The 57671-nt window shown below is 45.1% G+C and carries 37 protein-coding genes (1 of these 37 only partly in view); 13 read left to right on the forward strand and 24 right to left on the reverse strand.

From position 1 onward, the window contains the following. From A8O23_RS03585 to A8O23_RS03620, 8 genes are all read right to left on the reverse strand, one after another. Positions 1 to 849, reverse strand: the beginning of a protein-coding gene (locus A8O23_RS03585) for a RagB/SusD family nutrient uptake outer membrane protein (protein WP_066617009.1). It extends 1008 nt beyond the left edge of the window; 849 of the gene's 1857 nt are visible here — the first part of the coding sequence; it begins with the start codon at positions 847 to 849; the stop codon falls past the left edge of the window. 11 nt (positions 850 to 860) lie between these two features. Then, entirely contained in the window at positions 861 to 4049 is a 3189-nt protein-coding gene (locus tag A8O23_RS03590; protein ID WP_082882888.1) for a SusC/RagA family TonB-linked outer membrane protein, read from the reverse strand. Between the two features lie 1086 nt (positions 4050 to 5135). Continuing rightward, positions 5136 to 6110, reverse strand: coding sequence for a DUF4886 domain-containing protein (locus tag A8O23_RS03595; RefSeq protein WP_066616638.1), 975 nt, complete (start codon positions 6108 to 6110; stop codon positions 5136 to 5138). A 40-nt stretch (positions 6111 to 6150) separates the two neighbouring features. Continuing rightward, a complete protein-coding gene (locus A8O23_RS03600) occupies positions 6151 to 8082 on the reverse strand; it encodes a heparinase II/III domain-containing protein (protein ID WP_239693326.1) in 1932 nt (643 codons plus the stop codon). 204 nt (positions 8083 to 8286) lie between these two features. Then, complete coding sequence (locus A8O23_RS03605) at positions 8287 to 9573, reverse strand: sugar MFS transporter (protein WP_066616644.1); 1287 nt, start codon at positions 9571 to 9573, stop codon at positions 8287 to 8289. Between the two features lie 172 nt (positions 9574 to 9745). Then, the gene (locus A8O23_RS03610; protein ID WP_066616647.1) at positions 9746 to 10396 is read right to left on the reverse strand and encodes a carbohydrate-binding family 9-like protein; all 651 of its coding nucleotides are present in this window, start codon (positions 10394 to 10396) and stop codon (positions 9746 to 9748) included. 8 nt (positions 10397 to 10404) lie between these two features. After that, positions 10405 to 11553, reverse strand: a complete 1149-nt coding sequence (locus tag A8O23_RS03615; protein ID WP_066616650.1) for a phosphotransferase enzyme family protein — start codon at positions 11551 to 11553, stop codon at positions 10405 to 10407. A 5-nt stretch (positions 11554 to 11558) separates the two neighbouring features. Further along, positions 11559 to 12485 (reverse strand): nucleotidyltransferase family protein, encoded by a 927-nt coding sequence (locus tag A8O23_RS03620; protein WP_066616653.1) that lies wholly within the window; start codon positions 12483 to 12485, stop codon positions 11559 to 11561. 741 nt (positions 12486 to 13226) lie between these two features. Here A8O23_RS03620 and A8O23_RS03625 point away from each other — a divergent pair. Together A8O23_RS03625 and A8O23_RS03630 are read left to right on the forward strand one after the other, a co-directional pair. Beyond that, positions 13227 to 15629: a glycoside hydrolase family 3 N-terminal domain-containing protein gene (locus A8O23_RS03625; protein ID WP_066616655.1), complete on the forward strand. Its 2403-nt coding sequence runs from the start codon at positions 13227 to 13229 to the stop codon at positions 15627 to 15629. A 145-nt stretch (positions 15630 to 15774) separates the two neighbouring features. Beyond that, on the forward strand, positions 15775 to 17016 hold the full coding sequence (locus tag A8O23_RS03630; RefSeq protein ID WP_066616665.1) for a glycoside hydrolase family 88 protein: 1242 nt from the start codon (positions 15775 to 15777) through the stop codon (positions 17014 to 17016). Positions 17017 to 17822: 806 nt separating this feature from the next. On the opposite strand, the gene A8O23_RS03635 is transcribed toward A8O23_RS03630, so the two are convergent. The 11 genes from A8O23_RS03635 to A8O23_RS03685 all read right to left on the reverse strand — a co-directional run bounded on the left by A8O23_RS03635 (position 17823) and on the right by A8O23_RS03685 (position 32770). Beyond that, positions 17823 to 18734, reverse strand: a complete 912-nt coding sequence (locus A8O23_RS03635) for a T9SS type A sorting domain-containing protein (RefSeq protein ID WP_153042059.1) — start codon at positions 18732 to 18734, stop codon at positions 17823 to 17825. A gap of 187 nt (positions 18735 to 18921) precedes the next feature. Then, entirely contained in the window at positions 18922 to 19839 is a 918-nt protein-coding gene (locus A8O23_RS03640) for a T9SS type A sorting domain-containing protein (protein ID WP_066616669.1), read from the reverse strand. An 830-nt stretch (positions 19840 to 20669) separates the two neighbouring features. Further along, positions 20670 to 22460 carry a GDSL-type esterase/lipase family protein gene (locus A8O23_RS03645; RefSeq protein ID WP_066616671.1) on the reverse strand — a complete coding sequence of 597 codons (1791 nt, stop codon included), beginning with the start codon at positions 22458 to 22460 and terminating at the stop codon, positions 20670 to 20672. Positions 22461 to 22586: 126 nt separating this feature from the next. Next, a complete protein-coding gene (locus tag A8O23_RS03650; RefSeq protein ID WP_066616673.1) occupies positions 22587 to 24371 on the reverse strand; it encodes a GDSL-type esterase/lipase family protein in 1785 nt (594 codons plus the stop codon). A 616-nt stretch (positions 24372 to 24987) separates the two neighbouring features. Further along, entirely contained in the window at positions 24988 to 25839 is an 852-nt protein-coding gene (locus A8O23_RS03655) for a DUF5777 family beta-barrel protein (protein WP_239693327.1), read from the reverse strand. A gap of 38 nt (positions 25840 to 25877) precedes the next feature. Next, entirely contained in the window at positions 25878 to 26447 is a 570-nt protein-coding gene (locus A8O23_RS03660) for a YceI family protein (protein WP_066616677.1), read from the reverse strand. A gap of 68 nt (positions 26448 to 26515) precedes the next feature. Beyond that, positions 26516 to 26911, reverse strand: a complete 396-nt coding sequence (locus A8O23_RS03665; RefSeq protein WP_066616689.1) for a hypothetical protein — start codon at positions 26909 to 26911, stop codon at positions 26516 to 26518. Positions 26912 to 26974: 63 nt separating this feature from the next. Next, the gene (locus A8O23_RS03670) at positions 26975 to 27394 is read right to left on the reverse strand and encodes a CHRD domain-containing protein (protein ID WP_066616691.1); all 420 of its coding nucleotides are present in this window, start codon (positions 27392 to 27394) and stop codon (positions 26975 to 26977) included. 133 nt (positions 27395 to 27527) lie between these two features. After that, positions 27528 to 28916 (reverse strand): hypothetical protein, encoded by a 1389-nt coding sequence (locus A8O23_RS03675; RefSeq protein ID WP_153042060.1) that lies wholly within the window; start codon positions 28914 to 28916, stop codon positions 27528 to 27530. After that, positions 28894 to 29460 carry an RNA polymerase sigma factor gene (locus tag A8O23_RS03680; protein ID WP_239693328.1) on the reverse strand — a complete coding sequence of 189 codons (567 nt, stop codon included), beginning with the start codon at positions 29458 to 29460 and terminating at the stop codon, positions 28894 to 28896. The genes A8O23_RS03675 and A8O23_RS03680 overlap by 23 nt, the downstream gene beginning before the upstream one ends. 322 nt (positions 29461 to 29782) lie before the next feature. Further along, entirely contained in the window at positions 29783 to 32770 is a 2988-nt protein-coding gene (locus A8O23_RS03685; protein WP_066616701.1) for a PAS domain-containing sensor histidine kinase, read from the reverse strand. Positions 32771 to 33077: 307 nt separating this feature from the next. Between A8O23_RS03685 and A8O23_RS03690 the strand changes: the two genes are divergently transcribed. Beyond that, entirely contained in the window at positions 33078 to 36962 is a 3885-nt protein-coding gene (locus A8O23_RS03690; RefSeq protein ID WP_066616704.1) for a phosphodiester glycosidase family protein, read from the forward strand. Positions 36963 to 36991: 29 nt separating this feature from the next. Further along, positions 36992 to 37510 (forward strand): hypothetical protein, encoded by a 519-nt coding sequence (locus tag A8O23_RS03695; RefSeq protein WP_066616706.1) that lies wholly within the window; start codon positions 36992 to 36994, stop codon positions 37508 to 37510. Between the two features lie 390 nt (positions 37511 to 37900). Here the strand turns inward: A8O23_RS03695 and A8O23_RS03700 are convergent, their stop codons facing one another. The 4 genes from A8O23_RS03700 to A8O23_RS03715 all read right to left on the reverse strand — a co-directional run bounded on the left by A8O23_RS03700 (position 37901) and on the right by A8O23_RS03715 (position 44982). After that, positions 37901 to 39187, reverse strand: a complete 1287-nt coding sequence (locus A8O23_RS03700; RefSeq protein WP_066617018.1) for an amidohydrolase family protein — start codon at positions 39185 to 39187, stop codon at positions 37901 to 37903. A 60-nt stretch (positions 39188 to 39247) separates the two neighbouring features. Beyond that, positions 39248 to 42301 carry an amidohydrolase family protein gene (locus A8O23_RS03705; protein WP_066616708.1) on the reverse strand — a complete coding sequence of 1018 codons (3054 nt, stop codon included), beginning with the start codon at positions 42299 to 42301 and terminating at the stop codon, positions 39248 to 39250. Positions 42302 to 42593: 292 nt separating this feature from the next. Next, entirely contained in the window at positions 42594 to 44144 is a 1551-nt protein-coding gene (locus A8O23_RS03710) for an amino acid permease (protein ID WP_066616711.1), read from the reverse strand. A gap of 352 nt (positions 44145 to 44496) precedes the next feature. Beyond that, positions 44497 to 44982, reverse strand: coding sequence for a hypothetical protein (locus tag A8O23_RS03715; RefSeq protein WP_153042061.1), 486 nt, complete (start codon positions 44980 to 44982; stop codon positions 44497 to 44499). 200 nt (positions 44983 to 45182) lie between these two features. Between A8O23_RS03715 and A8O23_RS03720 the strand changes: the two genes are divergently transcribed. From A8O23_RS03720 to A8O23_RS03750, 7 genes are all read left to right on the forward strand, one after another. Then, entirely contained in the window at positions 45183 to 46445 is a 1263-nt protein-coding gene (locus A8O23_RS03720) for an exonuclease SbcCD subunit D C-terminal domain-containing protein (RefSeq protein WP_239693329.1), read from the forward strand. Positions 46446 to 47084: 639 nt separating this feature from the next. Further along, positions 47085 to 47756, forward strand: a complete 672-nt coding sequence (locus A8O23_RS03725) for a hypothetical protein (RefSeq protein ID WP_153042062.1) — start codon at positions 47085 to 47087, stop codon at positions 47754 to 47756. 73 nt (positions 47757 to 47829) lie between these two features. Next, positions 47830 to 48240, forward strand: coding sequence for a hypothetical protein (locus tag A8O23_RS03730; RefSeq protein ID WP_066616737.1), 411 nt, complete (start codon positions 47830 to 47832; stop codon positions 48238 to 48240). Positions 48241 to 48324: 84 nt separating this feature from the next. Continuing rightward, positions 48325 to 48681, forward strand: a complete 357-nt coding sequence (locus A8O23_RS03735; RefSeq protein WP_066616744.1) for a hypothetical protein — start codon at positions 48325 to 48327, stop codon at positions 48679 to 48681. A gap of 71 nt (positions 48682 to 48752) precedes the next feature. After that, positions 48753 to 49187, forward strand: coding sequence for a hypothetical protein (locus A8O23_RS03740; RefSeq protein ID WP_239693330.1), 435 nt, complete (start codon positions 48753 to 48755; stop codon positions 49185 to 49187). Between the two features lie 98 nt (positions 49188 to 49285). Continuing rightward, entirely contained in the window at positions 49286 to 49810 is a 525-nt protein-coding gene (locus A8O23_RS03745; RefSeq protein WP_066616746.1) for a hypothetical protein, read from the forward strand. A gap of 269 nt (positions 49811 to 50079) precedes the next feature. Continuing rightward, positions 50080 to 52608, forward strand: coding sequence for a cellulase N-terminal Ig-like domain-containing protein (locus tag A8O23_RS03750; RefSeq protein WP_066616749.1), 2529 nt, complete (start codon positions 50080 to 50082; stop codon positions 52606 to 52608). Between the two features lie 220 nt (positions 52609 to 52828). On the opposite strand, the gene A8O23_RS03755 is transcribed toward A8O23_RS03750, so the two are convergent. Further along, positions 52829 to 54274 carry an NAD-dependent succinate-semialdehyde dehydrogenase gene (locus A8O23_RS03755; protein ID WP_066616752.1) on the reverse strand — a complete coding sequence of 482 codons (1446 nt, stop codon included), beginning with the start codon at positions 54272 to 54274 and terminating at the stop codon, positions 52829 to 52831. Between the two features lie 374 nt (positions 54275 to 54648). On the opposite strand from A8O23_RS03755, the gene A8O23_RS03760 reads away from it, so the two are divergent. Together A8O23_RS03760 and A8O23_RS03765 are read left to right on the forward strand one after the other, a co-directional pair. Next, the gene (locus A8O23_RS03760) at positions 54649 to 56262 is read left to right on the forward strand and encodes a catalase (protein ID WP_082882892.1); all 1614 of its coding nucleotides are present in this window, start codon (positions 54649 to 54651) and stop codon (positions 56260 to 56262) included. A gap of 335 nt (positions 56263 to 56597) precedes the next feature. Then, positions 56598 to 57650, forward strand: a complete 1053-nt coding sequence (locus A8O23_RS03765; RefSeq protein ID WP_066616755.1) for an NAD(P)-dependent alcohol dehydrogenase — start codon at positions 56598 to 56600, stop codon at positions 57648 to 57650. Positions 57651 to 57671 lie beyond the last annotated feature (21 nt).

The raw sequence follows: 57671 nt of genomic DNA on the forward strand, positions 1-57671 counted from the left end.
GCCTTGGTTTGCGTAATCAATAAACTCTTGAATAGCTGTTAAAGCTCTATTCCATTTGTTAGCACTGTACGCAGGGAACAGTTGCTTCCCATCAGGGTTTTTAAGAGCCATGGCTTCAGCATAACCACCATTATAAAGCGGGCTGGCAGCATACACCATTAGTTTTGCCCGAACAGCCAGGGCAGTACCTTTTGTGGGTACAGCCAATAGAGTTTGATCAGACAAATCAGGGTTCTTCAACTCATCTGCCACGGCGGTTAATTCATTGTAGATAAAATCAACAACCTCATCCACTGAGTTTCTTGGATAATCTATATTGGGCTCTTTGGGGTCGGCTATCTTATCCATAATCGGAATTGGACCATACAGCTCAAATAGCAAATAATGATAATAAGCTCTAAAAAATCTAGCTTGAGCTTTTAAATCTTTTACCTCAGCTGCATCTAAAAACTCTACTACTGTACCATTTTGTGGAATTTCTCTGGCATATTCCAGAAACAAGTTTGCTTGTCTTATTTCTCTATAAAAGCCCCATCTTGAGAACCTGTCTTCACCAGCATTATAGGCAAATGTATTTAACTCTACTACATTCCGAAATTCGATTTCATCTGACATCCAGGTCCAAGGGTTATCTTGACCATTGGCAGTATTAAACCAAAAATTCCCTGTGTTTGGTATAGCATTATAAATACTCCTATGGAATCTTCTGACCTCACTCGGATTAGAGAAAATACTCTCCATTGTTCTTTCTTCCGCTAGTTCCTTAGACACATCATCTAAATAATCTTCACAGGAACTCACGAACAGAGTAGAGAACAAAAGACTTGCTATTATAAATATTCTTTTCATGTCGCTTTTAATTAAAAGGTAACTTCTAAACCACCGGTCCACATTCTAGGCAAAGGGTACCTTGTACCGCCCGCACTATTCCCCAGTTCTGGGTCATACATCTGCACCTCATCCCATACGGTCACGTTTTGCCCCATTAAGTAAATTCTTGCTGCCTTCATTCTGCCTAAAGCCAACACTTTTGGTCCAAAATTATAACCAAACTCCACATTCTTCAGTCTTAAGAATGCACCGTCTCTTAGCCACCAAGTGCTAAGGGTGTTAGTATTACCCATACTCTGTTGTCTGAGACGAGGGAAGAATACATCTTGGGAAGGATTTTCTTCAGTCCATCTTGATTCTACAATTTCCTGGCGTACGTTGCTTTCTGTTAAACCCCAATGGAAGGGCATAAATGCATTTGCTTGGTTGTTCAGGTTCACAGTAACATTATCTGCCCCTTGGAAAAATACACTACCATAGAAGCCTTTATACATCACATTTAAACCGAAACCATAAATAATCTCTGGAATGTATGGGTCAAATTGGTCTATAGTTCTATCAAAATCATCTACAACACCATCATTGTTTAAATCTTTATATTTGATATCACCCGGAAGTGGGTTAGGGAAATCATTTTTAGTAGCTATACCCTCTTTTAGGGTGTACTGCTTCTTACCATTTGTACCCATGGTAACATCAAAATCACTTTCCTCAAATAATCTTTCCGCAATTAGCATACTACCTACACTATTCAACCTTGTTCCTGTAACATTCATCCATTCATGAACTTGTGGAATTTCATCTATTTCAGTGATTCTGTTGCGGGCAAAAGTATAATTTCCTCTACCACTAAAAGTCCAGTCACCAATAGTATGTCTCAGCTCAATGCTACCATCAAATCCTTTATTAGTTACTTGCCCAAAATTCTGAAATGGAGACTCTCTAAAACCAGCTACCCCAGAAATGGTCCGTCTTTGCATCAAAATATTGCTTCTGTGGTTGTTGAAATAGTCCGCCACAATGCTCACCCTTCCATTCCACATGGTAAGGTCAATACCAATGTTCCGTTTCATTTCTATTTCCCAAGAAAGGAAAGGGGAAGCAAATTTTCCCTCATTTATCCCGCCTATGCTATTTAAAGCCCCAGAGCTTCCTATACCCCAGCTGTACCCTGGTGCATTGGTGTTGAACGTAGGTCTGTATGGGAACCTGTTACCGTCCCCAAGGATATCATCATTACCAGTACGTCCAATAGAACCTCTGAACTTTAAGGTCTGGAAGGTACTTTTTAACGCCTCAGGGAAGAAAGCCTCATTTGCCACATTCCAGGCAACACCTACCGCCGGGAAAAATCCGAAACGATACCCCTTTGCAAAGTTCTCACTGCCCGTAGACCCAAAGCTACCTTCTATGGAATAACGGTTGTCAAAAGCATACGTAACACGCCCGACCATACCCATAGTGCGGTAGGCCAAAGCGTTATTATGGAGTTGGTTCTCTTTTTGGTAATAAAGTGCTAAGGCATTGATATCATGCTTACCTATTTTTCTTTTATAATCTAAGGCTGATTCCAGGTAGATTCTTTTGCTTGCACTGTTAGATTCTCCTGGCTCTCCGAAAGGTGTTGCTCTTTGAATCTGAGTGAGGATTAAATTGCCGTCTGCATCTCTACCAGTTGCATTGTACGTATTGGGAGTTTTGCCTCTGGTAGCTCTGAATTGTCCATCTGCGTCATAAGAGGCAGCTCCCCTGATTTTTAGACCTTCGGTGATGAAATCTAATTTTTGTTCTAAATCTACCCGGCTTTGAATCATGGTACGCCATTCTTTTGCATAACCCGACTCAACAATGGCTACATAAGGGCTGGTTTTATTACCGTTCCATTGCGGGTGCTGCCCAAGCATACCATTTGAATAGCGAGCAGGAAATAGGTGCGGAGGGATTCTTGAGATTCTCTCAAAGATTGTGTTAGCTCCAAACCCAGGGAAAGTTGTCTGCACATATTGCCCCGCTAAGTCTACTCTTAAAAGAGTAGTTTTAGTAACATCTATATCTACATTGTTTCTTAAATTATAGCGCTTCAATCCATTGTCTTTACTAAACTCTGGGTTTACTTTATAGTAGCCAGACTCTTGGAAATAGGCACCGGATGTAAAGAAGCGGAAACGCTCACCTCCACCTCTAAAATTTAAGGTATGCCTGGTGTTCCAAGTATGCTCTCGCATGATAATATCCCACCAGTTACTGTTCGGGTACAGGTCTGGGTCTTCACCAGTTCTGTACTTTTCTAGGATGTCGTCGCTAAATACAGGAGACCCGCCTTCATTCACTAATGCTTCGTTGTACAAACGCAGATAATCATAAGAATTGGCATACCTTGGAGCACGCGTAGGAGACTGTATACTGGTCTCACCACGGTAAGTAATAGTTGTTTTTTGCGCTTTACCCCTTTTGGAGGTAATTAAAAGAACACCGTTAGCACCTTCCGCACCATATATTGCCGTAGCAGTTGCATCTTTCAAAAGAGTCAGCGTTTCTATTTCATCCGGCTCAATGTCATACAAGCTTCTTGGGACCCCGTCCACTAAAACAAGAGGAGAGTTACTGCCGGCAAAGGTAGACATACCTCTAATAAAGAATTCAGAATTATCATAACCCGGCTCGCCACTACGTTGCACAGCAATCATACCCGCAACCTGACCAGCAAGGTTATTTGAGAGGTTTCTGGTTGGCATACGGAGCTGTTCTCCTTTTACCGTTGCCACTGATGACACCATGCTTTCTTTTTCCTGCACACCGAAACCTACTACCACAACCTCACCTATTTTAGCTTGGTCAGGTTTCAGAGAAAATGTTCTATCCCGCTCAGCTCCTGCAGGAGTTTCCATTGTTTCATAGCCCAAATAGCTAATCTGCAACACCGTTTGAGCAGTAGGCACCTCCATCACAAATCTTCCATCATAGTCTGTGGAAGAACCGCTGGTAGTTCCTTTGATAATAACTGTGGCACCTATTAAGGGTTCGTTTTTCTCGTCAACCACTTTACCCCGCAGTACATGCTGAGCATGGGCGTCTAACGAAAACAGACATAAAGTGAACAACAACAGACTAAAGCCCCTAGCTGCACACTTTAAAAGCCCCACCCGCCAAAATGAGCAGGAAGAAGACTTGCCCCTATAACTAAGGGCACAATCATAGCTTGTAGAATTATTCTTCATGTTTAAACTTTTTGTTTGTTAGGTAGATCACGATTAAAATTTAGACCAGTAGATATTGATTGTTCCGAGAGCCACATTAATGGGCGTATCTGCGAGGGAATTGTGAGGCTGTAAGGCAAACTTTTAATTAAATTACTCCTATTAGAAGTTTTATAGGCACTTAAACACATTCACAAAAGCCTTCCACACCAAATACAATCTGTTAACATTTTGTATTCAAGACTAAAGATATTTTCTTATTTTATTAAAAGCAAGAAAAAATGTGCTCGATAACATGATATTTTTTTCATTATGTGTTCGAGCACTTAACAAGCTTAAATTCTTCCACCTCAAGCAGCTTTTTTTTGTGAATTATTGATTTGAGGGAGAGGGACTGTGCTTAAATCTCTATTATTAAACTACTTGCCTGATCGTGCTAAGTCAACTGTTTAACTATATCACTCTGTACAGAGTAATTTTCTTTCACAGCTGAAGTTACAAACAACAATTTCTAGCTTCAACTCTATTAAAAAGGCGCAAATTACTTGAATCTTTCTTTAGGTGATGCCGCTTCTAACTTTAGGTTAGATTCAATTCTTTTAAAAGAAATGGGAAATAGTTGTTGTAGCAGAGTCAGAAAATTAAAGTAGGACATAGGCCATATTTTAACTGGAGCCAATACTAAGCCGTGCTTACCTCTAATTAAACTACTTAGCCTCAATTAATTATATACCAGATTAAAAGAGATCAAAATTCAACATCATACCTTTTTAACCTCACATCCTGAAGATATGGAATCAAATCTGAAAATGCGAAACAATGTGTGCTCGATAACGCTAATGATATTTTTTCCCATTTGGTAGATGTGGCCTTTATTGAGTGCATTGAAAAGAGTAGCACGTCTAATTTTAGCATTTCGCTACAAAACCAGAAATAACATCAAGTAGCAATTTCAAATGTACTAACAGTTACGCTACCGAAGAGGTAACGAAAATGTGACCCACTGATCTATCCTGAAGCGCTCTGCTGTTAATTAAATCCGCCACAAAGAAACGTGCCTCAGATTATAGCCTACATCAATGTTAGGCTCTTACAACATTTGAGCTGTCAACTTCTGGCAATTTTACCAAAAGAATATTTCTTGCTTTTCTTCACCTCTTTTTTAGCTACTTTTTTCAAATAAGCCCCAAACTCAGGAGATACATTCTCTGGCACAAAATCTAATTTAGTAGGCGACTCATTAAATAAGACTCCGTACCAAACTAAAGATCCTAAGAACTCCCCAGCTACGTTAGCATGGTTTGCATCGAAAATTAGGTTTTTATTATGCCAACGGTAGCCGGCATGCAGTGAATTAGCTTGGTTGGGCATAGCCGGATGAGCCGGATTGTTGAAATCATAGTTTGGGTCTTTTTTATAACCCCACTTTTTGTCTGAGCTAACTTGCCAAAATGCATCACCTACAGGCAATAACCGCAAATCTAGTTCCTTAGCTATTGCGTGGTAATTGGCTCTAGACTTCTCCCACATCTCTTTCTGGTCTTTTGCATGCTCTTTGTCAGCTACTAAACCAAACACTTTTGCGTCTGCCCGGTATGCCCAAGTCTGATGCAAGATCACCTCGGCATTGGGCTGTAGCTTCTTTATGAATTCGTATAGATTTCTAGCGTAGGGCTGGTAAGTATCAAGCCAAGGGGTGTTCATAGAATTCTGTTGGATGGTTACTATATCCCACTCCCCTTCTGACAAAAGCACTTTTAAAGACTTTCCCCCGTAAGCATTCCCTTTTGGGTCCTTTGGATCAGCTTCATGGGCCACAACTGTATCCCAATGCCGTTGCAGGGAAGCCCCACCTATTTCCGCTCTTCCTAAAATCAACTCATGACCTTTTTCTTTGGCAAGCTGAGGTAAAAACCTGGAAGCGTTTTGTGAAAAGCTGTTGCCAATTATAAACAGTCGAACAACCTTACCTTTAGCTTTTTTTGATTCAAGTAATTCTGCTGACGAAGAAAAGCCAAAGGCATTGTTCAGCAGAAAGGCAACAAAGAAGAATAAGGGGAATATACTTTTAAGAGCTGACATTGAGTTTAATTTTTATTCGAAGCAGTTTTATGGGTAATACCTATTGCGCCTTTTTCAAAGGCCACTTTTTCAAAGACATGTTTTGCATCTCTGGCTGCACAGTAGCCTTTTCAGGAACTAGTAAAACAGTTAGTGCTGATTCAGTGTTTGCAGGCAATTCTGTTTCAAAGCCAACTACTATAGTGCCAGGGTTTTCCATATCAAAATCCTTGATTGGCTCTGTCTTCCAGGTTTTAAAGGTGATTTTCGAAGGGCCAAAAGCCTTTAACTGAACCATTTTTCCGTTCTGAGTGAGCTCGGCAGTTCCATCAGCTTTAATTGTTACCTGGGCAGGAGTAACCATAGACCAACGTACAGTGGTTTGTTTATTGTTGGTCTTAATTTCATCCCGAACAACCACATAATTATTGTCTACTATTGCCACCCCTCTTTCAGCGGCCAACACATTGTTATTGTAAATAGACGAAAGGTCTGCAACCGCGCTTAAAAATGAAGATTCATCAGAATAGCCTGTAATAGGCGCAAAGCCCTTTACCAACTGCAGGCTGTTGTTCAGAGCAAGGGTATTGTGGAAAAGGTTGTTGTGACGGAGCACCTCCCAACGTTGGCCGTTCTGCCTGTAATCCCAAAGCGCCACACCCTTGGCCTCAAGAGTGGTGTAATCTTGCATACCAAGATCCATTGCCCACCTCTCGTTATTAGCATCCATCACAAAGGAACCAATGTCCATTTGCGCATGGCTTCCAGAGGGGCTACCTCCTTTAAAACCTACATAAATAGAATTTTTATCGGTCCAAGAGGTTCGCATTAAGGCGACAGGGGTTGCGCCGTGCCCTACCCATATCAGCTCTTTTGGTGCCTCAATTTTCTTTGTCTTCACACCGGCGCCCCAAATCAATGCAGCAGGTAGCATTCTGTTTTTCACCAATTCCGGATCTTCTCTCAAATACTCTTTTTCAGTAAACAATATGGAATAATCCTGCTGTCTCTTTGCCAACCAAAACATAGCCGGATTCAATTCAGTGGATTCTGTTCCGTCAGAGTAGTTATAGCTTTTTCCGGTAGGGCCTACCATGTGCTGCACGAAATGCCCAGTATTTAGAAAGCCAGGCAAAGAGGCTAATCCGTAGTCGGTACCAAAGGCTCTTTGCAGAGCATCAATAAATAATATATTGAAGGTGGTTCCGTATCCCCAATAGGTATAACCTTCTGGATATGCACCGGATGGGGCATATCCAGCCATAACCAGAGGAACAGACTTGATAGCTCTTTCTATGATTTGCTTAGCAAGCTCCGGCCGGTCTTCATACACGGCAATTGCCCCAAATGCCATACCTGCATTGCAGACTTGGTTCCAATTGTTCGTACGCTGAACCCATGAATTGTTCCTGGGCAACATAGAAGGCTCCAGCCCTTTGGTTATAATTGCTTCTTTAAGAGTAGTTTTTGTTTGAGGTGTTAAATCATGAAACAACCAGTCATAGCCAATAGAAACAGCCAATGTCATTTCTGCCACATCAAGGTAGTGCTGGGGATTCCAGTCTTCAAAGGCGGCAACGGTTAATAGTTCTTTTTCTGCCCTTTCCAGAAACCTTTTGTCTTTGGTCATACGCCATGCGTAAGACAAATAGAAGATGCGGCGAATACTTTCTCTGGAGACTGGAAGCAAACGGATACCATTCAATTTCCTTTGTGCTGGCTTCTGGGAGAGCATTGATATGCTTTCCTTTATAATCATCTCATGCGCCTTCTTCCAATTCTTATCAGCCTTGACAGTCTTCTTGATTCCTTTCTCTTCTCCATTCAGCAGTAAAATTCTTGGATGGGAAGGAATTTCAGTTGCATCTGGTAAGTTCACGGACTGGGCAGAAGCACTCAATACGGTCAACTGAGATAAAGCTACCCAAGCGAATAGTATAAGAATATTAAATGGCACCCGCCACCTGATAACCATTGATGAATCCTTCTTCATGCTGTTAAATCTTTACTGTTGCTTGATTTTAATAAGTATGCCCATAGGTCTATAACTTGCTTTCTCACAAGTATAAGAACCCAAAGGCTGAGCGAAAGAGATTTTGCCTCTGCTTTTGGTTATTGCGCTGCGTGTGTTTTAGACCTTTTTTTGCGAAAACAGGCCTAAAACAAACGCAATTAGAGCTAAATTACTTCTATGGTGTTATGCTTTTGACTTATGCCCGAAAGTGGCATAGTACAGAACAAACAGGTAACAAGGCACACAAATCCAATAGGCCTGCTGCGGATTCCAATGATCGGCTAACGCACCGTACAACAGTGGCAATACGGCGCCACCGGCCAGTGCCATAATTAAAAACGAAGAGCCTATCTTGGTAAATCTGCCCAAACCTTTAATGGCTAAAGGCCAAATGGCCGGAAAAACCAAAGCGTTTGCCAACCCTAACAAAGAGATGAACACAACAGATGTTACCCCGGTTGAAAATATAGCTGCAATAGTAAACAATACCCCCACCACAGCACTAATCTGCAGAGCCTTTTCTTGTGAAATGAATTTAGGTATAACCACAATACCTATCAAATAGCCAGCAATCATGGCAAACAGGGTACAGGTGGTAAAGAATTTAGCCGTAGCAAATGGAATTCCTTGCGTAGCACCATAGCTAATGATGGTGTCTCCGGCAATTACTTCCACCCCTACATATAAAAACATGGCTATAGTGCCTAATATCAAAGACTTGAATTGGAAAATACTGGTCTTATTCGTTTTACCAACGGCTACACTTCCATCTTCTTTATCGGTATCAATTTCAGGCAGAGAAGATTTATACACTATAAAAGCCAAAGTCACCAGAACGGCAATAATCACCAGATACGGAACTACCACCCTCTCAGCCAAAGCGTTCAGTTCTAATGCTTTTTGAGCAGGATTCATCACCTCCAGTTTCTTCACTAGCACATCTGCATCATTCAGAGCAATGGCACCTAAAATAATAGGCGCCAACGCACCGGCCACTTTATTGCAAATACCCATAATGCTGATGCGCTTGGCAGCGCTTTCACTGGGGCCCAAAATGGTAATGTAGGGATTAGCGGCAGATTGCAAAACAGCCAAACCAGTTCCCTGTACAAATAAACCCAACAAGAACAAGGTATATGTGCGGGTGTAGGCAGCCGGTATAAATATGAGCGCTCCAATGGCCATCACTACCAACCCTAAAGACATTCCCTTTTTGAATCCGGTTACTTTTAGCACCCAAGCAGAGGGCACTGCCATCACCAGGTAAGAAATATAAAAGGCAAAGGCTACAAAGTATGACTCCATGTTGTTCAACTCACAGGCTATCTGCAAGTATGGAATCAACACAGAATTTAGCCATGTGATAAAACCAAAAATAAAGAATAGGCATCCAATAATTAGAATTGGGCGAGCCTGCGATTGCTTTGGTTCTATAGTTGTTGGGGTTGAAGAAACAGAAGTGGTAACCATAAAAATAGGAATGATGATGTTTGTTAGTTTGTTGGGCAGATAAAAATAGCGGAACCTGAATGCTTAGCAATGAAACAGTAAAATGTTTAAACTTTATCCTGTAATATTTACTCAGGCAGAACGTCCCGCCTTCTCTAGTACAACAGATTCTGCGTTCTTGCCGCTAGTTCAGCTACAACAGCTGTAACTCCCCAAAATATTGGGGCAAATGGAAATTGGGCTCCTCTGACACTACCGGGTTCCAGCTGACATAATGGGGAGTGGGCAAATCATCTCCACATTTATAAAAATTCACTCGGCAACTTTGGTCTTTGATGGCATCAATGTCATTATAGCAGAAAACAGAGGTGGGTATGATCAAGGTTAGCTCCCACTCTACCACAGGTTTTTCATTTGGCACCGGCACAATGCGCAAAGACGCCGAACGTCTAATCTGTTTAGTGATGGATTCTGGCAGAAGGGTTCTTTCATACCGGCTTTGTCCGTAACCTACAGTACAAGTGCCCAAACTGTTAAACTCCAGATTATAATAAGATGGATCTTGGTTGAAGGTAATAAACCACTCTACACAGCTATCTTTATACACAGGATCAGAATCACGGCGAAAAACCGCTCTCACAGACTCCTCCCGTACAAAATATTTAATAAAAAGGCAGTCGTGGTTATGCGCGATCACAAACTGCACATCTGGCTTATAGCTATATTCTTTCCATGGGGTGATTGCAATGACATTTTTTTCTAATTGGTCCAGCTGCTCAGAAACATCCTGCATGACACTATCATGGTGGAGGTGCTCAAAGAAAGGGGCTTTCAGTTTTTGCATATAAATCCTTATTTGGATGTAACTGTCGCTACTTCCTTACAATTCTTGGCCACCTCCCCAATAATGTCTCTTAACAAGTCATATTGTTCTTCTAATTTCCGGACTAACTGAAACTGCGCACGCGCACGCTGCAGGTTATGCCCCTTATGGTGGATTTTGTAGTAATTATCTCCGTCTATGTAATCGGTTAGAAATCGTAAGCCCATAATAAAGGGCAACAACAACACGCCGTGAGACAGTGATTCTATTTCGGTTCGGGTAAGAGAATGACCTGTTTCTTCTAAAAAACCTTCCGTAAACCCTCTGAACAAGTCAACGCTTATCTGAATTTCTTCTAAGTCTGGCTCGTCTTCCGGGGCTGTGTTAATGGTTGTTCTTATGGCATCACCAAAATCATAGGCCACAAATCCAGGCATAACAGTATCCAGGTCTACCACACATTGTGCTTTGTCATTTTTATCAAGCAACACATTGTTAAACTTTGTGTCGTTGTGGGTGATGCGCAGCGGCAACTTACCAGCCTTACCTAACTTATAAATGGCGCTCATGGCTTCCGCTCTCTCCTCCACAAAGGCTATTTCAGTTTTCACTTCAGCAACCCTGTTTACGGGGTCTTTTTGAAGTACTTCATGATATAACCGAAGCCTGTTTACCACATTATGGAAATCTGGAATGGTGTCATGAAGTAGGTGAACCGGCAAATCTGCCAAGAGCGCCTGAAAGCGACCAAAAGCCTTACCGCCTTCATAAGCCAATTCTGCGGTTTTCACTACATCATAGGTGAAAGTGTCGGGAATGAAGTGGTACACCCGCCAAAAGCTGCCGTCGTTATCTTTGTAGTACCATTCCCGCTCCTTCGTAGAAACCAAGGTTAACACTTCTTGCTCCGGGTCAGCACCTGATAGATGCTCCAGCTTTTTCCGAAGATGGCTTGTTACAACCTGAATATTTTCCATCAGGGCCGGAATGTTTTTAAATACATTATGATTAATGCATTGTAATAAATAATCTGGCTCTCCTTCTTTTAAGTTCTTTACATGATAAGTGTCATGGATATGCCCTGAACCAAAAGGCTCTACATCGCCTACTGTTCCTTGTATAGCAAACTTTGATAGGATCTCGAATAATTTATTACTTGCCTTTTCTACTACTACCATCTTTTTTAGGCTTCTTGTAAGTTTTTATTCCATAAATTTTTCGGATATACACCCGCATCAATGAGACTGCGCAGGGTATTGACCGCAATAGGTTTATCTTCTGGATACGTGACTCCAAACCACTTCTCAGGTGATGAAAGCACTCGAACCTTAGCACGCCCTGACTGCACCAAGGCATCTACCACTCTGGGTAAATAACATTCAGCTTTCGGATCTGGGCTATCAGCTTGTTCTTTGATGAAGTTTGTCAGGTACTCTTCAAAAAAGGGAAGAACTGCAGGAGGAAAACCCATCATGTTCATAGAAACCACCTCATCGCCGGTTAGAGCCACCTCCTGCCCATTATCCAAGGCGACGATGCCTTTATTTTCTTTGGCTATATGCGTTTGCTCTGTGACACTCTGCAGATACCCATCAGGGGCAACTTCACAAATCCCTCTGGAAACAGCCCCAAACTCTGATAAAGTATTGGCTAACGTATATCCTACCAGCCCTATTTCCTGATCTGGGTTGGAGGTCAAGAATTTACTTATTATCTCAAATGAACTGAACCCGTAAAAGTCATCTCCGTTGATAACCGCAAATGGTTCACTGATTTTAGTTCCGGCTACCCAAATAGCATGAGCGGTTCCCCAAGGCTTCACCCTGCCAGGAGGCACTTGCAAACCAGCGGGCAGAATATCCAATTCCTGCAGCACATAATCCACTTCTATTTGGCCACTGAACTTACCAAGCATAATAGCCTTAAATTCCTCCTCAATAGACTTCCGGATTACGAACAACACTTTCCCAAAGCCAGCCCTAATGGCATCATATACAGAATAATCAATAATTGTCTCACCATTAGGCCCAAAGGCATCTATCTGCTTTAAGCTTCCGTACCTGCTGCCCATACCTGCGGCCAACACTAATAAAGTGGGTTTATGATGCATGTATCTTCTATTATCAAATCGAGAAATAAATAAATCGATATCCTCTTACCAGCTTTCTTTGAAGGCAATTGGGGTCCTTTTTTCAGAAATCATCTGCAACGCTCCTGAAATCAACTAAGCCAACTTCCTGTAATCATTTGAAATATTACCTATTCAAACAAAATCCTTTGCTTTGTTTTCTCGAGCACAAGGCGCAGGGTGTTTTTCAAACTTCTTAAAGCCGCACCCGGCAAGTAGGTCGCTGTGACTTCTATCAATAGTGGAGGCAGCACCTATATCTTATTCCAACTTGCCGCAAAATCCTTAAATCACGCCTCCTGTAAACAGCAAACACTCCACCTTTACAGCATTATTATACATTTCCGTTCTAAAAATATACATCATTGATGTAACAAACAACAAAAACCATAAAAATGTGCTCGAACACTCTAAGAATATTTTATAATGTGTTCGTACACTACTATATATTAGAACCCTTACCTGATTAAATTAATCTTCCTACTCCAATTGCATTTATACAAGCAAAAAAGTAAATTGCCTTCATAAAAGAGTTCAGGAGCATTTGTTTGTTCTCTTAGACGACTTACTTTACTATATATAGAGAAGCCTAAGCCCGTAGTGATATAGCAAAGGTTGATTGCTGAGGCAATTGGAAGCTTTGCAATATCCCCTTTATAGCTCTCCTATATTCATTACGACAGTCTTATCAAGTCACCATACTTTGCTAAACAATTGCCCGTCATGATCAAAGTAAAACCGCTGGCATTACTGTGTACATTAATAATAGCTTCCTCTTTCCAGAGCGTCCCCTCTCCCAGCAAAATGGACATCTACCGCAAAGGCTGGATAGATCTGAACAAGAACGGCAGGAAGGACATTTACGAGGACCCTGCGCAGGCGGTGGAGGCACGTGTACAGAATTTGTTAAGCCAGATGAGCCTGGAGGAGAAGTCATGCCAAATGGCCACCCTCTACGGATGGCAGCGAATATTAAAAGACCCAGTACCTACCCCACAATGGAAAAACGAGATCTGGAAAGATGGAATTGCCAACATTGACGAACATTTGAACGGGTTTATCCAATGGGGGAACATTGACAAGTCAAAATATTCTACTGATATAAAGCAGCACGTGGAGGGCATGAACGCCACCCAGCGTTTCTTCATCGAAGAAACCCGGTTGGGTATCCCGGTTGACTTCACAAACGAGGGCATCAGGGGAATAGAGGCCTATGAAGCTACCGGATTCCCTACGCAACTAAACATGGGCATGACCTGGAACAAGGCGCTGGTGCGGCAGATGGGCCAAATCACGGGCCGTGAAGCCAGAGCATTAGGATATACCAATGTATATGCCCCCATTCTGGACGTGGCAAGAGACCAACGCTGGGGAAGACTAGAGGAAGTATATGGTGAAGACCCTTACCTAACTGCCAGGCTTGGCGTAGCCATGACCTTAGGACTGCAGGAAAACAACCAAGTGGCGGCCACGGCCAAGCACTTCGCCGTCTACAGCGCGAACAAGGGCGCACGGGAAGGCCTTGCCAGGACCGACCCGCAGGTGGCGCCCCGCGAGGTAGAGGACGTGTTGCTGTACCCTTTCAGGAAAGTGATAGAGGAGGCAGACCTGCAGGGGGTCATGAGCTCCTACAACGATTATGACGGCGTTCCGGTCACCGGCAGCGGGTACTGGCTAACGGACCGATTGAGAAAAGACTTCGGGTTCAAGGGGTATGTGGTAAGCGACAGCGACGCGCTGGAGTATCTGGCCACTAAGCACCGCGTGGCAAAAAATCTAAAGGAGGCCGTGTACCAGGCATTCATGGCAGGATTAAACGTCAGAACCACTTTCTCACGCCCTGACAGCATCATTCTTTATGTGCGCGAACTCAATAAGGAAGGCCGTTTGCCCATGGAGGTCATAGACAGCCGGGTAGCAGATGTGCTTCGGGTGAAATTTAGAACAGGCTTGTTTGACAAACCTTATGTAGCAAGCCCTAAAGCCACTGAGAAATTAGTCAACAACACTGCACACCAAGCAGTTGCATTACAGGCTTCAAGAGAAAGCATTGTGTTGCTTAAAAATAAAAACAGCCTGCTTCCGCTAGCTAAAAACACAGGCGCGGTTGCTGTTATAGGACCTAACGCCACCAACGTTGAATATGCTCACACGCACTACGGGCCCTTGGCCTCTAAAAGCGTTAGTATACTGGAGGGCATTCAAAATAAGGTAGGGGTTGACAAGGTGCTATATAGCAAAGGAAGCGAGCTGGTGGACAAAAGGTGGCCAGAAAGCGAGATTCTGCCAGAAGAACCAAATGCTGAAGAACAAAAGCTGATCGATGATGCCGTGGCCACAGCAACACGTGCGGACAGAGTTGTTTTAGTTTTAGGAGGGAACACCAGAACCGCAGGCGAAAACAAGAGCCGCATCAGCCTAGACCTGCCAGGGCACCAGCTGGCGCTGGCAAAAGCCATACAAAAGACAGGAAAACCGGTAGTTGTAGTACTGATTGGGGCACAGCCCATGACCATTAACTGGATAGACAGAAACATTGACGGAATCATTTACGCCGGCTACCCCGGGGTTAAAGGTGGCACTGCGGTAGCCGACGTGTTGTTTGGTGACTACAATCCCGGCGGAAAGCTCACTCTTACTTTTCCGAAATCAGTGGGGCAGTTGCCCATGAACTTCCCCACCAAGCCCAACGCCCAGACAGATGAGGGCGAGCAGGCCAAGGCAAAGGGGCTGCTTTACCCGTTCGGACACGGCCTGAGCTATACTACCTTTGGTTACTCTCCTTTGCAGATTACGCCCGAACAGCAAAAAGCTGATGGTACAATTACCATATCGTTAACAGTTACCAACACTGGGAAGGCCGCCGGCGACGAGGTTGTGCAGCTTTACACCAGAGACATGTTAAGCTCCGTGACCACCTACGAGAAGAACCTCAGAGGATTCGAGCGCGTCCACCTGAAACCCGGGGAATCCAAAGAAGTGACTTTCACACTGGTGCCCGACGACCTCAAGCTGTGGAACCGAGAGATGAAGCATGTGGTGGAGCCAGGCGAGTTTGCCATAATGGTGGGCACCTCCTCCGAAAACATAAAGCAAAGAGGCAAATTCGTGATATCTGCGCCCTGATTTAACCTATGCAAATAACTTGTTTTAGGGCTGTTTTTAAAAAAATAGCCCTAAAACAAGAAACTCAAATTGATAACTATCAATCTTAATATTTCACTTTTCACCAAAAACAAACTTTCAGAACTACGTAATTTATTCTTTTACCATGAAAATAGCGTCACTCAATTTTTTGCTTTGCGCTCTGCTCTCTTTCTTTTCAAACGACAGCAAGAAACTGCAAAAGGCCACTGAGCACACCTTCAACGTTGCCGAAAAGCAATATCAAAACATGCTTTCCGTGGCACAAGACCTTAAAAAGTACCCTCGTACAACTGCCCCAAACGGCTCACTGAGGTACACTGATATTCATGATTGGACCGGCGGGTTCTGGCCGGGCTCACTGTGGTATGTATATGAATACACGAAAGATCCGAAATGGCGCGAGGCCGCGGAGCGCTGGACCGAGTCACTTGAGAAAAACCAGTACAATGACACCCACCATGACATTGGTTTTATGATGTACTGCAGCTATGGAAACGGCTACAGACTCACCGGAAACCCAAAATACAAGGACATATTGATTCAGTCTGCCAAAACTCTGATTTCCCGCTTCGACCCTAAAATAGGCCTGATAAAATCCTGGAACGAAAAAATGTCTTGGGACGGCAAAACCATGTTCAAGTATCCGGTTATCATAGACAACATGATCAACCTGGAATTACTTTTCTTTGCCACCGAACAAACCGGAGACCCTGTTTACCGGAACGTGGCCATTCAGCACGCGGATAATACCTTAAAAAATCACTTCCGGCCAGATTACAGCTCTTACCATGTCGTAAATTATGATGCCGCTACCGGTCAGGTTCTGCATCGTGAAACAAACCAGGGTTTCTCTGACAACTCCACCTGGGCAAGAGGGCAAGGTTGGGCCATCTATGGTTTCACCGTAGTATACCGTGAAACGAAAGACCCCAAATACTTAGAGGCCGCCAAAAAAATGGCAGATTTCTACTTAGATCACCCTAACCTTCCTAAAGACAAAATACCTTATTGGGATTTCAACGTTAACCAACCCGGTTTTACACCTAGGTGGAAGTATGACCCCAATAAACTTTCTTATGTGCCAAGAGACGCCTCTGCCGCCGCTGTGGTTAGCTCAGCTTTAGTAGAGTTAGGTCAGCACCTGGGTTCTAAAGGACGCAAGTACCAAAAAGGTGCTCAAGACATACTTACCTCATTGGCGAGTGACGACTATTTAGCACAACCTGGTACCAATAACAACTTCCTGTTAAAACACTCGGTGGGCAGCATGCCACATGGTGTTGAAATTGATGTTCCCTTAGTATACGCCGATTACTACTTCCTGGAAGCCTTGATTCGGAATCAGAAGCTGGGGAAAAAAAGCTGAGCAGGTAAGCTAGTTTAAAATAATAAGTCCGTGCGTCTCTTTAAATTACCAATATAAGAGACGCACAGACCTTTGTTATTCCCTGATTTCACTCCAGTTCTATGAGAAATCAACCCGCAAAACTTCAGCGGTGGTTTGATCAATTCATAAAATCAATGCCTCCCTACCCTAATAGTATTGATTCACATAGCAGGAGTAGGTTTCAAATCATTTTAGTTTATAATAGAGAAATGCCGCTGTTTTAGAGCTGTTTTTCAAAAAACAGCTCTAAAACAGCGGCATTTACAATACTCCCCTAGCCTCAGCCCTTTTATCTTACCCCTTGCAGTTAAACAATAACTTGCTTGCAATGATAAAATACAGGCTCAGCTGTAGAACAAGGCAAATTATTCCAAACCAAGTACTGCATTTTCAACCAACAATTATCTGAAGTATTCTATTGGGTTCTATCTAGTGTTACAACTTCAGTTTGATTATCAAGGGTTAAAAGAGGAAGTTGTTTTTGCTGTTTCGAGGTTAGAAAAAGCGACAACACCCATAAAGCAGTGGTACTTATAGGTTTAGCCTTAAACCTATCTCAAAGCCTACAAAACTTTATGCTACTCTGCTGGGGCAAAAATACTCACAATTCCTACACTCATCATATTGAATGCTTGTGTTTGACAAGCGCAAAGGGATACCCTAGTTCTGCGAGAGAATTGCTATTAATTTAAAACAAAACACGGGCAGAGGGAAAATACCCTGCCCGTGTTTTTCATGTTTGTATAACAGACCTTTAAATTATCAACTAAAGGATTTAATATACCCTATTTGTTCACTACCAATTTTGAGTGGAAACGGCCTTTGTTTGTCTGCACCTGCATGTAGTATAGCCCCTGCGCCAGACCTGAAACATCTAGATTCTCCACCGATCCGTTCACGGCTGTCTTCTCCAGCACCTTCACCCCTGAAAGGTTCAGCAGCTGCACGCTCTCCACTCTAGACTCACCACCCGTGTTAATGGCCACGCTGCCCACTGCTGGGTTAGGGTAAACGTTTATTTTACCGGCCGAAATATCAGGAGAAATACCAGCAACTGTGTTGCTGTAGCTGATTCTCATAGCTGATAAATAGTAGAATTTGCTGCCGTTGTTATTGTTTGGGCCTGGCTCTACTGCTATGATGATGGTGCCGTCCTCTTTTGGCTTGATGTTACTCACCCTGGCCATTCTGGACACGTTTCTGGTGGCGTTCAGTGTAGCTGTCTCCGTTGTGTGCCCCTCCACGGTATAGAGCGTCTCCCGGTTGTCGTTCACATCGGCGCGCGAAGCGAAAAACGCGAAGCTATAGGCTTTGGTCACGTCAAGGTTAGATAGAGTAACCGAGGCGAAGGGGAATTCCCCTCCGTTGAAGAGGCCAACGTTACCGTAGAAAGACTCTCTTGAGGCGCTGTAGGGAATACCAAGCGTATCGTCAGCGGTAACTCCGTTCAGGTTCCAGGAGTTAAAAGGGTCCGTTACGGTAATCGTTAATCCTGTGGGCTGACCTTCACTATTTAAAAGATCAGCAACAGAACCAGTTTTCGCGTTCGTTACATTGTTCCAAGGGGCAGCTGACATTTGATTATCAGGGCCAAAATCAATATTAATGATCGTTCTGTCTGATTGAGAAAAACCAGCAAAAGCCATAAGGTTTAGTCCAACGAACAAAAGGCATGATTTTAGGTAATTGTGTTTCATAAATTTAGGTTTAGAGTTTGAATTATTCTGTTTCAACACGCATAAAAAACTGCTTTTTCAAAAATTAGCAGCTGAGACTTTAGATATTGTGGTTAAGCATTTAATGATAACAGAGCTTAATTAGTTGAAGGAAGACTTATGGAGGGTAAAAGCTGCGTTTATCGGCAGCTTCTACCCTCCATAAGACTTATTTATTTACTACCAGCTTAGAGTGGAAGCGCCCCTTGTTGGTCTGCACCTGCATGTAGTACAGACCCTGCGCCAGACCTGAAACATCTAGGCTCTCTATTGATCCGTTCACGGCAGACTTCTCCAGCACCTTCACCCCTGAAAGGCTCAGCAGCTGCACGCTCTCCACCCTTGACTCACTGCCCGTGCTGATGGAAACGGTGCCCACCGCCGGGTTAGGGTACACGTTGATTCTTCCCGCCGAAATGTCAGGAGAAATACCCGCAACAGTATTGCTGTAGCTGATCTTCATGGCTGATATGTGATAGAAACCAGTGCCATTTACATTGTTAGGGCCTGCCTCTATAACCACGGTGATGGTGCCATCCTCCTTGGGCATAACGTTGCTAACCCGCACCATCTTTGATGTGTTGGAAGAGACGTTCAGACCTACTGGGTCTGGATTCGTCAGGCCCTCCACAGTGTAGAGAGTTTCACGGTTCTCACTCACAGAAGCCCTGTTGCCGAAGAAAGCGAAGCTGTAGGCCTTGGTTACATCCAAATTTGAGATTGTTAGCACGACAGTAGGAATGGTTTTTCCCCCAAATGCATTCGTGTTTCCGTAGAAGTTATCCGTTGCCGCCATAGGGTGTATACCCAAGGTATCATCCGCCGTAGCCGTAACATTGTTCATGGCATTAAAGGGTGACGTGATGGCAATGGAGATACCTGTTTGAACTCCCTGATCATTTGTCAGATTGGCTACAGCCCCCGCTGTGGGGTCAGTAATGTTGTTCCATTCTGGCTCAGGTGATTTTTGGGAAGCAGAACCAAAATCTATGTTAATTGTAGACCTGCTAGACTGTGAATATCCGTTGAACCCAATAAAGCTTATTGCCAGGGCTAGGACAAAGGGTAAATAGTAGTTTTTTTTCATATGACAAGCAAAATTAGTTTGTTAAAAATTATAATTATTCCCTTCATAAAAACTCCCATTCAGAAAATATTGAATGGTTAACAGAGCCACCATCTTCTACTGTCCCTACTAATCCTCCTATTTTATCACCACTCTTAAAACCAACATAATTCTTAAGCTTAATTCTAATTTTTATTGCGTTAACGAGCACACAGTTATTTAAAAATATTTTATGAAAATGTTACTAGAAACACTCTGGCTCCTTGCAACTATATTTCTTAACATTTTTAATAAAGCTCTCCATCTAGGTTTAAGTTATAAGCATCTTATATTTTTCTAATTCAGTATCAAAAATAAGATAACTGTTCCTTCTATTTCAGTGCAGATAGACAAGTGCTACTAATTAAACTACAAGTAGTAGAGTCACTAATTTAGAGCAAAAGCTAAATAAGCTTTCTTGTCTTTTATCATTGAGTCTTCCTGCGCTATCTTTTCTCTGAATATTTCGGATAAATTAAGTCTGCTAAACAGATTTCGAGGTTGTTAATAAATTAAAAATTTGTTTTGCGTTAACGAACACATGACCGAAGTTATAATATTTTCCCATTAAAGAAAATATTTATATCACATTTTTTTAATCTTTTATAAAACCGCTTCTGCTGCACCTTTTTTAAAGTTATAAAAACAATTTAAGTTAATCTGCTTATCTAACTGCTTGCTAAAATAATAACTCCACCCGCCAATTTTATAGCAGGTGGAGTTAATGCAGCAATTCCTTATGAAGGATTCAGGCTTAGACTGAACCTAAAACTTTACTGACAAGGTAAATCTCTACAGGCAAACACAAACAGCTATTGCACTACAAGTTTTGAGCTCAGTAAACCCTTGTTGGTGTAGACATGCAGGATGTATAGACCTTTCGGCAAAGCGCCTACCTCCAAAACTGAGACTTTCTGCTGCTCCAGCACTTTCATTCCGGAAAGGTTCACCAGCTGCACCTTCTCCACCACGTAACCCTCGCCGGCGCTTATGTGCACCCTTCCGCTCGCGGGGTTCGGGAAAACGTTCACCTTGCCCCAGATCTCCTGCTTCACTCCAAGGGGACCATCCTCCAGGTAGCCGCTGATGTTCTCCCCTATGATCCTCTCCAGCATGATCCTGTGGGCCGCATCGTTCATATGCACGCCGTCGCCGCTGTCATACTCGGGCTTCATGGTGTTGTTAGCCGTGTTGAAGCCCGTCCAGAAGTCTACGGTGAAGTCCTCGCCGAACTTGGAGTAGGTAGCGTCAATCATGCCCAGCTGAATCTGCACCTTGTCCTGGGAGAAGTTGCGCGGCTGCGGCGTGGTCACCCAAAGAGGCACGTTCGCCTGGGCCGCCCGGGCTGCAATGATGTCATAATTTGCCATCTGGTCCTGCACAGAACGGCCCATTGCCGCATCGTTGGAAGGCATATTGATAATAATGGCGTCTGGGTTATAACTCAGTGCCTTTGTAATGTTATTGTCTGGATTATTGGCGGGTAATATACTGGCTGTATTATAACCTCCCACTGCTAAATTAATAACAGTAAAGTCGCTTCGCTTGTTAGCCAAATAGTTTCTGTACCGCCATACCCACGCACTATCTTTAACTGAGGGCCCTCCTCCATTTGCGGTAGATGAGCCAAGTACTACAATAGTATACTGCTTTCCGTTACTTTGGAATATAGTGAAAGGCTGATCACTCTCATCCTTGATGGTCGGGTCTTCACTATCAGATATTCTCACCAGGGCTCTTTCAGTGATGTCACTAGGCACCATCCACTTGTAAGTCCCAACCATGGCCGGAACAGATTTTGCAATTGATTGCCAGTTCGCGCCATTATCTGTGGAATAATCAATATTCACCGAGGCTACATCATTTCTTTCCCAGGCTATAGAAATTTCCCTTCCGGCTTTTATCTCTTCTGCACCATTCGGATATTTTACTGTAACAGCTTTAGGACCACGATCAACTGTGTTGACGTAACTGATCTTCATAGCTGATATATGATAAAAACCAGTACTGTTTCTGTTGTTTGGTCCTTTCTCTACTACCACAGTGATAGTGCCATCTTCCTTGGGCATCACGTTGCTCACCCGCACCATCTTTGATGTGTTGGAAGAGACGTTCAAAGCCACTGGGTCTGGGTTTGTAAGGCCTTCCACGGTATAGAGTGTCTCGCGGTTCTCACTCACAGAGGCTCTGTTACCGAAGAAAGCGAAGCTATAGGCCTTTGTCACGTCAAGGTTTGAAATGGTCAAAACGGCCATCGGAACAGTCTTCCCTCCAAAGGAACTCGTGTTTCCGTAGAAGTTATCCGTTGCCGCCATAGGGTGAATACCTAAGGTGTCGTCAGCTGTGGCGGTGACGTTATTCATCGCGTTGAAAGGCGACGTAATGGCAATGGAAATGCCGGTTAAATAACCCTGATCTGTTGTGAGATTGGCTACTGCACCAGCGTTGGGGTCAGAAATATTATTCCATGGTGCTGGAGATCTTTGGCTTCCACTGCCAAAATCTATGTTAATGGTCTCTCTACTGTTCTGAGCATATCCGTTAATGAACGTAATATTGAAAAGCAGTAGTAATAAGATAAGGAAAGGATAATTCTTTCTCATATGAGTAGACGCTTAATTTTTTTACAAACAGGAATATCAGCAGTTCCCGCTCTGCCAGCTTAAGCTCAAAGCTTGCAGAAACCATATTTCTACAAGTTTTGAGTTTAGAAGGTGATGCTGTATTATCTATTTAACTATTAATTTAGAATGTAGAAGCCCCTTATTGGTGTAGACGTGCAGGATGTATAGACCTTTCGGCAAAGCATCTACCTCTACCACAGAAACTTTCTCCCTCTCCAGCACTTTCTTTCCGGAAAGATCCACCAGCTGCACCTTCTCCACCACGTAACCGTCGCCGGTGCTTATGTGCACCCTTCCGCTCGCGGGGTTCGGGAAAACGTTCACCTTGCCCCAGATCTCCTGCTTCACTCCAAGGGGACCATCCTCCAGGTAGCCGCTGATGTTCTCCCCTATGATCCTCTCCAGCATGATCCTGTGGGCCGCATCGTTCATATGCACGCCGTCGCCGCTGTCATACTCGGGCTTCATGGTGTTGTTAGCCGTGTTGAAGCCGGTCCAGAAGTCTACGGTGAAGTCCTCGCCGAACCTGGCGTAGGTAGCGTCAATCATGCCCAGCTGAATCTGCACCTTGTCCTGCGTGAAGTTGCGCGGCTGCGGTGTGGTTACCCAAAGAGGCACGTTCGCCTGGGCCGCCCTGGAGGCAATAACCTCATAGTTAGCCATCTGAGCATCAACTGATCTTCCACCTGCCGCATCATTAGAAGGCAAATTGATGATAATGGCATCCGGATTTAAACTCAGTGCCTTTGTGATGTTGTTTTCGGGGTTATTTTCTGGTAGAATGCTAGCTGTATTATAGCCACCCACTGCCAGGTTAGTGACAGTAAAATTACTGCGCTTGTGGTCTAAGTAGTTTCTGTATTTCCATACCCAAGCACTGTCCCTCCTGGTAGGACCCGCTCCCGCTGCTGTAGACGATCCTAAAACCACTATGGTAAATGATTTGCCATTTGTGCCCTGGAAAATGGTGAAAGGCTGATCACTCACATCAAATACTGCAGGGTCAGCGCTGTCAACAACCCGCACCAGAGCATTCTCAGTTGATACAGCAGGCACTGTCCATTTATACAGTCTGTTTGAAGCCGGAATGTTTGATGCAATAGGCAGCCAATTCGCTCCATTATCTACTGAATAATCTAAATTTACAGTGGCAACTCCACTTCTGTCCCAGGCAATTGTGGCATCTTTACCTGCTTTGAATTCTTGTGTGCCGATTGGCGAAATAAGTGAAAGAGATTTTGGCCCCCGCTCAGCCATATAGCTGATCCTAAGTGCGGAAATATAAAAGAATCCGCTGCTGTTGTTATTATTAGGGCCTGGCTCCACCACTATAATGATGGTGCCGTCCTCTTTTGGCTTGATATTACTCACCCTGGCCATTTTGGAAACGTTTCTGGTGGCGTTCAGCGTCGCTGACCCCGACGTCAGTCCTTCCACCGTGTAGAGCGTCTCTCTGTTGTCGTTTACATCTGCACGGGCAGCGAAAAACGCGAAGCTATAAGCCTTCGTCACATCCAAGTTAGACAGGGTAAGTGAGGAGAAGGGAATTGTCGCATTATTGAAATAGACGGTATTTCCGTAGAAAGACTCTCTTGAGGCACTGTAAGGGATTCCTAGCGTATCATCGGCTGTCACTCCGTTCAGGTTCCAGGAGTTGAAAGGATCCGTTATGGCAATGGAAATGCCCGTGTTCGTGCCATAGTCGCTTATTAAATCAGAAACAGAGCCTGTTTTAGCGTTTGTTATGTTATTCCATGGGCTGGCTGACTTTTGATTATCTGGGCCGAAATCAATATTTATTATTTCCTTACTTTCTTGAGCAAACCCATTGGTTGAGAATAGTCCAACTGAAAAGAGCAGAAAAAGGATAAACAGGTAATTATTCCTCATAACTAAATATTAAGTGGTTGATCAAAATCTAGAAGTAAACTTTTGCAGTCGTTTGAACTCATTTGGGGAGCTAATCAATCTCTGTTGTAGTGGTTGAGCTGTAGAATTTCTTAGGAAAATCACTTTAAAAGCAATTTGTTTGTTCAACAGCCTCCTCTATTCCTATTTACAAATTGATAAATCCGTTAGCGTTCACGAGCACAATAGTTGCGGTATCGAGCACAATGTAGGAAAAAATTATGCATTTGCAAATTTTGCCTCACTATATCTTCTTTGAATCTTGTTAAAACAGCTTTGGGTTGTAAACTTATGCACCGCAATGTTCGGGAAGAAGCTTCAGTACAGGAATTCTGTTTTACTTGTACAGTCAACATAAAAAAGCACCTGCTAGTCTGTAGCTTGAAAAGCTACAGACTAGCAGGTGCTTTTGAAAAAAAAAGATCTAATTGGTTGGCAACTGCTAACCCAGAGCTCTGCACATAACTTCCCTGCCTTTCATCTCCAACATACTGTGCCGACCCAGTTACCGGGGTATATATTCATGAACAAGCCGTTGAGCATTAAGGTTAAAATCATATGATGCATTTGCTTCTTATGCCAGAAATACGTCTACTCTTTACCACTCCTCCCTCTTGTTCTTCAACTGGAAGACCCTAGATACATTAAACCCGAAATAAATGTCTCCTCTGGACCATTTGCCTCCGTTCTGCGGAATGAAGAATTTCTCTACCATGCCCTGAGAATTTGTACACATAAGCTGAAAAACATGGCCGCCGGTTTCAATATCAAAACCCAAAGACAAGCTGTTGTGAAATTGCTCTGACTTTGTGTTCGGCAACAGGTAAAAATATTCGACATTGACAGAAGTACGCTTCGTCAGCTTAAATCGTCCACCTGCACCGGCAGCCCATATGTTGTTTTCACCTGTAGGTGTTTCTACCAAATTACGGTGTAGTAATGTAGGAGCCAGTTGCAAGGATAATCTTTCAGAAAATTTTCGAGCAATGAGAAATTGATACGTGTAGGTAAGCCTATGGGCGGGCTTGTAGTTATTCTCCGGAACAAACCATTCTTGTGTTTTAACCCCTATAGTAGTAAGAGCGGTAATAGAAAAGGGCATGCCCATTGTCTGTTGCTGCAAAACCCGGTACTTCAGAAATCCATCGTACGTTTTTTCCAGAGAGCTTCGGCCAATACCAAAAGTAAAATCATCAGAAATACCGTATTCAAGACCCAACCGAATGGTTGCCTGATCAAGGCCAAAGAAATGATATGCCCCGCTGTTTAAGGTACCAAACCGGTGCGAAATCAGAAACAGCAACTCTCCTGCTCCGTTTGTTTCTACTGTATGGCCATTTATAAGCCTGGTAGCCTTAAACGTAGCTGACACCTTTTGCGACCCGGTACTATCTTGAGCAGCCGCCAGCTCCATGAGGTCTGGTTGAGAGAAGGCAATTGTGCCCTTCATACACAGAAAGAGCAGAATTAAGATTATCCGAGTGTTACTCATAAAGTGTTATTCCCGGTGTAAGGCTGGTACAACATATTCACTGTAATGTCTATTCTTTTGGCTATGTGATCCCTGACCAAAAATGGAATTTCTATGTCGAATTCCTGCGGAGTAATTGAAAAGGAGGCATTACCAAACAACTGTTTCCCTTTTACTTCAAGAGTAGCCTCTGTTTTCAAAGCCCGCTCTACCCCATGTATGGTCAGCAGCCCTTCCACTATAACTTTATACTTGCGGTCTTGCCCCAGATCTATGTTCGGCATATTCAAAACTTTGCCTTTGAAGGAGGCTTTCGGATACTTGTGGGACTCTACATAGTTCTCATTGAAGTGTTCTTGCATGAGTGATTTTTTAAATTTGAAACCAGTCATGGGCACAGAAAACACTAATTGGGCATTAGACAGATCAATAAAAGATACTACCTGCCTATTGTGTGCTTCTATGTCTTCTAAAGGTGCTTTAGAAAAAAAATAGATATGGCCAGTTTTAGTAAAGTATCGGGTTTGACCTTTTACTGATACCAATGCGCCAAAAATAAGGCTAATCAAAAGCAACAATTTTAGCATAAGCAGTAACCTAAGGCTAGATAGAAGAAGGGGGTATTTGTAACCCCTTCTTCTATCTAGCGGATTAATTAGTTATTAAGAGCACCGTCATCTACCCATTTCCTTATTTTGGCGATGTTACAGTCAGAAAGTTTAGCCCCACCTTGAGGCATGGCCGGAAACCCTGCAGCATGGGTAATAACCCCTACAAGTTTGCCATTAAGTGCTTGGGCTCTGACTCCGGCGTATGTGTCTAACACTACTCCCCCTGATGCGACTGAGGTGTTATGGCAACTATTGCAGCTAGAAGACATAATGGAAGATATAGTGTTAGAGTAAGTTACAGAGCTGGTGACACATGGCGGAGGTTGATTGGTGGGAGGCGTGGTGGGTTTCACATCTTCTTCTTTGTCACTTGCACAGGCGGCCAGCAACGGCAAAGCAATAGACAGCACTATGAATTTCAGGAATTGAGGCTTTTTCATAAAAGTTCATGAGGAAAATTGAGATAGAACTCAAAAGGTGTAGAAACGGACTTCAAGGAAAACCTACTGAGTAACTTGTCCCCTTAGCTCACCTGCAGGAAACTGGCTGCTATGAATATTCACGTACCAATTACCCGCTAACAAATCAGCCTCCTGTTCTGTGGTCAAAGGAGCAGTTTGGGAATTTATAGGACTGGTGTATGGACTTGCCCCTATACCTACTGCCACTGGCCCACTTGCCCCGGCAGCTCCTTTGTGAAAGTGCATATTTGTGGGGGTGATGCCAGTAAAGGTAATATTGTAAGACAGCACCTTCGTATTTTTATCATAAGTACCAGAAAAGGTGCCTGTAGCTTGAGAATTATTGGCAGGCACCTCATTGGCACCAGACAAAGTGCTGTTTTTGAATTTCACTAGGTGGCTTTGGTCATCTTCATCATCATTGCCGCAACCAGATAGCAAAACAGATAAAAAGAGAAACATCACTAGCTTAAAAGTTGTGTGATTACAAATAGTTTTCATGTTAGAATGGGAAAGGTTTTAAAAATGTGTAGACAATAACATACCACCCAGCACATTTTGAGTGCTGCCACAAGGAATCAGAATTTATACTTGATTAAGGCCTTAGCCCTAGAGAATAGCCAACTGAAAAGAAAACACCGGCGCTGCTCAATTTGATTTTACCGGCCCCTACACCAGTCAATGGAATTTTAGCAAACGGTTCCGCCCCCACTGAAAAAGCAGTTGACAACGCTTTCGAGTACACTACTGACACGTTTTGAACAGCAAACAAGTGCTGATTCTGATTCTCTACCTCCCATGTCTTTTTAGAATAATAGTCACCGTAGCCTGAAGTGTATTTGTATGTGGACGTATAGCGTTCACTGAGCATGATATAACTGGAAATACCCGTCTGCACCGCAACACTGCTGCTCTGGCCTGCCCATACCTTATATCTAATGTTTAGCGGCAAATCAAGAACTTTACAGGTGGCATCTATGTAAGTCAGTTCTCCAGAGCCACTGTAGTAACCGCCTGCCCCTGAGTAATCATTGGGCAGGGCGCTGTAAACTTTGTTTGCCAATACGGCACCGGTCACAAAGCTGAACTTCTGCGTAATAGGCACCACCATGATTAATCCACCATTCACACTAATGCCATCTACCCCTCTAAAATTTACGGTAGTAAAATCAGGTGCAACGGCCAAAGCGATCTGGATTGATTTAAAAAAATAAGAGGCCTCCTTCTGCGCCTTCTCCTGCTTGTCCTCTTTGTGCGTGGCAGAGGCAAAATGCTCCGAAAGAGAATCTTCTACCATAACTTCTACCTGAAGAACTTTATAATCATCCTCATTCTCTTCTGCTGCCAACTCACCTGCAGAGATACTACCTCTTAATTCTGCGGCTTTGTCTTTTGCTAGAACATCAAGAAGTGTGACTTCACCTAGTTGCTCTGTTTGCTTCTCTTCCTTTGTTAACTCTGTGTCAGTTGAATCATAAAGGTGCACAGACACCATTTCTCTTGCAGGAGGGCTTGGTATTCTCCACTTCCAGCTAATTGAATTTGAAGTTTTTACATCTTTTTTAATTACGTTTCTAACTGCCAATTTATTTGCAGCATTCTTTATGCCATTTGTTTTAGTGATTGTTTTACCTGGCCAGTTCTGGTTCAGAATAGCTTTCTTCTGCTTCCTGCTATTTCTCTCTTCACCTTCAGGGTCACTTTTTAACACGTCAGTAGTTGCTGATGCTGGAGTTTGGCTTAATGCCTGCGCAGATTCTGAAAAAGACGATGAACTGAACTTATAAACCGTCAACAAGCTGATCATAACCAACAAGAGAAACACTGAGAGAACCCCTTTCAAGTACCTGCTCCTGGTCTGTGCGGCCTCTAATTTAAGGTCCATATCTTTCCAGGCCTCCGGGTCAAATGGGGGATCTACCTGCTCTGCCGACTCTTTAAACAGACGGTCCAGCTCTTCGTCAGACATATTCTTCCAACTCATCTACCCTATTTTTTTTTAGCACTTCTCTTAAATTGGCTCTCGCCTTTGATAAATTAGACTTTGAGGTACCCACAGAAATTCCTAAAACCTCAGCTATTTCTTCATGGGTGTAGCCATCTATCACAAACAGGTTAAATACAGTTTTATAGGTAGGCGACAACTGCTGCACTAAGCTCAGTAGGTATTCATAGTTCAAGGCACTTACAACATCAACCGTATCTGCCACGGGCAAAGCAGAATCTAAATCTGCCGCATGGTAATGCTTAAGGTTATGACGGTAGTTATCTAAAGCGGCATTGATCATAATGCGTCTAACCCAGCCTTTGAAAGGTTTGTCTGGTGAATAATGTTTGAGTTTGGTAAACACCTTCATGAACCCGTCATTCATGACTTCCTTTGCTTCTTCTACATTTTTGCTGTAGCGCAAACAAATACTCATGGCGTAGCCAAAGAAATGCTTGTAAAGCTTTCTTTGTGCTTCGCGGTTGTTGATCAGACAACCGCGAAGCATTTCTGCCAATGCTTTGCTTTCCGCTTCGTTCACAGTTTCTGTATTTGCCTGCCCATCACGGAGTAAGTTCAGAAATGGTTGCCTTCATTTGTTGAAAACATCAACTTTTTTTTCTGTCTAAGAATTGTCTGAGTGAAAGAGCAAGCCAGCATTGATGAAATCTGCCTTGGCGGGTATTTTAAGCAGTTATATAGGAGAGATGACGTTATGTCTTAATGATTTTATTGCCCCTAATTGATTTTTCGTTTTAGGGCTACTTTCTCAAAAGCAGGTAAAAAACAGAACCCCTGACCAAAGAATTTAACATGGTCAGGGGTTTCTAATCTTTGAAAAAAGCCATTGTAAAATCAGGCACCTAATTCTTTAGCATGGGCAGGCTTACTTTGAATATGGAGCCAATACTTGGCTCACTTTCTACATGAACCTGACCACCTAGCGCCTCAGCCTGGGTTTTCACAAGGTAAAGACCCAAACCACGCCCTCCCACATGAAAGTGGAAGCGTTTATACAATCCAAAAAGGTTCTTTCCTTCTTTGGCTAGATTGATACCTAAGCCATTGTCTTGCACTGAAAGATAAAGCATGTCTTCTGCGGGTGACTTTTCGGCAATCAACCGCACCTGAAGCGGATGATCAGGGGATTGATATTTAACGGCATTGGTCAACAAGTTGCTGACAATACTGCTGAGGTAACTTCTAATAGAGCCTACTTCCTTGATGCCGTTTAATTCTACCGTCACCTGTTTGGCGCTATCATTCGGCAGCACCTGTAATGCCTGCTCTATGACTTCTGGCAGTAAAACAGTTTCTCTCATTTCTACTGCCCCCGTACGCAGGCTCAGCAAATCATTTAAATCCCGAATAATGGCATCAAGGTTTTGGGCGGTTTTCTGGAGCCTTTCTGTTAAGGCTATCCGCATTTCGGGGCTATCAGTTGTACCTAACAGTGAGGTCAAGCCTAATACATTAGCCACCGGTGAGCGTAAGTTATGCGATACAATATAAGTAAACTGCTCTAAGTGCCTGTTCCGGCGCAGCAATTCTTCAGTTAACTGGGCACGTTCCTCCTCGGCCCTTTTCTGTTCCGTTATTTCCGTTTCTATAACTATAAACTTCTTGCTGCCCCCCGTTTCTTTGTCTATGATAGGTGTTACATCCAATTTAGACCAATATATCTCCCCTGCCTTGTTGCGGTTCTGCACCTCCTGAACAAAGGGTTTGTCAAGCGCTAGCTTCTCTCTGATGGAATTTACTTTATCTGAGCTGGTGGCAGGGCCTGCCAGAAAATCACCCGGTCTGCAGCCTACCACTTCTTCCAAGGTATAACCTGTCACTCTGGTAAAGCCTTCATTCACCCACTCAATGCGGGCCATGTCATCGGTAATATACACGGAGTTTACTGTCTTGCTAGCGACTAATGACAGCTTTTTCAGTTCTGCTTCTGTCTTTTTTCTATCATTTATTCCCCTGAAGTAAACGGACACCCCTTCTTCTGATGGATAGGCGCTTACATCTATCCAAAGATTTGCTGGTTTATATAATGTCTCAAAATGCACCGGCCTCTGCTCAGATAGCCCCTGTTGATATTGGGCATAAGATTCAGAGAAATCTTGAGCGGGAAATATTTCACGGAAATCTTGACCTAGCAAACCATTGCGTGTTAGCCGCATTACTTGCTCAAATTCTTTGTTTACATAGGTAAACTTCCAATCTTTATCAATGGTGAAGAAAGCATCTTTGATACTTTCCAGTGTATTATGCAATCTTTTAGCTGTTGCCTCCAGTAACAACTGCTGCTCTTTTGAAGCCGTCACATCTTTGGCTATACCATAGGCACCTACTACTTCACCGTTTACAACAATGGGTATTTCGGTGTAATTAAAGTAACGATATACGTTGTTGTGCCCTATTAGTGAGCTCTCTCCTGAAATGGACTCGCCACTTAATACTCTCTTGAACTCCGCCTTTACTTTTTCAAGGGTCTCAGGGTTCGCATAGTCATAAAGATGCTTCTTTGTAAGCTCTTCTTCCGTAAGACCAAATAAATCCAGCGTTACTTTGTTTGCAGAGGTATAATACCCCTTAGTGTCTAAAGAATACACCGCGTCTGGGTTGAGGTGAAACAGCGCCTTATAACGCTGTTCGCTTTCCTGTAGCATTAGCTCCGCCTGCTTACGCTCTGTTATATCTCGGCTGTTAGCAATAATACCTCTGATGTTTGGGTCTTCTAAGCAATTGGTAACGGTAGACTCTAGCCAACGCCATTCACCCGAGGAGTTTAAAAAGCGGAAAGGCTCTGTCTTAACTACATGACATTGTAAGACCTCTTCAAAGACTTTTTGCAACCCAGAAATGTCTTCAGGATGTATATATTCATATGAACTTTTCCCAATAAAAGATTCTGGACTGTAACCCAATATTCGGTGCGAATTAGCACTTGCAAAAATATATTCCCCCGCTGCGGAAAGAATTGCAATTAAATCCGCCCCTTGTGAAAGCAGTGCCTGCAAGCGCATTTCTGTTTCTTCTTTAAACCGCTCGCTTGCCAACAATTGGGTTTTATCACGGGCAATACAAATAACTTTTTTTGCTTCTATTAAAATTGAAGAAGACCAAGAAAGATGCACTACCGACCCATTTTTGTGAAGGTAGCGGTTCTTAAAATTTGTGATGACTGCAGAGGCTGAGGACTGTAACTTAGCCGTGCTATCATCTGTAATTGCAATATCATCCGGATGAATAAAAGATAAGTAACTTTTACCTATCATTTCCTCAGGCAAATATCCTAGTATTGATTGGGAGGCATTATTAACCCTCAAGAAAACACCTTGCAGATCAAAGGTGCAGATCAAATCTGCAGAACGATCTTGCACTAGCTGAAGATCAGCTAAAGTACTCTGAAGCTGCTGCTGCTGTTTGATAAGCTGCTCTTGAGAATGATAGTGCGGCCGCATATCCCGGATGTACACGCTGGTAAACACCTCGCCCCCAGAACAAGTAAATGCCTTGGCCTTAACCTCTACCAGCAAATGAGAGCCATTGGCGTGCTGCATCAACACCTCTCCCTGAAATTCACCATTCAGCCTCCTTTCTTCAAGGGCAGTCAGCCAACGCGGATCTTCAGGTACCATCAGCACATCCCGACCAAGTTTCATGAGAAACTCTGCGCTTCTACCCACCAACGAACATAGGGCTTGGTTGGCGTACAGAATAGTGCCCTCAGGTTTCAATAGCAGCGTTGGCTCTGGGCTGTTATCAACCAAGGCATAGAACAATTGTAAATCTACAGGTGCAGTTCGCTTTTGTTCACCTGCCTCTACTGAAGCGGTTATCGCATCCTCCATGGCTTCAATCTTCCTCTTTCTGTGAATACCGCTCTAGGCAGCTTTAAGTGAGTATGAATCAATATTTTCTATTATACAAAAGTACAATTGAAGGAAATAGATTCCATCAAATATCAAAAGTATTCTTATAAATTTTTATATAACACATCTATGTGCACCGCGTTTGCAAAAGGAAGTATTTAAAGCTCTCTATGCAAAAAAGAAAGAAATTTAGAAGGCCTTCCGTTTTATAATATGTATTTTTCCAGCACCAAAATGTTTGATGTGCTGGTGCACATTTACTCTTCTGTGTCAGTTCCAAAAACTAATGTATAGGTCTCCTCCGCTTTCCATGAATCTACAGCAGTCCTTCGGTACCAAAGCTTTTCTTCTTCTATTCTGTTGCTTTACAGCTATAACTTCTGCCTTTGCCCAACAGAAGCTCAACTGGCAGCCCCGCCAAGACCTGAACATTCTTCTGCCTCCTTCGGTGCAGGTGTATGAAGCTTACGGCAAGTTAGCCGATGGCGCCCCCATTCATGCCATGTACACCCTCATTGATTTAACCGATGAGAACCTGAAATTCAGGGTAGTGGGCGACAATAAAACCCGGTACAGCACCAAAGAATTTGTTCAGCAGCAGAAAGCCATACTTGGTATCAACGGAGGGTACTATGCCGCCAATGGATCTACCAGCCTGATGGTGCAGGACGGAAGAGTATTGGCTCAGCCACCAGCCCCTGCCGCAAAAGGTGCCTTTGGAATAGTAAACGGTAAACCAGATGTAACCTGGAACTACAACTTCAGTGGTCTTGCCTATTCATTTCCAGACCCCTCTCCCGCAGCAGCCAAGCAGCAAACAGTTGCCCAGCTTTGGCCTGCTTCTCAGGCAATTGGAGGAGGTCCTGTTTTGCTTGAGAATGGTAAGATAAAAGTTACTTCCAAACAAGAAGGGTTCGGAGGCAGTCACTTATGGCGGCACCCTCGCACCGCCGCAGGCTACCTTGATAGCACCACCGTCATCTGGATGGTAGTGGACGGCAGGCAGCAAGGTAGTGCGGGAGTGACTCTGGAGGAGCTTGCCCAAATTTTCTATGACTTAGGTACCCAAGAAGCGGTAAATTTAGATGGCGGCGGCTCTTCACAAATGATTGCCTTAGATGAAGTAGTAAACCTTCCCGAAGGAAATCGGAACGTGCTTCGTCGTAATGCTTCCGCTATGGTGTTGCTTCAGGAAAATACATCTGCCCCCAGACAAGTCTTTATTTATGACACCGAGAGTCATTCTTACTATGAGCGAGGTCTCTGGCAGAGTTCTAACCTTCCTAATTTCTATGGCTCCACCACCGCCAGGGTAGCTAGTATTTCCGATGAGCCCGCTTCGGTAAAGTATCAGTTTGATAGCCTTGCCGACGGGCATTATCAAGTGGCAGCCTGGTGGCCCGCGCACCAAAACCTATCAGAAAAGGTATCTTATGTTCTGCACCACGGCACCCGGCACGATACCATTACAGTAAACCAAGCTTCTTTTGAAGGGTTAGGCAAATGGAATGTGCTAGGCAACTTCAATCTGTCTAAAGGCGATTATCTTGAATTATTAGTTCAGGGACAAGGGAAGCAAGTCGCCGCCGACGCGATCCGGTTAGTGCACCAAGGTCCTACCCGTGGCGATGTGCGACTGGCAGTTATCAGTGATCTGAACAGTAGCTACGGAGACACCACCTATGAGGCTCAAGTGGGCGAAACGTTAAGACGACTACCAAGCCTATGGAAACCTGATATGGTGATTGCCGGTGGCGACCTGGTGGCTGGGCAAAGCCGACAACTGACTGATGCACGCCTAAAAGCCATGTGGGCAGGTTTTGACCGCACCATTTTTCAACCGCTGCGCAAGGCACAGATACCCTTTGCGTTTACCATTGGCAACCACGACGGTTCCGGTGGCGGCGGCTTTGAGCGGGAACGTGCCGTCACCCAAAATTTCTGGAAGAATCCTAAAAACCACCCTGGCCTACAGTTAGTAGACAGCACCCACTTCCCTTTCTATTACTCTTTTGAGCAAAACGGTTTGTTCTTTGTGAGTTGGGACGCCTCTGACGCTTCTATTTCAGACCAGGAACTGGAGTGGGTAAGACAAGCATTTACTTCACCTGCAGCCAAGAAAGCGCCAATGCGAGTATTGGTTGGCCACCTGCCGCTGTACGGCGTGGCGCAAGAGCGGGACTCTCCTGGCAATGTACTTCGCCAGCCCGAGAAACTGCAGGCCCTGCTGGAGGAACTGGGGGTGCGCATGTACATCAGTGGTCATCACCACGCTTTCTACCCCGGCAAACGAGGGCAAGTGGAACTGCTAAATGCCGGCGCGCTGGGCTCAGGCCCGCGTAAATGGCTTACTACGCCTGCTACCTCACCACATACCATCACGTTGGTTGATTACTTTAGCGAGAAAGACAGCATTGCCTATACTACCTTTGATGTAGGGAACATTGTCCAGAACCAGCTACCTGAGTTTGACGAGAAAATTCTTCCTCCTCTTATTTACGGGGAAAACGGCTTTATCCGCCGTCGTGATGTTGCCCCAACAAGCCTAGCCAGCGGAAAACTATCAGCCACTCATTTAGGTACAGGCGCTCCGGCTACACCAGGCGAAGGCGAAGTATCAGCCAAATTACAAAATGGGCAGTTAAAATTAGAGGCGTTTTGGAGCTTTTTTTTGAAAAACAAGGCAAAAACAGACTTGAGGCTAAGCTTGTACCAAGGCCGCCATGGCGCTGAAGGTACTCACGTTGCTACCTTCACACCACATAAAACCAGCCGAAAGAAAATTGAATTTGAAGCTACATTACCCGGTAAATTTGGGTTTGATGAACTGTTGGGTGCTGGTGGTTTTTACGTAATACTACATAGCCCTGACTCTAGCAAAACCTTTGCGCGGGCGCAGCTCTACCCTGTTTCAAACACTGCTCCGGTTGCTCCTGCTTTTTTATCGCACCAGCCCCGGCACGTGTACGCCATCCGGAAAACAGAGGCCCTGTTCCCGATTACATGGGCTCCAGCCACTGACCCCGACCAAGACCCTGTTACCTACACTTATCAGGTTTCAGCCACCCCTGACTTCAAAAGTGTTGCCTGGAATTATTCTACAGGCAAAGCTACTTCGGTAAAAGTAAAGGAAGAGGCGTGGCGCCAGTTTTTAGCCGGCGTAGCTCCAGGCGAAGTGAAGACTATTTACCATCGGCTTGTCGTGTCTGATGGTAAGAACATATCTGCCGGTCCTGCCGTGGCGCTACAGCTTACCACCAGCAACCAATCGGTAACAGGACCAGTGGAAGTAGAAGCCCCAAACTGGGTTGCTAAAGGCACCTTAGGACCCAATGTAGTTGCCCCGCATGGCATTACCACCAGCGGTAACGGAAACATCTGGATTGCCAGTTATACCACCGGAATACATGTACGAAAACCAGATGGCAGTCCATTTCCGCTAACCTCAAAAGCTCTAGTTTTAGCACCTGATAATACAGGCCATATCAAAGCTATTCGGCTAGAGGAGGGAGAGATTCAGGCCGTAAGTTTACGGGGCATTAGCCAAGACGCTGATGGTCATGTGCTGGTAATTGTAAACAACAACTACTTGATCAAGCTCCATCAAGAGACAGGAGAACCCTTAGCTTACTGGAAAGGGCCCACTACTATTGGCCAGGCCACAGCCGCCGCAGATGGTACCGTGGTGGCTACCACCGTTACCACCGAAGGGCATTCTACCATTCTGCAGCAAACGGGCAAAACTTACAAGGCTACTCCTATTACCTTGCTTTCAGGCAGACCGTTGGCCCGCACTAGTCAAATAAGCGCTGATGGCAAAACTTTATACATACCTAGTGCCACTGACCCGGGTATTTGGGTATTTAACCGAAGCCAAACTGGCTTTACGCCCGGCGAACGCCTTACTAATACCGCTGCTGGTTCCAATGCCATTGCCCGGCACGCCAACGGCTCAATTTGGCTTGTAGTGAAATCAGACGGATTCGGGGCAGCCCAGCTACAAATGGTAGATCCAGAGAAAGGCCGGTATTGGGCCCTTCCCCTGCCTGCCCTGGCCAAAGAAGGCGGCTTTGACGAAGCCCGTGGCCTCACCTTCAGCCCCGATGGCAAGACGTTATATATTGCTGGGTATGATACGGGTAAGATTTATGTGTATCAGTTACAGGAGTAGAATCTTTTTGATTTAAGTTAGGTCATATTATGATGAAAAAAGCAATTATCTTTTTTATGTTTTTGATAACAGGCCTAAATGCTCATGCTACTGTTCAAGTTCCTGACCTTTTACTAATTGGTAAGGATACAATATTTTTATATTCATTTCCTCTAGAAAACTTCTTAGAACATAGGCCTTTTGGCTTTACATCTGATTCTTTAAGGAGTACAAATTGCTGGAGAGGCTATCAGGCAATCTGGAGATTAGTGAACGATACTTTATATCTGGAAAGAATCCGAAGATGTGAATCGGATAAAATCCAGGGGGACGAAAACATATATGCTTTATTTGAAAAGAATAAGTTAGAAGGGACGTTTTCAAAGGGTAAGGTAGTTGCTTACTGGTATGATAAAACTTTAATACAATACTTACTACCGAAGGGAATTCCTAACTATAAAAATGAGATTTATCTCTGGGAAAAGAAAGACAAGAATAAAAAGAACACAATACTCAGGTTGAAGTTTGAAAAAGGAGTACTAAAAGTGAACAATTTGCAAAAAGAATAACGTGGCTTAACAAGTGATGAACTTCATGTCAAGGATGATGGCTTTGCACTCTGTTTATACAAGTCGCTATTTGTTGTTAGACGTTAAATCATCAACACTTGATGCGAAGCAAAACACTCAATCTCCGAGGGGCTGGGTAGGTTCAATTTTCGTTATTTGCATAGAGTTAGCGGAAGCGCTCTACGCACTTCCAGATAAACAATCTCCTGATAAGCGTTGCTGCGCAAGCAGGAATTTGTGTTTTCGCATAAACCAATTAGCAACACCCATTGACACAGACACTGCCAGGTCTTTTGAGGTGCCGCTTCTGGCTTGTTTTCTGGTAAAAAGGCCTAAAACAGAAGAGCCGCCCATTGGGGCGGCTCTTCTGTTTTAACAGTGGCAGGAAGGCTACTTGCCTTGCTCATATTTACCGTTGAACTTCTCGTAGAGGTACTGCTGCTTATCGGTTAAATTAAGCTTGCGGCCCTGTATGAAAGCTAACCCTACTTTGTTCGTGCGCATGTCCAGCAAGTCGCCTTCTGATACCAATAAGGTAGCGTCTTTGCCTACTTCTACTGAACCCACTTTGTCCTCTACGCCCAAGATTTTAGCGGCGTTCAGACTAACGGAGGACAAGGCTTGCTCTTTGGTTAAACCGAAGGCAGCGGCGGTACCGGCAATGAAAGGAAGGTTACGAGTGCCGTGCAGGCTGGCGTCGTAATCCAGGCAGAACAAGATACCGGCTTGCTGCAGCAGACCTGGCATTTTGTAGGGCAGGTACACATCATCACCGGCACGGGCTGGCAGGGCGTGTACGCCAGAATAGATAACCGGAATGTTGTTCTCCTTCAGGAAATCTGCCACTACCAACGCATCTCCCCCACCTACAATCACAATGTTTTTCACCCCGGCTTTTTTCGCGAAGCGAACGCCTTCCACAATTTCTTTGCCGTAGTCGGCGTGCAGGAACAGGCGCTTGCTTCCGTCAAATAAACCGCCAAGTGAATTTAGTTTCAGGTTTTCGCGGTCGCGGGATTGCTTTAGGTATACGGAGGCGTCCCCTAATAGCGTCTCCAACTCGTTCAGAGCGTTGTCTCGGGCCTGCTTCCGCTGCTGCGCCGCGGGGCTGTTATCGCCGGCCACCAGCATAGAAGGCCATCGCAGGTGAATACCGCCATCGGCTTTCACCAAAGCATCTTCCCAGTTCCAGGCGTCTAGTTGTACCACTGAAGAGGAGCCGGAAACCATGCCGCCGACTGGGGTTACCTGCGCCAGCAGCACCCCGTTAGACCGAAGCGTGGGCGTGATGTCAGAATCAGTGTTGTACGCCACCACCGACCGCACATGCGGGTTGAAATTCCCTACTTCGCGCTGATCTAACGTTGCCCGCACAGATTCGATTTCAGTTAAACCTAATTGGCTGTTAGGCAGAATCAAGCCCGGATATATGTGCTTACCCGCCACATTCACGGTTTCATGCGCAGTGCCTTTAAAGCTAGTGGCCGGACCGGCATACGTGATTTTACCGTTGTCAAAAGCCACGGCGGCTTGCTCAATTACTTGTCCGTTGCCCACGTGCAAGGTAGCACCCACCAATACGGTAGGTTTCGTTTGCTTTGCAGCAGGAACCGGAACCTGTGCCCAGGCAGTAGCGCTCAGCAGCACCGATGCGAATAAGGCAGCCGCTCTTTTCATATTCATTTTATCCTTTTTATTCACCACGGAGCTTTTCATCAATTGCATGTCTCGTCCTCCTTATTTTTGGTGATACTCTGATTCAAAAAGACTCTCTTCAGTGCTGTTCTCCACGTCTTCGCAGTGCAGCACTTGCTGTCCGAACCTACGGCCCGACGGAGCCGGTTGAGTTTTCTCGCCGCGTGCTTTGGCCGCCAACATTTTCTGCACCAGGCGCAGGCGCTCCTTCTCCTGTGCTTCCTGCAAAGCTTTGTCAGCCTCCAGGTCGAAATAAACCGCGCCGTCTACAAAGGTTTTCTCAGGACGAGCGTAGATAGAGAGCGGATGCTCATTCCAGATCACCACATCAGCGTCTTTACCAGCCTTGAGGCTACCCACACGGTTGTCAATGTGCAGGAGTTTGGCAGGGTTCAGGGTCACCATTTTCAGGGCGTCTTCCTCAGATACTCCGCCGTATTTCATGGCTTTGGCAGCTTCCTGGTTCAGGCGGCGGGCCATTTCGGCGTCGTCTGAGTTGATGGCTGTGGTTACACCCACGTTGTGCATGATGGCGGCGTTGTACGGAATAGCGTCTTTTACCTCCATTTTGTAGGCCCACCAGTCAGAGAAAGTAGAACCACCGGCTCCGTGCTCCCGCATCTTGTCGGCCACTTTGTAGCCTTCCAGAATGTGGGTGAACGTGTTCACTTTAAAGCCCATTTGCTCGGCCACTTTAATCATCATGTTAATCTCAGACTGCACGTAAGAGTGGCACGTGATGAAGCGCTTATCGTTCAGAATTTCCACCAAGGCCTCCAGCTCCAGATCAGGACGTGGGGCGGCAGCTTTGGCTTTCTTAGATTTTGACAGTTTGTTGTAATCGGCCCAGGTTTTCTCGTACTCTTTGGCACGCTGGAAAGCATCTACCATTACCTGCTCCACCCCCATTCTTGTCTGCGGGAAGCGCACGTTGTACTGCGGCGACCGGTTGGAGTGCTTCACGTTCTCACCCAAGGCGAATTTGATAAAGCCGTCGGCCCCCTCAAACATGAGCTGCTCCGGCGCTTTGCCCCAGCGTAACTTAATCAGCGCCGACTGTCCCCCGATTGGGTTAGCCGAGCCGTGCAATAACTGGGAAGTAGTAACACCGCCCGCCAATTGGCGGTAAATGTTCACGTGCTCGTGGTTCACCACATCGGCCATACGCACTTCGGCGGTTACGGCTTGGGTGCCTTCATTTACACCGTCAAGCGCAATGTGTGAGTGTTCGTCAATAATGCCTGGGGTCACGTGTTTGCCGGTACCGTCAATGACTTTGGCGCCGTTGGCCGACAGGTTCTTGCCCACCTGCGCAATTTTACCGTTTTTGATCAGCACATCGGCATTCTCTAGTTTGCCTTCTTTCTCGTTTGTCCAGACGGTGGCGTTTTTAATCAGTACGGTTTCCGCTTTAGGCAGCTCTGTTTTACCGTAAGCAGCGAACGGATAAATCATTTGCCCCAGAGCCAAATCAACCGGAGCTTTAGCACGGGCTGAATCTTTGCGGGCTTGCTGAGTAGCGGCTTCTGACAGCTGCGCGTTCCATTTCACCATCTGGGCGTCGGTCAGTTGGGCTTCGCCCTGAAAGCCTTTATCGGTTTTCCAGCCGGTGAGCCTGATGCTTTCTTTGCCTCCCTTGATGGGCGCGAAAGCGAAGGTGACTATGTCATCGTGGAAAGTGAGCGAACCTTTAATGGTGTCTTGGGCCACTACCTTCAATTCGGGTTTGGCTGGGGTACCGGAAACAATCATGCGGCGCTCGGGCTGGTTTGCTATTTTAAGCGTGTACACTCCGCGGTAATCACCAGGGGTTTCGCTGACTTTATAACCTTCGCCCTGCACCCAGTTTTCTAGAATGAGCGTGGTGTTGTCGAAGAGGCCACCAGAAGTAACGATAAAGTTCGCTTGCATGCCTTCGCGCAACGCGCCTACCTGCTTTTCAGCTTTCACCAATTTGGCTGGCGTAGTGGTGAGGGCCTTCAAGGCTTCCTGCTCAGATAAACCGTACTGTACCGCCTTGCGCAGGTTAGTCAGGAACTTATTTTTCTCACGTAAATCAGCAGTGGTAAAGGCAATGGTCACGCCTTCCTTGGCCAATAAAGCCGGGTTAGCCGGAGCCATTTCCCAGTGCTTCAAATCGTCCAAATTCAGGCGGCGGGTCTCATACGGGTCTTCCACGTTGTAGGCGTCGGGGAAGTTAAGCGTGAGAATGAACGGAGCGTTAGTCTTCTTAATTTCCGGCAGCATCTGGTACTCATCGCCGATGCCTTTGAAGATGTACTGGTGTCCGAACTCATCGCCTACTTTGTCGGCACGAACGGCATTCAATTTATTGCTCACCTCAAAAATCTGCGGCAACTGGTTTGCCTGAGCAAACGCTTTGAGGGATAAATTCTGCTCTTTGTCTGGGTTCTTTTGGTTCCACTGGGCATCTAAATACGTCTGGCGCAGCAAGGCAATAGAACCCATGAGCGAGTTAGGGTATTCCTGCGTAGAGGAGCCTTTATCTAATGACAAAGCACCGGCGGCACGGTCCAGAAGAATGACTTGGTTCTCACGTTTGTTCGCCAATGAAACCAGTGCGGCGGTACCACGGGCAATACCGTCTTGGTGCACCGTTACTACCGCTCCGTAGCCTAGCTTGCGAAGCTCATCGGCGGCCTTTTGGTCAACCTTGAAGATTTCAACGGCATTGGTTTCCGGTCTGATGGATTGGTTCCAGTTGTAGGCGCCCTCCTTTTTAGACTCGGCCTGCGGCGGACTTCCCCAGCCACCGCGGTTGCTGGATACTGCCGGTAAGCCGTAGTTGCTGAAGGGGTCTACAAAGCCTGGATAAACAGTTTTGCCCTTCAGGTCGGTGACCAAAGCACCTTGCGGCACATTCACCTTCGTGCCTACAGCTACTACCTTGCCGTCTTTGATGACGAGCGTGGCGTTCTCGAGTTTGGTTTGGTGGTCTACGTAAATGGTGGCGTTGGTGAAAGCCCGTAAGCCGGAGCGTTCATCATAGACCCCATTGCGCGGAAACGTCTCCTGCGCCCGACTCTGCAGCGACAATGCCGCCACCGCCAGCACGGAGAGAATTACTTTCTTCATGGGTTTGTTTGTGGGTTTAGTTCTTTTGGGACACAAGACGTAAGACTCTAGACACAAGACCTCCTAAAAAAGAAAGAATTTATGCATGAAACTCTTCTCGCCTATTATCCAATAAAGATGCGAAAAATTCTGCTTTCTTGAACTAAGTTGTTACAACTCATTTGCATTCCTGTTTTTGGCTTAATTTCTTAAAAACAGTCCAAAAACAGAAAGCCCGCCGTAAAACGGCGGGCTTTCTGTTTTTGGATCATAAGAGAAGTCTTACATACTGTGTCTTATGTCTTGTGTCTAACTACAGATTTTGCTCTTTCCGGATAACGCTGTGTTTCTTACCGTACACGAAGTAGATCAGAACACCAATGGCCATCCAGCCCAGCAGTCGGTACCAGGTTTCGGCCGGAAGACCAGCCATCATGCCTAAGCACACCAAAATTCCCAAGATTGGCACCAACGGCACCAGCGGGGTTTTGAACGGACGAGGACGGTTTGGCTCTTTCACGCGCAGGTACCACACACCGGCACATACGATCACGAACGCCAGCAAGGTACCAATAGACACCAGGTGACCTAATTCATCTACAGAGAAAGCTCCGGCAACCACGGCGCAAATGGCACCGGTTAAGATGGTACTTACGTGCGGAGTTTTGAATTTAGGGTGCAGCCTACCGAAGATAGGAGGCAACAAACCGTCTCTTGACATGGTGAAGAAGATACGCGGTTGGCTCATCAACATCACCAACATGACCGATGAAAGACCGGCAATGGCACCAATCTTCACTAGGTCACGCAGGACGGTATACCCAGTTTTCTCAATACCAATGGCGATAGGCTCAGCCACGTTCAGCTGGCTGTAATGCACCATGGCCGTTAAAATACCAGACACCAATATGTACAGAACGGTACACACTACCAGAGATCCCAATATACCAATAGGCATGTCTTTCTGTGGGTTCTTTGCTTCCTGAGCGGTAGTAGAAACGGCATCGAAACCAATGTAGGCGAAGAAAATAACACCGGCGGCGCGAATAATACCGCTGATACCGTAGTCACCAAACTCACCTTTGTTTTCTGGCAAGAACGGGGTCCAGTTGGCGGCGGCCTCTTCGGTGTTACCGAAAATCCAGTTCAAACCAGCCATGATAAACAACAGAACCACGCCCACCTTGATCACAACGGCAATGTTGTTGAACTTGGCAGATTCGCTCATGCCTCTTACCAACAGAATGGTTACCAAAGCAATGGCCAAGGTAGCAACGAGGTTGAATATACCGGTTGCGTGCGGAAGCGTGGCAATGTCAACGCCCTGCTCGGCTAAAGAAGCGCCCAATTGCTCGGTAATACGCACCCAAGAGTTTGTACCCGGCAACTGCACCATCTCCACACCCGAAGCATTTGACCACTCAGGTGGTACGTTAATACCAAAGTCGCGGAGGAAGGAGACGACATAGCCAGACCAACCCACGGCCACGGTAGCAGCACCGAAAAGATATTCCAGAATCAAATCCCAGCCAATGATCCAGGCAATGAACTCACCCAGGGTGGCATAGCCGTAGGTGTACGCCGAACCGGCAATAGGAATCATAGAAGCGAACTCGGCGTAGCAAAGACCGGCAAACGCACAGCCCAAACCAGCCAGAATAAAAGCGAAGATAATGGCCGGACCGGTGTACTGGGCAGCCGCGCTACCTGTCAACACGAAAATACCCGTCCCGATGATGGCCCCGATGCCCAGCGCTACCAGGTTCCCAGGCCCCAGCGTCCGTTTCAGGTTGTGCTCGCCCTCAATAAAGGCGTCTGCGCTAAGCTTGTCAATTGACTTCCTAGCGAAAAGTTGGTTTGCCATAAATAGGTGTAAAAGTTAGGGAATAGTTTGTTTGTTGTATGGTTGTAAAAGGCTTGAAGGGGCTAATATAATTACTTTTTGGCAGAACCAATGAAGTATACACCTTAAGTAGCAGAAATTAGGGTGTAGGTGAAAGGGCAAAAACTAGTCCCTCTTTTCGGCTTATTTTCTGAAATACAGACCGAAAACACAATCTATGTACACAAAAAACAAGGCAAGTTGGGTTTCCCTATAATTTAAAACGAAAACCGCCGTTCAGCAACCCATTCATTCCAAACCCAAATTCAGCAAAGACTGAACTGCGTTCCCCGTAAGAAACTCCTACTGCTGTAAAATGGAAGGATGGGGCTCGTTATGGCTCATTCATCAGTTTATCTCCGTGAAACCATTCATCTGTCGTTCCAAATGCTGTTCCGAAGGCTCCGCCCGAGTAATACTTTACTTTATTTTCTTGCCTCCAGGTAATATTCAGGAACATCATTACGCTGTAGTAGCGGGAATCTTTGATTCGCACCACTTTCTCTGGCGGCACCGTGCCCGGGGCTTTGCCGGATTTATAGCGCCCCTCTTCCGTTATCCGGTTATAGGTACCAGAAAAGCCTAACTCTATTTTTTCGGTTAGATTGTAAGAAAGCCCCAGAAACAGTGGACCAATCACTTTGTCTTTTTCATATTCTATATCAGACCAACCAGAAAAGAAATTAGAACCAAGGTCTGGTAAAGACCAAAAGCCGTACCCTAGCCTGATACTTACTTTGTGTGGATTTTCCTGAGCCGAGGTCACCATAGAAATTAGCAGGCAACAGCCCAACAGCAGCAGAGTTTTACTTGACTTCATGGCGCGGGGGTATATGTATTAGTTAATAAGGTAGCAATTTTTCCAATTTTTGTTTTCGGCCTGTTTTCTGAAAAACAGCTTGAAAACAATATTTACCTGCCAACCCATCACAAACTTTGTCTTAAGTACCTCAAAGTTGTTTGGCAATAGATTTGTATCTTCGGGCATTGAACCAGAGACCACATAGGAGGAGCAGCGGCATGATACGGGTTTTACATACAGCAGATTGGCACTTAGGGCAACGACTGGCGGGGAACGAACGCACCGAAGAACACCGGGCTTTCCTGACCTGGCTCTGCCAGATCATTTGCGACGAGAAAATTGATCTGCTGCTGATCGCCGGTGATGTATTTGACACCGGCTTCCCCTCCAACACCGCCCTAAAGCTATATTACGACTTTTTGCGCGAGGTGAAAGACACCTGCTGCCGCGAACTGGTCATTATTGGCGGCAACCACGACTCTGTTTCCACCCTTAACGCCCCCGCTGAATTTCTGCGCCACTACAAAGTGCACGTGGTGGGCGGCGCCCCTGCTAACCCGCAAGACCAGGTAGTGGTGGTAACTAATGACCAGGAAGAGCCGCAACTGGTGGTATGCGCCGTGCCGTTTCTGCGCGACAAAGACGTACGGCTTTCGGTGCCCGGCGAAACCGGCGAAGAACGGGAAGCCCGCCTGAAACAAGGCATCTGCGAGCATTACACCCAACTGGTACCGCTCATTCAGGAATTCAAAAAACAGAACCTGCCCGTAATTGCCACCGGCCATTTATTTGCCGCCGGCGGCAGCGCCTCAGACAGTGAGAAGGAAATTCATGTGGGTAATTTGGGCCAGATTGGTGGCGACCAGTTCCCGAAGGAGTTTGACTACGTGGCGTTAGGGCACCTGCACCGCCCACAGGTAGTAAACAAGATGCCGCACATCCGCTACAGCGGCTCTCCTATTCCGCTGAGTTTCTCAGAAATCGCTGACAAAAAGCAGGTGACTATTCTGGAGTTTGAAAGCGGAAAACTATCCAGCATCCTTGAGAAGCCTGTCCCCTGCTGGCGTAAACTAGTACGGTTTAAAGGCACCATAGACGAGATATTCCCGAAGATAATTGCCTTTGACAACGGCGACCAAGCCTACCCTGCCTGGGCCGAGGTACAACTGCAATATGAAAACAACCTGCACGACCACACCGTCCGCCTTAACGAAGCCTTTGCCCTGCAGCCTTCGGTTCAGTTGCTCATCCACCGCCCCCTGCGCACCCGAGATCAGCAAAGCCTGGACCAGCAGGTGCAACCGGAGCAAGACCTGGCAGACCTGAAGCCCAAAGAAGTCTTCCTGAAGAAATGCGAAGAAGCATTGGACGCAGACACTTACCAAGACCTGCTGCAGACCTTTGATGAACTGCTGGAGCTGATGCCGCAAAAAGAAGAAGAGCTAGTGGTAACCAGTGCCAAAGAAACCTCACAACCTTAACAATCTTTTTGAGGCAATTTATAGACAAGTAGCTCAACCAGCTCCTATGCTAGCTTATTCAGCCATGTTGGTTTCTGAACAACTGTGGTTTTAATTACAAATGACATAGCGGCTGTTACCATTTTCTACCTTTCGACTTATTTTGCTTATTTACCTTTAGAGATCGCTCTTTGGGGCAACGCAATTTGCGAGTTAATACCACTGCCCAACCTTACTTGAAAACAATTAAAAGTAGAACAGACTAGTGTTTTTGACCTACTATCAGAAAAACAGCCCCAAAACGCAAATTTTGGGGCTGTTCTATTTTAGTCCGCTGCTCATGCCGTAGCCGATAATAAACGATTAGCTTACGGATAATCAGGGTGCTCTTCAGTGTTAGTCCGCCATACAGATATAGCTTTTTTAAACTGAAGAAGACCCTTTACACGCTCCTTAAGGCAAATCCGCGGTAATTGCAGAGTAGTTTGGTAAACTAAACGGGAAAATATATCTTGTTATAGAAACCTGAATCCTGTCTTCAAAAAAAAATGAGGCGCGGGGACAGGAAAAACTATAGATATAGTGCGGCTAGCAGGAGTCGGACTCCTTTTAGCCAGTAGTTGTACCCAATTAAAATTAATAAAAATGAGATTATTCAAAATGAAAGCATTAAAAATCGTCTTGCTACTTGCATTTGTTGCTTGTTCTTACAGTTGCAGCGAGGACGATGGGGCCATTCCGGAACCCAACTGTCTTCCTACCACCGAAAAATATATGACAGGAAAAATACTTGGAAAGCAGGAATGCTGGGAAGACAATTCCGTTTATGATTTCAGTTCAGGCGGAGCAGGTTCTTGCGGGCAAGGATATGAAGACTGGGAGTATCAACACCTCTCAATGGCCTTCTTTATTGCTAAAAAGGACGGAATCAATAATGAAAAGCTTTTCACAATAGAGATACCATTTGAATGCGAGGATTTTTCTACAAAGGAGAGCTTCTACAACTTACTTAGTGTTGGTAAATACGAGTATCTGAGAGAAATACAAGGTACTGGCAAATTCATTATAACTTATAAAGACGCAAGCGGCTACTACTCTACCCTTAACACCGCCCAAGGCAAAAACACCTTAGAAATTACAGAATTAGAGAAAATTAAATCACCTGGCCCCAATTCTGGCATAGGCCAGTCGATAAAGTTTAGCATGAAAATCAATTGCATTTTAGCAGATTATAGCGGAAAGCATTTAGGGAAAATGGAAAATGTAGAAGTGAATGGTATTTATTACAGACAGACACCCAGGGCAGAGACTTGGTCAGATTATTGGGAATAAATAACTTGGTACAACAACAGCTAAAAAGCATTTAAACGCTTTTTAGCCAAGACGTTATGCTTAATAATAATTTATGAAGTTAGGACATATCTTCCTCTTAGGATTACTACTTTCATGTAGCATCAATAGAGAAAACGCCAATTTAACATCAAATGTCCGAGAAGAAATTTTCGGAAAGGAATTTTTAAATAGTGAAGTAGTCTCAATTGAGATATTAGAAATCGAGCATCCAATGCTTGGTAATGTTCTTAAAACTGTAGAACTCGATAAAAACCAAAAAGAACAATTTCTTAAAGATTTTGATAACCTAAAAAAGGTTGGGTTAAGGAAATGCTTTTCAAATTATGTGGTTCGACTGAATCTAAATTCTGACACTCTGAGAATAAAGGTTTGTGGTGATATGGTATCAAAAAGAAACGCTGATGTTTATTACAAGCTTCCAAGTGAAAGAAACTTCTTAAAAGATTATATAGACCAAAAATAACTTAGCATAACAAAACCTATAGTGAATAAACGCACCATAGCAAAGCCGTTGTGCATGAGGCCAATCATGAATAGACCTTCTTTGATGGAAGAAATAGAAAATAAAGCAAAGAAAGATGCCCTCTACATTTCACTTGTCTATGTTGGGCTGGGTACTATATCACTACTTGCTATAGCCTCACCGACATTGATGGAAATAGAATTCGTCTCTATTCTTTTTTGGCTGATTCTCCTGTTAACAATGCCTGTTTCATTTATTGGATTTGGAATCTTGTATGGTGAAGGTAAAGAAGGAATGGGCTATGCATTGTTGACTCAAGTGATAGTCTTTGTAATATTTTGGTTTATCACATATCGAATCCTTCTTGGGAAAGAGAAGAAGCGTTTGAATGCTATAAAAAGAAAAACAGAAAGAAGCACAAATGCACAACAAGACCTATAAGTTAGCTACGCCATCTTATAGCAAAGCCGTTGACAACAAGCTGAAAAAATAGCTTAATTAAATTTTAGCGAATGAAATCAATTTTCGACAAAAGTATTAGGGAACAACTCAATGAGAGAGTTGAAAGAATCAATCAAAACAATAAAGCTGAATGGGGAGAAATGAACGTTTTTCAAATGCTAAAACATAACACGTATTGGAATGGGTGGATTCTTGGAAAAGATAACCATACTTACAAACAAACCTTTATGGGGAAAATATTTGGGAAGATAGCATTAAGTAAAATGATAAAAGACGAAAAGCCTTTTGACAAAAACATTCCAACTTCCGAACAGTTCAAAGCAAAGGAACTGGATGGGGATGTGGAGTCCGAAAAATTAAAATGGATTACATTGATACAGGAATATGAAAACTATAGCAATCCGAGTTTCGTCCACGACTTCTTTGGTAAAATGACAAAAGAACAGATATCAATTCTAGTTTACAAGCAACTGACCATCATTTGAGACAATTTGGAATGTAAAAGAAAGCCTGTTGCAAACAACGTGAAAACGCCAGCATCGGCCGACGATAACACGGTTCCGTTAAGGTCAAATCAAAAATCATGAATGACGGATTAGAAGTAATAAAATCAAACACGATTCTGTTCACAATAGAACTAACCAAGAACACACTTTCAGATTGGATTGTAGATGATATAGTTGAGCTAAATAAGGAGCTTGGAAGCTACCCGATTTTAAAAACAGAATTTAAAACCAATCAAGATATAAAGAGACTGAAAGACTTTCTAAAAAGGGAGGTAAAGCAACTAGACGCTGATTTATACGACTCTTGCCTTGAGGAGCTAACAGAGATAAAAGACGACTTAAAGTGGCAAAATTCTGAGGACGGAAAATTGGTGCTTGAGTTGGAGAACTGGGTGCAAAATACTAGGAGAATAATTATGAACGAGGGTTGGAACAGTTTATTTGTAGGAAGAAGCATAATTGACCCCAAGCAATTGAACATAGGCGGTTTTGTAAAAGACGAGCAGCAGGTAAGGAAAATTAAATCTGAGGTAGAAAAGTTAGCACCGCCTGTTTATCCAAATTTTTATCTTGAAGTAGAGCAAAAGACCAATTGCTACTAAGTTTCACAAACCTTGCCTAGGCCAGCAGCCGTTCTCGTTCCTTTCTTGACTCATACGCATCAACATCACTTAGTTCAGCAGTCGCTTACACTGTCAGTTTATGACTACATAATAGTGCAGAGAGAAATGGCCACTACATAGAATTGTACCTAGGAAGAATAGATGAGTGGCACCCCTTACTATTTTTATAATTACCGCTAGTATTTATAAGTGTTTATTTTACCTTTATAGAATTGCAATCGGTTTCATAAAGGATTTTCACAATAAACATGAAAAAAAGAGAATTTCTATCAGTTGTAGTATTCCTGCTGGCGGCATTCAACTATGCTTCAGGCCAAGATCTGAAACTTAATGATCTTGAGTATTTCGAGACACAGGGCGTCAATGCGTTGGTGTACAGTAACCTCTTTACCGGTGGTTTCAACGATGAGAAAAACGCTGGTATTGAATTGATTCACCATGGCGTGAGAACTGCGCAAGGCGGCGCGGTAAGACTATCTCATACGCCAGAGCAGTGGGACCTTGTGCCTATCATATCAAACCGGAAAGTAGACCGAGCGGCAAAAACCATTGAGGCAACCTTACGGTTTCCTGATTATAACTTTGAGTCGCGGGTGGTAGTCACGGCCAAGGGAAAAGGGGTTGAGATAGCTGTTTTTCTTGATAAACCCGTTCCGAAGGCATTAGAAGGAAGTGCCGGATTCAATCTTGAATTCCTCCCCTCGCAATATTGGAACAAAGCCTATTTAATGGATGGGCGCCCGAACCGATTTCCACGTTACGTGGTGGGCAACACCGTTACGAAGCCTAACAGCCAAAAGCCAAAGCAATACAAAGGGTATGTCACTTCAGACGACCGAGGAACCGGCAAATACATTGATCCGCTTCCGCTTGAAACCGGACGTGCCTTTACGCTTGCCCCCGATGAACCCGAACGCTTAGTAAAGATCACCTCGCCAGATGCCGATTTGATGCTGTTTGATGGCCGTATGCTAGCCCAAAACGGGTGGTTTGTCGTTCGCAGCATGCTTCCGGCCGGTAAAACAGGCAAAGTTCTGACTTGGACAGTGGAACCTAATGCCATAAAAGGTTGGAAAAGAGAGCCGAATATTGGGTTTTCCCAAGTAGGCTACCTACCTACTCAACCCAAAGTGGCAGTCATTGAGCTAGACAAGAAAGATAAACCAAATACAAGCGCCTCCTTATTTAAAATTGGAGCTGATGGCAAAGAAACCAAAGTCTTCAGCGGCAAAATTGCACCATGGGGAGACTATTACAAGTACCACTATGTGAAATTCGATTTTTCTTCCGTTCAGACACCCGGTATCTACTTCATTCAATACGGAGATATTAAAACCAATAATTTCTTAATTGACAACAGCGTCTACAATAAGATCACAGACGCCACCAGCGACATATGGATCCCCATCCACATGAACCACATGTTTGTGAACGAGGCGTACCGCGTATGGCATGGCGAGCCATTCAAAGAAGGATACCGCCAGGCCCCACCTAACACCGATCATTTCGACCTTCATGCCCAAGGCCCAACCACCGATACCAAGTACAAGGCGCTGGAATTGATTCCTGGGTTAAACGTAGGTGGTTTTTTCGATGCCGGAGATTTTGATATAGAGACTGGATCTAACATAAGCGTGGTGCAGAACTTTGTCAGAACCTGGGAGAGTTTCAAACCCTTACGTGATCAGACATTCATTGATCAAAAGCAGCGTTATGTAGATCTTCACCGCCCAGATGGAAAACCAGACGTGTTGCAATTTATTGAGCACGGCACATTGAACCTTGTAGCGCAAGCAGAAATCATAGGCCACATGGCCCAAACGCTTTCTAACTCCGTTCTTGACAATTACCATCACCTGGGTGACGCAGCTTCCTTAACAGATGGCCTCCCATACAACCCCAAACTGGGCCCGTACGAAGTAGCCTCTGACGGTAGATCTAGCGGAGTGAAGGATGACATGTGGGCCTTTACAAGCCGTGACCCCGAACTGGATCTAAGAGCGGCCACCATGTTTGCCGCAGCAAGCCGTGCCTTGAAAGGGTATAACGACGAACTGGCAGCCAGAGCGTTGACTCAGTCAAAAAGGCTTTTGAAAGAGGCCACAGAATTACTAGCTAATCAGCCGCAAGATACAACTGGCCGGGGCAATGCCGCTAACATGGCCACCAACCTTCAACTGTACATTGCTACCGGTGAAAACCAATATGCTGATAGATTTAAGGAACTGTTATGGCCTGCTCTTGAACGTAACGTTAGCGGTAACCTACTAACGGCTTTGGATGCTATACCGCACATGGACGCCTCCTTCAAAGAAAAGCTACAACCGTATGTGGTGAAGTACAAAGAATACATAGATGGCCTTGAAAGGGACAACCCTTACGGAGTTCCGATTGGCCTTACAAACTGGGCAGGTAGCGGAGACGTGATGAGCTTTGGTACCACCATTTCCTTTGCCAGCAAATATTTCCCTGATATCATAGAAGCCAAACATGCTTTTAAGGCTGCTAACTATCTGTTTGGCTGCCACCCCTATCATAATTATTCATTAGTGGCAACAGTGGGTGCTACCCGCCCTAAAGCAGTCTTTTACGGAAATAACCGGGCTGATTTCTCCTTCATTCCGGGCAATGTTGCCCCGGGTATATTGTTCAGAAAACCTGACCACTTTGAGAACTACGACGACTGGCCATTTTTGTGGGGACAAAATGAGGGTACCATTGGAGGTAATACCTATTACCTAATATTCGGATCAGCTTTCAAAAACTTAGTTAAGTAACCTGGCATAAATTGAACAGGCCTCAGTCAGTAACTGACTCAGGCCTGTTCAATTTTAGAGAAACCGCAACCACAGAGGTTTGATGCTTATTACTTGCGTTTTTTTATAGCCAAAGTTATGGCCCGCTTCCGTTAATTGTTACTTATTAAATCACCACTTGCAAACGGTAGCTTTTATAAGGCCAACAGTCAATTATAAATCAACAACCGCTGCCGTCCTGTCATTTCACTCCTCCAAAGCACATGTACTTGATCTCCATAAAGTAGTCCATGCCGTACTTGGAGCCTTCGCGCCCGAAGCCTGATTCTTTCACGCCACCAAAAGGAGCCAATTCAGTAGAAATAAGCCCTTCGTTAATGCCCACCATACCGTACTCCAATGCCTCGGCCACGCGCCAGCAGCGGTTTACGTCTTTGCTGTAGAAGTAAGAGGCCAAGCCATATTCGGTGTCGTTAGCTAGTTGAATGGCTTCTTCCTCAGTGGCAAACCTGAAAATAGGAGCAACCGGGCCAAACACCTCTTCATGGGCAATGAGCATATCTGGTGTGGCACCGGAAAGCACGGTTGGCTGAAAAAATTGCCCCTCTATGATCTCACCGCCGGTGGTAATTACCGCCCCCTTCCCTACCGCATCTTTAATGTGCTCTTGCACCTTGCGCACCGCTTTTTCATTAATGAGCGGCCCCACCTGCACCTCTGGGTCCAGCACACTTCCGGTTTTCAAACCTTTAACGGCTTGGGTAAACTTCTCCACAAAGGCATCATACACACTGTCTTGCACCAGAATTCGGTTCACGCACACGCAGGTTTGCCCATTGTGCCGGAACTTAGATACCAGAGCTCCCTGCACGGCGGCATCCAGATCAGCATCGTCAAAGGCAATAAAGGGCGCATTGCCGCCTAATTCCAGTGACAGTTTCTTGAGCGTAGAGGCGCTTTGCTCCATCAGAATTTTACCTACCGGGGTTGAACCGGTGAAAGACAGCTTACGCACCTTGGGGTTTTCGCAAAGCTCCTTGCCTACTTCACTACTACTAGAGGAGGTTATGGTGTTATACACGCCCTTCGGAAAACCGGCTTCCTCTGCCAGATAAGCAATGGCCAAACCAGTTAAAGGCGTTTCTGAGGGTACCTTCACTACTACCGGACTACCGGCTGCCAAGGCGGGACCCACTTTTCGGGTGATCATGGCCAGCGGAAAGTTCCAAGGGGTAATAGCCGCCACGACTCCTATTGATTGTTTGATCACCACCAAACGCCGGTCTTGGGTATGGGACGGAATGACATCGCCGTAGGCACGCTTAGCTTCTTCGGCAAACCATTCTATGAAAGACGCACCATAATTTACCTCACCTAAACTTTCAGTAATGACCTTACCGGATTCAATGGTCATGAGGTGCGCCAGCTCTTCTTTATGGGCTATGATCAAATCAAACCATTTCCTTAGCAGTGCGGCTCTTTCTTTGCCTGTCAGATCACGGTAGGCGGGCCAGGCGGCTGAGGCGGCATCTATGGCTTCTTTCACATCTCCTCGGTCCATGTCCGGTACCGAGCCAATTACTTCACCAGTGGCGGGGTTGGTTATTTCAAAAGTTTCGCCAGAGGCGGCAGATATCCAAGCTCCGTTCACATATGCTTGGTTTCTGATCAATGTATTTTCTTCCATGTTCTTATATCATTAGCAAAGAGGTAGCTGCTGCTTCACTTCCCATCAGCTCCAGTACCCCCTTTTCAGGTACGGTGAATAAACTTCTTCGGCAAATCTACACTAGTGGTAAATTCTACAACAGCTTTTTATAGAGCCAGCAATTTATTAACATAGACAAAATAAATAACCATATAATAATTATTGATTTGTTCTATAGTAACTAAGACGCCACCTTTGAGTATAAGGTAAAAGAGAAAACTTCAGTAAGACCTACTTTTACCTTTTTTATACTGGGTAAACCGATAGCTGCAAAGGCTTTCGTGTTCCCTTTTACCTGAATACCGCTTTTAATCACCGTTAATTTTTCATTCATCATCAAAACAAAATTATCTATGGTGGAAAACAACCAAAACAAACCAGGCAACAACGGTTCCGGAAACGAAGAAGCCATGAAACTGACCACTCGTCAGGGGCATCCGGTTACCGACAACCAGAACATTCGCACCGTTGGAAACCGCGGACCTGCTACGCTGGAGAACTACCACTTCATTGAGAAGATCAGTCACTTTGACCGTGAGCGGGTTCCAGAAAGAGTCGTGCACGCCAGAGGCGCCGGAGCGCATGGTGTGTTTGAAGCGTACGGAAAAGTGGGCGATGAGCCTATTGCCAAATATACCCGCGCCAAACTGTTCCAGGAAAAAGGAAAGCAGACGCCTGTGTTTGTGCGGTTCTCTACCGTAGGCCACGGCACCCACTCCCCTGAAACCCTGCGCGACCCGCGCGGCTTTGCCGTTAAGTTTTACACCGAAGACGGAAACTGGGATCTGGTGGGCAATAACCTGAAGATCTTTTTCATTCGGGATGCCATGAAATTCCCGGACCTGATTCACTCCCAGAAGCCAGATCCGGTAACCAACATCCAGAGCGGCGAGCGCATTTTTGACTTCATCGCCAACACCCCTGAGGCTACCCACATGGCTACTTTCCTGTTCTCGCCTTGGGGTATTCCGGCTAACTACCGGCAAATGCAGGGTTCTGGCGTGAACACCTACAAGTGGGTGAACAAAGAAGGTGAATCTGTATTAGTGAAATATCATTGGGAGCCCCTGAAACAAGGCATCAGAAACCTTACCCAGGCAGAAGCAGAAGCTATTCAGGCTAAAAACTTCAACCACGCTACCCAAGATCTATACGAGGCCATCAAAGAAGGTAACTACCCTGAGTGGGAGCTGTGCGTGCAAATCATGAGCGATGACGACCACCCAGAGCTGGACTTTGACCCGTTAGACGATACCAAACTGTGGCCAGTTGATCAGTTCCCTTTCTTGCCAGTGGGCAAAATGACCCTGAACCGCAACCCAGTTGACTACTTCAATGAGGTAGAGCAGTCAGCATTCGGAACGGGTGTATTGGTAGACGGACTGGCTTTCTCTGACGACAAAATGTTGCAGGGCCGTACCTTCTCCTACTCAGACACGCAACGCTACCGCGTAGGGCCAAACTACTTGCAGCTGCCAATCAATGCGCCTCGTGTGAAAGTGAACACGAATCAGCGTGGGGGCCAGATGTCTTTCCACACTGATTTTGCCGAAGGCCAGAATCCGCATATCAACTACGAGCCATCGTTCCTGGGAGGCTTGAAAGAAGCTGCTCCGGCCGGTGGTGATTACTCGCCTCGCTACGAAGCTGCTAACCTGGTACACCAGAAATTGGACCGTACCAACGACTTCAAGCAAGCCGGTGAAACTTACCGCAACTTTGAGGACTGGGAGCGCGAAGACCTCATCAACAACCTGGTGAATACGCTGGCTACATGTGACCAGCGCATCCAAGACAAGATGATCGAGCACTTCTCTCTAGCCGACGAGGATTACGGTCGCCGGGTAAGAGAAGGTCTGGAGAATACCAAAAAGATGATGGATGACAAAGGGCCAAGCGGAGCTACCTCTCCAAAAGAAGGTGTAGAAGATGCCAAAAACAATTCGCATCCGGCTAAGCCCTATTAATTTGTAATATTCTTTTTTAGAAAAGCCACCTCTTTTGGGGTGGCTTTTCTATTTCAACTACCCGAGCAAATACTAATTGCCATCAATCCTGTTTTCAGCCTGCTTTTGGAAAAACAGCATCAAAACGCTTCTGCATCATTCCTTCCCCCTCGGGGAGAAGGTTAGGAGAAGGGGGAATAACGGCTCAAATTGCAGCTCAAGGGCTACTGGCACAGACACTAGCAGGAACTTGAACTCAAGGCTTTAGCCATACAAATTCAGCAGCACTACATCTTCAGCAGATTCTTCCCGTATCTTATAGTTTTAGAGCTTTTAGAATCTCAAACCCATACACTATGTTAGAAACAAAAGGATACGCCGCATTTGACGCCAACACTCCCCTGGCCCCCTATAACTTTGAACGCCGAGACGTAGGTCCGCACGATGTACTGATACAAATACATTTCTGTGGCGTTTGCCACTCAGACCTGCACACCGCCAAAGGTGAGTGGGGCGGTGCTATGTACCCCGTAGTGCCGGGCCACGAGATTGTGGGCCGCATTCTCAAAGTGGGTGAGCACGTGCAGAAATTTAAAGAAGGCGAAATGGCAGGTGTAGGCTGCATGGTAGACTCCTGCCAAACCTGCCCTAGCTGCAACGAAGGCCTTGAACAATACTGCGTACAAGGCTTTACCGGCACCTATAACAGCCCCGAAAAAGGCATGGACACCCCCACCTACGGCGGTTATTCAAACCAAATTGTGGTGAATGAGAATTATGTGCTGAAGATCAGGGAAGATCAGGATTTGGCCAGAGTTGCTCCTTTGCTTTGTGCCGGAATAACTACTTACTCGCCCCTGCGCCACTGGAAAGTAAGTGAAGGCCATAAAGTAGCCGTGGTTGGATTAGGTGGCTTAGGTCACATGGCTGTGAAATTGGCCGCTTCCATGGGAGCCGAGGTGACGGTGCTAAGTACCTCGCCAAGCAAAGAAGCAGACGCGCAGTCGCTGGGAGCCCATAAATTTGTGGTCACCAAAGACGAAAATGCCCTGAAGCAAGTGCGCGGCTCTTTTGATTTCATCATAAACACAGTATCAGCTAAGGTGAGCTTAGACATGTATGCCAGCCTGCTCAAGCGCGACGGCACCATGATTTTATTGGGAGTTCCGCCCGAAGCTCCACAACTGCACGCGGGTACACTTATTTTCGGGCGTAGAAGCATTGCCGGCTCACTTATTGGTGGCATTGCTGAAACCCAGGAAATGCTGGACTACTGCGCGGAGCACAATATCCTTTCAGACGTGGAGGTAATCAGCATGTCGCAGATCAACAACGCCTATGACCGTATGTTGGCCGGTGATGTGAAGTACCGATTCGTGATTGACATGTCTACGCTACAGCACGCTTAATTATTTAAATCATACACCAAA

The sequence above is a fragment of the Rufibacter roseus genome, assembly GCF_001647285.1.
Lineage (GTDB): Bacteria > Bacteroidota > Bacteroidia > Cytophagales > Hymenobacteraceae > Nibribacter > Nibribacter roseus.

Bases quoted from the DNA above. Each gene is read 5' to 3' on its own strand.
- A8O23_RS03590 (WP_082882888.1), bottom strand. From the start codon at position 4,049: ATGAAGAATAATTCTACAAGCTATGATTGTGCCCTTAGTTATAGGGGC.
- A8O23_RS03595 (WP_066616638.1), bottom strand. From the start codon at position 6,110: ATGTCAGCTCTTAAAAGTATATTCCCCTTATTCTTCTTTGTTGCCTTT.
- A8O23_RS03600 (WP_239693326.1), bottom strand. From the start codon at position 8,082: ATGAAGAAGGATTCATCAATGGTTATCAGGTGGCGGGTGCCATTTAAT.
- A8O23_RS03605 (WP_066616644.1), bottom strand. From the start codon at position 9,573: ATGGTTACCACTTCTGTTTCTTCAACCCCAACAACTATAGAACCAAAG.
- A8O23_RS03610 (WP_066616647.1), bottom strand. From the start codon at position 10,396: ATGCAAAAACTGAAAGCCCCTTTCTTTGAGCACCTCCACCATGATAGT.
- A8O23_RS03615 (WP_066616650.1), bottom strand. From the start codon at position 11,553: ATGGTAGTAGTAGAAAAGGCAAGTAATAAATTATTCGAGATCCTATCA.
- A8O23_RS03620 (WP_066616653.1), bottom strand. From the start codon at position 12,485: ATGCATCATAAACCCACTTTATTAGTGTTGGCCGCAGGTATGGGCAGC.
- A8O23_RS03625 (WP_066616655.1), top strand. From the start codon at position 13,227: ATGATCAAAGTAAAACCGCTGGCATTACTGTGTACATTAATAATAGCT.
- A8O23_RS03630 (WP_066616665.1), top strand. From the start codon at position 15,775: ATGAAAATAGCGTCACTCAATTTTTTGCTTTGCGCTCTGCTCTCTTTC.
- A8O23_RS03635 (WP_153042059.1), bottom strand. From the start codon at position 18,734: ATGAAACACAATTACCTAAAATCATGCCTTTTGTTCGTTGGACTAAAC.
- A8O23_RS03640 (WP_066616669.1), bottom strand. From the start codon at position 19,839: ATGAAAAAAAACTACTATTTACCCTTTGTCCTAGCCCTGGCAATAAGC.
- A8O23_RS03645 (WP_066616671.1), bottom strand. From the start codon at position 22,460: ATGAGAAAGAATTATCCTTTCCTTATCTTATTACTACTGCTTTTCAAT.
- A8O23_RS03650 (WP_066616673.1), bottom strand. From the start codon at position 24,371: ATGAGGAATAATTACCTGTTTATCCTTTTTCTGCTCTTTTCAGTTGGA.
- A8O23_RS03655 (WP_239693327.1), bottom strand. From the start codon at position 25,839: ATGAAGGGCACAATTGCCTTCTCTCAACCAGACCTCATGGAGCTGGCG.
- A8O23_RS03660 (WP_066616677.1), bottom strand. From the start codon at position 26,447: ATGCTAAAATTGTTGCTTTTGATTAGCCTTATTTTTGGCGCATTGGTA.
- A8O23_RS03665 (WP_066616689.1), bottom strand. From the start codon at position 26,911: ATGAAAAAGCCTCAATTCCTGAAATTCATAGTGCTGTCTATTGCTTTG.
- A8O23_RS03670 (WP_066616691.1), bottom strand. From the start codon at position 27,394: ATGTTTCTCTTTTTATCTGTTTTGCTATCTGGTTGCGGCAATGATGAT.
- A8O23_RS03675 (WP_153042060.1), bottom strand. From the start codon at position 28,916: ATGAGTTGGAAGAATATGTCTGACGAAGAGCTGGACCGTCTGTTTAAA.
- A8O23_RS03685 (WP_066616701.1), bottom strand. From the start codon at position 32,770: ATGGAGGATGCGATAACCGCTTCAGTAGAGGCAGGTGAACAAAAGCGA.
- A8O23_RS03690 (WP_066616704.1), top strand. From the start codon at position 33,078: ATGTATAGGTCTCCTCCGCTTTCCATGAATCTACAGCAGTCCTTCGGT.
- A8O23_RS03695 (WP_066616706.1), top strand. From the start codon at position 36,992: ATGATGAAAAAAGCAATTATCTTTTTTATGTTTTTGATAACAGGCCTA.
- A8O23_RS03700 (WP_066617018.1), bottom strand. From the start codon at position 39,187: ATGAAAAGAGCGGCTGCCTTATTCGCATCGGTGCTGCTGAGCGCTACT.
- A8O23_RS03705 (WP_066616708.1), bottom strand. From the start codon at position 42,301: ATGAAGAAAGTAATTCTCTCCGTGCTGGCGGTGGCGGCATTGTCGCTG.
- A8O23_RS03710 (WP_066616711.1), bottom strand. From the start codon at position 44,144: ATGGCAAACCAACTTTTCGCTAGGAAGTCAATTGACAAGCTTAGCGCA.
- A8O23_RS03715 (WP_153042061.1), bottom strand. From the start codon at position 44,982: ATGAAGTCAAGTAAAACTCTGCTGCTGTTGGGCTGTTGCCTGCTAATT.
- A8O23_RS03720 (WP_239693329.1), top strand. From the start codon at position 45,183: ATGATACGGGTTTTACATACAGCAGATTGGCACTTAGGGCAACGACTG.
- A8O23_RS03725 (WP_153042062.1), top strand. From the start codon at position 47,085: ATGAAAGCATTAAAAATCGTCTTGCTACTTGCATTTGTTGCTTGTTCT.
- A8O23_RS03730 (WP_066616737.1), top strand. From the start codon at position 47,830: ATGAAGTTAGGACATATCTTCCTCTTAGGATTACTACTTTCATGTAGC.
- A8O23_RS03735 (WP_066616744.1), top strand. From the start codon at position 48,325: ATGGAAGAAATAGAAAATAAAGCAAAGAAAGATGCCCTCTACATTTCA.
- A8O23_RS03740 (WP_239693330.1), top strand. From the start codon at position 48,753: ATGAAATCAATTTTCGACAAAAGTATTAGGGAACAACTCAATGAGAGA.
- A8O23_RS03745 (WP_066616746.1), top strand. From the start codon at position 49,286: ATGAATGACGGATTAGAAGTAATAAAATCAAACACGATTCTGTTCACA.
- A8O23_RS03750 (WP_066616749.1), top strand. From the start codon at position 50,080: ATGAAAAAAAGAGAATTTCTATCAGTTGTAGTATTCCTGCTGGCGGCA.
- A8O23_RS03755 (WP_066616752.1), bottom strand. From the start codon at position 54,274: ATGGAAGAAAATACATTGATCAGAAACCAAGCATATGTGAACGGAGCT.
- A8O23_RS03760 (WP_082882892.1), top strand. From the start codon at position 54,649: ATGGTGGAAAACAACCAAAACAAACCAGGCAACAACGGTTCCGGAAAC.
- A8O23_RS03765 (WP_066616755.1), top strand. From the start codon at position 56,598: ATGTTAGAAACAAAAGGATACGCCGCATTTGACGCCAACACTCCCCTG.